At 31.9% G+C, this 57,671-nt stretch carries 56 protein-coding genes and 1 rRNA gene (1 of these 57 running past the window's edge); 44 read left to right on the top strand and 13 right to left on the bottom strand.

The features are described 5' to 3' along the window. On the top strand, positions 1-776 hold the 3' portion of the coding sequence (locus tag MHZ36_RS11380; protein WP_239231757.1) for a glycoside hydrolase family 55 protein. The gene continues 307 nt to the left of window position 1, outside the view; 776 of the gene's 1,083 nt are visible here — the last part of the coding sequence; its start codon lies off the left edge, out of view; it ends in the stop codon at positions 774-776. 122 nt (positions 777-898) lie between these two features. Then, positions 899-2,452 carry an SLC13 family permease gene (locus MHZ36_RS11375; protein ID WP_239231755.1) on the top strand — a complete coding sequence of 518 codons (1,554 nt, stop codon included), beginning with the start codon at positions 899-901 and terminating at the stop codon, positions 2,450-2,452. A 108-nt stretch (positions 2,453-2,560) separates the two neighbouring features. On the opposite strand, the gene MHZ36_RS11370 is transcribed toward MHZ36_RS11375, so the two are convergent. Beyond that, a complete protein-coding gene (locus MHZ36_RS11370; RefSeq protein ID WP_239231753.1) occupies positions 2,561-3,379 on the bottom strand; it encodes a prephenate dehydratase in 819 nt (272 codons plus the stop codon). Between the two features lie 37 nt (positions 3,380-3,416). Next, the gene (locus MHZ36_RS11365; protein WP_239231752.1) at positions 3,417-4,481 is read right to left on the bottom strand and encodes a nitric oxide synthase oxygenase; all 1,065 of its coding nucleotides are present in this window, start codon (positions 4,479-4,481) and stop codon (positions 3,417-3,419) included. Positions 4,482-4,714: 233 nt separating this feature from the next. Here MHZ36_RS11365 and MHZ36_RS11360 point away from each other — a divergent pair, with 233 nt between their 5' ends. The 11 genes from MHZ36_RS11360 to MHZ36_RS11310 all read left to right on the top strand — a co-directional run bounded on the left by MHZ36_RS11360 (position 4,715) and on the right by MHZ36_RS11310 (position 16,885). Further along, positions 4,715-6,184 (top strand): nicotinate phosphoribosyltransferase, encoded by a 1,470-nt coding sequence (locus MHZ36_RS11360; RefSeq protein ID WP_239231751.1) that lies wholly within the window; start codon positions 4,715-4,717, stop codon positions 6,182-6,184. Then, positions 6,177-6,998: an ammonia-dependent NAD(+) synthetase gene (gene nadE, locus MHZ36_RS11355; RefSeq protein WP_239231750.1), complete on the top strand. Its 822-nt coding sequence runs from the start codon at positions 6,177-6,179 to the stop codon at positions 6,996-6,998. The genes MHZ36_RS11360 and nadE overlap by 8 nt, the downstream gene beginning before the upstream one ends. Before the next feature lie 82 nt (positions 6,999-7,080). Then, positions 7,081-7,659 (top strand): DUF2179 domain-containing protein, encoded by a 579-nt coding sequence (locus tag MHZ36_RS11350; RefSeq protein ID WP_239231749.1) that lies wholly within the window; start codon positions 7,081-7,083, stop codon positions 7,657-7,659. Then, positions 7,656-7,844: an NETI motif-containing protein gene (locus MHZ36_RS11345; protein WP_239231748.1), complete on the top strand. Its 189-nt coding sequence runs from the start codon at positions 7,656-7,658 to the stop codon at positions 7,842-7,844. Before MHZ36_RS11350 ends, MHZ36_RS11345 begins: the two co-directional genes overlap by 4 nt. A 210-nt stretch (positions 7,845-8,054) precedes the next feature. After that, complete coding sequence (gene purB, locus MHZ36_RS11340) at positions 8,055-9,350, top strand: adenylosuccinate lyase (RefSeq protein ID WP_239231747.1); 1,296 nt, start codon at positions 8,055-8,057, stop codon at positions 9,348-9,350. A 97-nt stretch (positions 9,351-9,447) separates the two neighbouring features. Then, a complete protein-coding gene (locus MHZ36_RS11335; protein ID WP_239231746.1) occupies positions 9,448-9,750 on the top strand; it encodes a YerC/YecD family TrpR-related protein in 303 nt (100 codons plus the stop codon). Between the two features lie 207 nt (positions 9,751-9,957). Beyond that, entirely contained in the window at positions 9,958-10,647 is a 690-nt protein-coding gene (locus MHZ36_RS11330; protein ID WP_239231745.1) for a M15 family metallopeptidase, read from the top strand. Positions 10,648-10,760: 113 nt separating this feature from the next. Next, a complete protein-coding gene (gene pcrB / locus MHZ36_RS11325; protein WP_239231744.1) occupies positions 10,761-11,453 on the top strand; it encodes a heptaprenylglyceryl phosphate synthase in 693 nt (230 codons plus the stop codon). After that, a complete protein-coding gene (gene pcrA / locus MHZ36_RS11320; RefSeq protein WP_239231743.1) occupies positions 11,450-13,657 on the top strand; it encodes a DNA helicase PcrA in 2,208 nt (735 codons plus the stop codon). The genes pcrB and pcrA overlap by 4 nt, the downstream gene beginning before the upstream one ends. A 3-nt stretch (positions 13,658-13,660) precedes the next feature. Then, the gene (gene ligA, locus MHZ36_RS11315) at positions 13,661-15,664 is read left to right on the top strand and encodes an NAD-dependent DNA ligase LigA (RefSeq protein WP_239231742.1); all 2,004 of its coding nucleotides are present in this window, start codon (positions 13,661-13,663) and stop codon (positions 15,662-15,664) included. Positions 15,665-15,676: 12 nt separating this feature from the next. After that, entirely contained in the window at positions 15,677-16,885 is a 1,209-nt protein-coding gene (locus MHZ36_RS11310; protein WP_239231741.1) for a CamS family sex pheromone protein, read from the top strand. Between the two features lie 521 nt (positions 16,886-17,406). Here MHZ36_RS11310 and putP read toward each other — a convergent pair. Then, a complete protein-coding gene (gene putP, locus MHZ36_RS11305; RefSeq protein WP_239231740.1) occupies positions 17,407-18,942 on the bottom strand; it encodes a sodium/proline symporter PutP in 1,536 nt (511 codons plus the stop codon). 379 nt (positions 18,943-19,321) lie between these two features. Here putP and gatC point away from each other — a divergent pair, with 379 nt between their 5' ends. The 7 genes from gatC (at position 19,322) to dinB (ending at position 27,185) form a co-directional block, all read left to right on the top strand. Then, positions 19,322-19,624, top strand: a complete 303-nt coding sequence (gatC, locus tag MHZ36_RS11300; protein ID WP_239231739.1) for an Asp-tRNA(Asn)/Glu-tRNA(Gln) amidotransferase subunit GatC — start codon at positions 19,322-19,324, stop codon at positions 19,622-19,624. A 1-nt stretch (position 19,625) separates the two neighbouring features. Next, complete coding sequence (gatA, locus tag MHZ36_RS11295; RefSeq protein ID WP_239231738.1) at positions 19,626-21,083, top strand: Asp-tRNA(Asn)/Glu-tRNA(Gln) amidotransferase subunit GatA; 1,458 nt, start codon at positions 19,626-19,628, stop codon at positions 21,081-21,083. Between the two features lie 12 nt (positions 21,084-21,095). Then, positions 21,096-22,523, top strand: coding sequence for an Asp-tRNA(Asn)/Glu-tRNA(Gln) amidotransferase subunit GatB (gene gatB, locus MHZ36_RS11290; RefSeq protein WP_239231737.1), 1,428 nt, complete (start codon positions 21,096-21,098; stop codon positions 22,521-22,523). 183 nt (positions 22,524-22,706) lie between these two features. Beyond that, positions 22,707-23,624 carry a diacylglycerol kinase gene (locus MHZ36_RS11285; protein WP_239231736.1) on the top strand — a complete coding sequence of 306 codons (918 nt, stop codon included), beginning with the start codon at positions 22,707-22,709 and terminating at the stop codon, positions 23,622-23,624. 136 nt (positions 23,625-23,760) lie between these two features. Then, positions 23,761-25,122 carry a 23S rRNA (uracil(1939)-C(5))-methyltransferase RlmD gene (gene rlmD, locus MHZ36_RS11280; RefSeq protein ID WP_239231735.1) on the top strand — a complete coding sequence of 454 codons (1,362 nt, stop codon included), beginning with the start codon at positions 23,761-23,763 and terminating at the stop codon, positions 25,120-25,122. Between the two features lie 210 nt (positions 25,123-25,332). Beyond that, positions 25,333-25,881, top strand: a complete 549-nt coding sequence (locus MHZ36_RS11275; protein WP_239231734.1) for a DUF3267 domain-containing protein — start codon at positions 25,333-25,335, stop codon at positions 25,879-25,881. Positions 25,882-26,114: 233 nt separating this feature from the next. Next, the gene (gene dinB, locus MHZ36_RS11270; RefSeq protein ID WP_239231733.1) at positions 26,115-27,185 is read left to right on the top strand and encodes a DNA polymerase IV; all 1,071 of its coding nucleotides are present in this window, start codon (positions 26,115-26,117) and stop codon (positions 27,183-27,185) included. Between the two features lie 140 nt (positions 27,186-27,325). Here the strand turns inward: dinB and MHZ36_RS11265 are convergent, their stop codons facing one another. Continuing rightward, on the bottom strand, positions 27,326-27,880 hold the full coding sequence (locus tag MHZ36_RS11265; protein ID WP_239231732.1) for a 3'-5' exonuclease: 555 nt from the start codon (positions 27,878-27,880) through the stop codon (positions 27,326-27,328). A gap of 223 nt (positions 27,881-28,103) precedes the next feature. Then, positions 28,104-28,604, bottom strand: coding sequence for an H-type ferritin FtnA (ftnA, locus tag MHZ36_RS11260; RefSeq protein ID WP_042739183.1), 501 nt, complete (start codon positions 28,602-28,604; stop codon positions 28,104-28,106). Positions 28,605-28,775: 171 nt separating this feature from the next. Between ftnA and murT the strand changes: the two genes are divergently transcribed. Together murT and gatD are read left to right on the top strand one after the other, a co-directional pair. After that, positions 28,776-30,095 carry a lipid II isoglutaminyl synthase subunit MurT gene (gene murT / locus MHZ36_RS11255; protein WP_239231731.1) on the top strand — a complete coding sequence of 440 codons (1,320 nt, stop codon included), beginning with the start codon at positions 28,776-28,778 and terminating at the stop codon, positions 30,093-30,095. Continuing rightward, positions 30,092-30,808, top strand: coding sequence for a lipid II isoglutaminyl synthase subunit GatD (gene gatD / locus MHZ36_RS11250; protein ID WP_239231730.1), 717 nt, complete (start codon positions 30,092-30,094; stop codon positions 30,806-30,808). The genes murT and gatD overlap by 4 nt, the downstream gene beginning before the upstream one ends. Before the next feature lie 202 nt (positions 30,809-31,010). On the opposite strand, the gene MHZ36_RS11245 is transcribed toward gatD, so the two are convergent. Further along, positions 31,011-31,997 (bottom strand): FUSC family protein, encoded by a 987-nt coding sequence (locus MHZ36_RS11245; protein WP_239231729.1) that lies wholly within the window; start codon positions 31,995-31,997, stop codon positions 31,011-31,013. 178 nt (positions 31,998-32,175) lie between these two features. On the opposite strand from MHZ36_RS11245, the gene map reads away from it, so the two are divergent. The 5 genes from map to vraR all read left to right on the top strand — a co-directional run bounded on the left by map (position 32,176) and on the right by vraR (position 35,796). Next, positions 32,176-32,928, top strand: a complete 753-nt coding sequence (map, locus tag MHZ36_RS11240) for a type I methionyl aminopeptidase (RefSeq protein ID WP_239231728.1) — start codon at positions 32,176-32,178, stop codon at positions 32,926-32,928. Between the two features lie 104 nt (positions 32,929-33,032). Continuing rightward, a complete protein-coding gene (locus tag MHZ36_RS11235; RefSeq protein ID WP_239231727.1) occupies positions 33,033-33,419 on the top strand; it encodes a hypothetical protein in 387 nt (128 codons plus the stop codon). A 16-nt stretch (positions 33,420-33,435) separates the two neighbouring features. Continuing rightward, on the top strand, positions 33,436-34,137 hold the full coding sequence (vraT, locus tag MHZ36_RS11230) for a cell wall-active antibiotics response protein VraT (protein ID WP_239231726.1): 702 nt from the start codon (positions 33,436-33,438) through the stop codon (positions 34,135-34,137). Beyond that, positions 34,134-35,177 carry a sensor histidine kinase VraS gene (vraS, locus tag MHZ36_RS11225; protein WP_239231725.1) on the top strand — a complete coding sequence of 348 codons (1,044 nt, stop codon included), beginning with the start codon at positions 34,134-34,136 and terminating at the stop codon, positions 35,175-35,177. Before vraT ends, vraS begins: the two co-directional genes overlap by 4 nt. Further along, on the top strand, positions 35,167-35,796 hold the full coding sequence (gene vraR / locus MHZ36_RS11220) for a response regulator transcription factor VraR (RefSeq protein ID WP_239231724.1): 630 nt from the start codon (positions 35,167-35,169) through the stop codon (positions 35,794-35,796). The genes vraS and vraR overlap by 11 nt, the downstream gene beginning before the upstream one ends. Before the next feature lie 183 nt (positions 35,797-35,979). Here vraR and MHZ36_RS11215 read toward each other — a convergent pair whose 3' ends face one another. The 3 genes from MHZ36_RS11215 to MHZ36_RS11205 all read right to left on the bottom strand — a co-directional run bounded on the left by MHZ36_RS11215 (position 35,980) and on the right by MHZ36_RS11205 (position 38,038). Then, positions 35,980-37,056 (bottom strand): YihY/virulence factor BrkB family protein, encoded by a 1,077-nt coding sequence (locus tag MHZ36_RS11215; RefSeq protein ID WP_239231723.1) that lies wholly within the window; start codon positions 37,054-37,056, stop codon positions 35,980-35,982. Between the two features lie 226 nt (positions 37,057-37,282). Continuing rightward, positions 37,283-37,567, bottom strand: a complete 285-nt coding sequence (locus tag MHZ36_RS11210) for a magnesium transporter CorA family protein (protein ID WP_239231722.1) — start codon at positions 37,565-37,567, stop codon at positions 37,283-37,285. 6 nt (positions 37,568-37,573) lie between these two features. Then, entirely contained in the window at positions 37,574-38,038 is a 465-nt protein-coding gene (locus MHZ36_RS11205; RefSeq protein WP_239231721.1) for a low molecular weight protein-tyrosine-phosphatase, read from the bottom strand. A gap of 133 nt (positions 38,039-38,171) precedes the next feature. Here MHZ36_RS11205 and MHZ36_RS11200 point away from each other — a divergent pair, with 133 nt between their 5' ends. From MHZ36_RS11200 to MHZ36_RS11190, 3 genes are all read left to right on the top strand, one after another. Next, the gene (locus MHZ36_RS11200; protein WP_239231720.1) at positions 38,172-38,375 is read left to right on the top strand and encodes a DUF1128 family protein; all 204 of its coding nucleotides are present in this window, start codon (positions 38,172-38,174) and stop codon (positions 38,373-38,375) included. A gap of 18 nt (positions 38,376-38,393) precedes the next feature. Next, complete coding sequence (locus tag MHZ36_RS11195; protein ID WP_239231719.1) at positions 38,394-39,629, top strand: aminopeptidase; 1,236 nt, start codon at positions 38,394-38,396, stop codon at positions 39,627-39,629. Positions 39,630-39,769: 140 nt separating this feature from the next. After that, positions 39,770-40,291, top strand: coding sequence for an acyl-CoA thioesterase (locus tag MHZ36_RS11190; protein ID WP_239231718.1), 522 nt, complete (start codon positions 39,770-39,772; stop codon positions 40,289-40,291). Between the two features lie 129 nt (positions 40,292-40,420). Here the strand turns inward: MHZ36_RS11190 and yfkAB are convergent, their stop codons facing one another. Next, a complete protein-coding gene (yfkAB, locus tag MHZ36_RS11185) occupies positions 40,421-41,575 on the bottom strand; it encodes a radical SAM/CxCxxxxC motif protein YfkAB (RefSeq protein WP_239231717.1) in 1,155 nt (384 codons plus the stop codon). A gap of 258 nt (positions 41,576-41,833) precedes the next feature. On the opposite strand from yfkAB, the gene MHZ36_RS11180 reads away from it, so the two are divergent. The 7 genes from MHZ36_RS11180 (at position 41,834) to MHZ36_RS11150 (ending at position 47,478) form a co-directional block, all read left to right on the top strand. Further along, positions 41,834-42,007, top strand: a complete 174-nt coding sequence (locus tag MHZ36_RS11180) for an SE1561 family protein (protein ID WP_239231716.1) — start codon at positions 41,834-41,836, stop codon at positions 42,005-42,007. A gap of 83 nt (positions 42,008-42,090) precedes the next feature. Beyond that, positions 42,091-42,609 carry a type 1 glutamine amidotransferase domain-containing protein gene (locus MHZ36_RS11175; protein WP_239231715.1) on the top strand — a complete coding sequence of 173 codons (519 nt, stop codon included), beginning with the start codon at positions 42,091-42,093 and terminating at the stop codon, positions 42,607-42,609. A 292-nt stretch (positions 42,610-42,901) separates the two neighbouring features. Then, entirely contained in the window at positions 42,902-43,714 is an 813-nt protein-coding gene (gene sgtB, locus MHZ36_RS11170) for a monofunctional peptidoglycan glycosyltransferase SgtB (RefSeq protein WP_239231714.1), read from the top strand. Positions 43,715-43,931: 217 nt separating this feature from the next. Further along, the gene (gene recX, locus MHZ36_RS11165; RefSeq protein ID WP_239231713.1) at positions 43,932-44,750 is read left to right on the top strand and encodes a recombination regulator RecX; all 819 of its coding nucleotides are present in this window, start codon (positions 43,932-43,934) and stop codon (positions 44,748-44,750) included. Further along, entirely contained in the window at positions 44,728-45,042 is a 315-nt protein-coding gene (locus MHZ36_RS11160; RefSeq protein ID WP_239231712.1) for a YfhH family protein, read from the top strand. Before recX ends, MHZ36_RS11160 begins: the two co-directional genes overlap by 23 nt. A 15-nt stretch (positions 45,043-45,057) precedes the next feature. After that, positions 45,058-46,590, top strand: coding sequence for an ATP-binding cassette domain-containing protein (locus MHZ36_RS11155; RefSeq protein WP_239231711.1), 1,533 nt, complete (start codon positions 45,058-45,060; stop codon positions 46,588-46,590). A 9-nt stretch (positions 46,591-46,599) separates the two neighbouring features. Continuing rightward, positions 46,600-47,478 (top strand): sugar ABC transporter permease, encoded by an 879-nt coding sequence (locus tag MHZ36_RS11150; RefSeq protein WP_239231710.1) that lies wholly within the window; start codon positions 46,600-46,602, stop codon positions 47,476-47,478. Positions 47,479-47,673: 195 nt separating this feature from the next. On the opposite strand, the gene MHZ36_RS11145 is transcribed toward MHZ36_RS11150, so the two are convergent. Then, entirely contained in the window at positions 47,674-48,651 is a 978-nt protein-coding gene (locus MHZ36_RS11145; protein ID WP_239231709.1) for a metal-dependent hydrolase, read from the bottom strand. Positions 48,652-48,773: 122 nt separating this feature from the next. Between MHZ36_RS11145 and mutY the strand changes: the two genes are divergently transcribed. The 3 genes from mutY to MHZ36_RS11130 all read left to right on the top strand — a co-directional run bounded on the left by mutY (position 48,774) and on the right by MHZ36_RS11130 (position 52,379). Then, positions 48,774-49,817: an A/G-specific adenine glycosylase gene (gene mutY / locus MHZ36_RS11140; protein ID WP_239231708.1), complete on the top strand. Its 1,044-nt coding sequence runs from the start codon at positions 48,774-48,776 to the stop codon at positions 49,815-49,817. Positions 49,818-49,894: 77 nt separating this feature from the next. Next, on the top strand, positions 49,895-50,437 hold the full coding sequence (gene ntdP, locus MHZ36_RS11135; RefSeq protein ID WP_239231707.1) for a nucleoside tri-diphosphate phosphatase: 543 nt from the start codon (positions 49,895-49,897) through the stop codon (positions 50,435-50,437). A 205-nt stretch (positions 50,438-50,642) separates the two neighbouring features. After that, complete coding sequence (locus MHZ36_RS11130) at positions 50,643-52,379, top strand: ABC transporter ATP-binding protein (protein ID WP_239231706.1); 1,737 nt, start codon at positions 50,643-50,645, stop codon at positions 52,377-52,379. A 72-nt stretch (positions 52,380-52,451) separates the two neighbouring features. Here the strand turns inward: MHZ36_RS11130 and MHZ36_RS11125 are convergent, their stop codons facing one another. Next, positions 52,452-53,546: an FUSC family protein gene (locus MHZ36_RS11125; RefSeq protein WP_239231705.1), complete on the bottom strand. Its 1,095-nt coding sequence runs from the start codon at positions 53,544-53,546 to the stop codon at positions 52,452-52,454. 75 nt (positions 53,547-53,621) lie between these two features. Beyond that, positions 53,622-54,911: a glutamate-1-semialdehyde 2,1-aminomutase gene (locus tag MHZ36_RS11120; RefSeq protein WP_239231704.1), complete on the bottom strand. Its 1,290-nt coding sequence runs from the start codon at positions 54,909-54,911 to the stop codon at positions 53,622-53,624. Between the two features lie 81 nt (positions 54,912-54,992). Between MHZ36_RS11120 and MHZ36_RS11115 the strand changes: the two genes are divergently transcribed. From MHZ36_RS11115 to MHZ36_RS11100, 4 genes are all read left to right on the top strand, one after another. Further along, positions 54,993-55,448: a peroxiredoxin gene (locus MHZ36_RS11115; RefSeq protein WP_239231703.1), complete on the top strand. Its 456-nt coding sequence runs from the start codon at positions 54,993-54,995 to the stop codon at positions 55,446-55,448. A 6-nt stretch (positions 55,449-55,454) separates the two neighbouring features. Beyond that, the gene (locus MHZ36_RS11110) at positions 55,455-56,405 is read left to right on the top strand and encodes a phosphoglycerate dehydrogenase (RefSeq protein WP_239231702.1); all 951 of its coding nucleotides are present in this window, start codon (positions 55,455-55,457) and stop codon (positions 56,403-56,405) included. An 85-nt stretch (positions 56,406-56,490) separates the two neighbouring features. Next, complete coding sequence (perR, locus tag MHZ36_RS11105) at positions 56,491-56,940, top strand: peroxide-responsive transcriptional repressor PerR (RefSeq protein WP_239231701.1); 450 nt, start codon at positions 56,491-56,493, stop codon at positions 56,938-56,940. A 670-nt stretch (positions 56,941-57,610) separates the two neighbouring features. Beyond that, positions 57,611-57,671 (top strand): 16S ribosomal RNA (locus tag MHZ36_RS11100); the annotation flags it as partial.

Genomic DNA, 57,671 nt, shown 5'->3' with positions numbered 1-57,671 from the left:
ATGGTTATGAGTGTCCCTATAACAACACAGCAATGAGTATTGGACATGCAGTAGACATTCAAATCATAGATGTTACATTCAAAGATATTGTAGGAGGCCATGGGATAGACGCATGTGGAATTAATGGATTATATATGAGTAAGTGTAAATTTTTAGGATTCAATGATGATGATGGAGAAAGAAGTTTTTCTGAAGCCATTCAAATTGATTTACAAGTAAAAGGAGCTTTTCCTAAATTTGGTGCAACTGATGGCACGATAACGAAAAATGTAATAATAGAACACTGCTACTTTGGTAATTCACATACACCTACGATGAAGTCTTGGAATCGAGCTATTGGTTCACATGCGAGTAGATTTAATCAATTTTACCAAAATATCCATATTCGCCATAATACATTTGAAGGAATGAACCAATATGCGTTGACGCCACTAAAATATAAAGATACATACATCCACGATAATCGATTTATTAATTGTGTCGGTGGAATTCGATTTTTGGCAGTTAAAGATGGAAAAAATGCTCAAGATTTAAAAGGTAGAAATCAAATGACACAAGCAGGAGAAAACTTAAATATTTATAACAATGAGTTTATAGGTGGGATGTCTAAAGATGCAATACGTATTCAAAGTTACAATGATGTTAAACATAAGCATGTGGTCATTGCTAATAATGAATTTAAAGACGATACACATAAGATACATTTGAATAATATCGAAAAATTAATATTGAAAAACAATAGTCCTGTGAAAGTGTATCATAGCAATATAGTTTAATATTATAAAAACGTTTATACCAAAGGTGTAAGCGTTTTTATTTTGTGTTTTTTTGTTTACTAAATATGCTATAATCAATATAATTATTGTGAATATTCTGTCAATAGTTAAGGGGGATTTTGATGAATAAAATAGACGAAGGGACGAATAGAAATGGACAGTATCTAACATTTTTTTCAAAGAAAAAGAAAGCGTATAACTCAGGGCAAAAAATTGGGTTAGTGTTAGGACCATTATTATTTTTGTTAACATTATTATTTTTCAAGCCAGAGGATTTATCAGGAAAAGGTATATTTGTATTGGCAATAACTTTGTGGATTGCTGTTTGGTGGATTACTGAAGCGATACCAATCGCAGCAACAAGTTTATTACCGTTAATATTACTACCGGTCGGGCATGTGTTGAATCCAGAGGAAGTTTCCGCGCAATATGGCAATGATATTATATTTTTATTTTTAGGTGGATTTATATTAGCAATTGCTATGGAAAGATGGAATTTACATACACGTGTGGCATTGACGATTATCAATTATTTAGGTACAAGTACTGGTAAAATTTTATTAGGATTTATGATTGCAACTGGATTTTTATCTATGTTTGTATCAAATACAGCAGCAGTAATGATTATGATTCCAATTGGAATGGCAATCATTAAAGAAGCACGAGATTTGAAAAATGAATCTATTAGTGAGGGATCACTTAATAAATTTGAACAGTCATTAGTACTAGCGATAGGTTATGCAGGTACTATTGGTGGATTAGGTACTTTGATTGGTACACCGCCGCTTATTATTTTGAAAGGACAATATCAATCTGCATTTGGAGAAGAAATTAGTTTTGCAAAGTGGATGATTATTGGTGTTCCTACGGTCATAGTTTTACTGGCATTAGTTTGGGCGTATATTAGGTTTGTTGCGTTTAAACATGAAATGCGTGAACTTCCTGGTGGACAAAAAGTAATTAAACGTAAACTAGAAGAATTGGGTAAGATGAAATATGAAGAAAAAGTAGTTCAATTTGTATTTGTTTTAGCTAGTTTTTTATGGATCAGTAGGGAATTTTTATTGAAGCAATGGACGTTTACATCTGAAGTAGCAGATGGAACGATTGCTATATTTATATCTGTCTTATTATTTTTAATCCCTGCCAAGAATAAAACGAAGCATAAGCGAATTATAGATTGGGATGTTGCAAAAGATTTACCTTGGGGTGTTTTAATTTTATTTGGTGGAGGTCTAGCATTAGCAAAAGGTATATCTTCAAGTGGTTTAGCTAATTGGTTAGGAGATCAATTACGTCTAATAGAAGGTGTTAGTCCACTGCTGATTGTTATTGTTATTACATTATTTGTACTATTTTTAACTGAAATTACATCAAATACTGCAACTGCAACAATGATATTGCCAATTCTTGCTACTTTATCTGTGGCAGTAAATGTCCATCCGTTATTATTAATGGTACCTGCTGCAATGGCAGCGAACTGTGCATATATGCTACCAGTAGGTACACCACCAAATGCAATTGTATTTGGTACAGGTCGAATTACAATTAAAAAAATGGCGAGTGTAGGATTCTGGGTGAATATCATAAGTGTTATCATTATTGTATTAATTGTATATTTCTTAGTGCCACCAGTTCTTGGTATAGATGTAACAAAATCATTACCATTAAAATAAAAATCAAATTAAATAAAAGCGATAATGCGACACACAAGTGGATGTCAGGCATTATCGCTTTTTATTATTATATTTATGATAGGTTAATTGATTTATAACTTGTATGGTTTAATTTTTAGCTGATAAGTCTAATTTGTTAAATGATCCTATAACAGTAACTTCAAAATCTAAAGTGTTTAAAATTTTAATTACTTTATTTAAATCTTCATTGATAGGTGTATCAGCTTGTACAAAGAAGTGATACATACCTAATTGCGTTTTTAATGGTCGAGATTCTATCCACGATAAATTGATATTAAATAAAGCGAAAGTATTTAATATACTAGCTAGTAATCCAGGCTTATCATATTTAGGTGTAACTAATATCATGCTATCACTAGCATCTGTAACATGCTGAGGGTGACTACTTACAACTAAAAAACGTGTTGTATTATGTGGGAAATCTTGTATGTTGTAATCGATTGCAGTATATCCATAGGCTTCACCGCCACCTAATGGTGCAATAGCCCCAGTGTGATCCGATATTTTATTTAAGCTGCTAATTGTACTTTCGACGTAATCATATTCAAACCCATGTTTTTGAATATATTTACTCGTTTGACTTATTGCAGGCGCGATAGAATAAACTTTATTTATATCCTGAACAGTAGCACTGTCTTGACCATATAATGCAAATTGAATATCTAAATGTAACTCGCCATGTGCATAGATGTTTTGTTGTGTTAAGGCATCAGCAACAATGTTAATCGTTCCTTCAATAGAGTTTTCAATTGGGACAACAGCTATGCTATCATCATCATTTGAAACTGCTTGTACAACTTCATATAAATTTGATTTTGGTATAAAGTCATATTCAGATTCAGATTTGTATTGAACTGCTGCTAAATATGAAAATGTGCCTTTTGGACCTAAATAATAAAGTTTCATAAAGTTACTCCTTAGTCTATATGTTGATTGAGTACTTTTAATGGAATGGACAACCTGTCTGCTCGCTTTTTTTATAATGAAAGTTGGGATCATTTATCTGATTGTTATAGCCGTGATGATAATTAGAAACCAAGGAAGGGGAAAGTGATGGTGCTAACCAAGACCATTTTCCAGTCACTTCCCGTCCGGCATCACGTTCATTTCGTTCAAACATTTCAAATTGTTTTGATGCTGTGAGATGGTCTACAATTGAAACGCCACTCTTTCGGAATGAATGGTAGACAGCATAGTTTAGCTCGACAAGCGCACGATCTTTATTAAAAGTATTATTCCTAAGTGTATCAAATTCAAAAGCTTCTGCAACAGTTTCTAGCAAATTATACCGATAGCTATCAGTAAAGTTTCTAACTGCTATTTCGTTTACCATATACCAACCATTAAATGGTGCCGTAGGATAAGTGATTCCTCCAATTTTTAAATCCATACTAGAGATGATTGGTACTGCATACCACTTAAGACCAAGATGTTTTAATTTAGGGTATTGATCATGAACGATATTTACCTCTTTAATTAAATGTTTAGGATATTCATAGTACTTCATTTTGTCGTTTTGCATTTTATAAATTAAAGGGAGTATATCGAAATCTGTGTTTTTACCTTTCCATCCTAAATGTTGGGCCAATTGTGTTATTTCTTTTTCAGAAGGATCACCTTTGTCTTCGTAACCAGCATAGCGGATTAATTGATTGTTATATATTGTAGGCGGATTTTGATGATTGAAGACAGTTATATATGGCTTAATTCTTCCGTTATTCGTTGCATTGGCTATATGATTTTCTATTTCACTTAAAAATGTATCCTCAGTTTGTATGTGTCTTGCATCTTTTACCGTTAATGAATCCCAGAAAAAACGGCCGATACAACGATTTGAATTTCTCCATGCCATTTTAGCACCATATGTTAATTCTTCTACTGTATGCTCATAGGTGCCTTTAGTATTGATTGCATTTGTTACTTCAGTTAATCGTTGACGCAATACAGTATCACTATAATTTAATTCAGTATACATCGTTTTTATAAACGTTGTGGCTTCCTTTAACATTTTTAACACCTCACAATATATTATAAAATATTTGTACATAAATATAATGAGATATTAAAAAAATTCATTATTTTGTGTTGTTTCAGTCACATAATCATCATAATTTTAATTTTCATATGGAAATTGTACAATATTAATAAGGTATAGAAATAACATAGAGACCATCATATTTGAGGTGCTATCAGTGTTTCTTTTATGCTAAACTAATGGAAAAGCTGATTGGAGAGATAATTGTGTACCAATTTGAAGACGATACATTTGTATTACATAATGATTTATATCAAATTAACATGGCCGAAACTTATTGGAATGATGGCATTCACGAACGTTGGTCCGTTTTTGATTTATATTTTAGAAACATGCCTTTTGATAGCGGTTATGCTGTCTTTAATGGACTTAAAAAAATCATAGATTTTATTAGTGACTTTCATTTTTCAACTAATGATATTGCATATTTAAAATCAATTGGCTACCAAGATGACTTTCTAAGCTATTTAAAGGATATGAAATTTACAGGCCATATTCGTTCAATGCAAGAGGGAGAATTATGTTTTGGAAATGAGCCATTACTTAGAGTGGAAGCGCCATTGATTCAAGCACAGTTAATTGAAACAATGTTACTCAATATCGTGAATTTTCATACGTTGATTACTACGAAAGCGAGTAGAATTAGACAAGTGGCAAGTGAAGATAAATTGATGGAATTTGGTACGCGCAGAGCTCAAGAAGCGGATGCAGCATTGTGGGGAGCAAGAGCTGCATTTATCGGTGGCTTTAATTCTACAAGTAATGTAAGAGCAGGAAAGCTTTTTGATATTCCTGTTTCAGGTACTCATGCACATGCGATGGTACAAGCTTATGGTGATGAATATATTGCTTTTAAAAAATATGCTGAGCGACATAAAGATTGTGTATTCTTAGTAGACACATTTCACACATTAAAATCGGGTGTACCGACAGCAATTAAAGTAGCCAAAGAATTAGGAGATAAAATTAATTTTGTAGGCATTCGATTAGATTCTGGAGATATAGCTTATTTGTCAAAAGAAGCAAGAAAAATGTTAGATGAAGCAGGATTTGAAGATGTTAAAATCATTGCTTCAAACGATTTGGATGAGGAAACAATTATGAGCTTAAAATCCCAAGGTGCCAAAGTTGATTCATGGGGCGTGGGAACTAAGTTGATTACAGGTTATGATCAACCAGCACTAGGGGCTGTCTATAAACTTGTAGCTGTGGAAAATGAAAACGGAGAGTATGTAGATCGCATTAAATTATCAAATAATGCTGAAAAAGTTACTACACCGGGTAAAAAGAATGTATATCGTATTATTAATAAAAAAACGAATAAAGCTGAAGGTGACTATATCACTTTAGATCATGAAAATCCAAATGACGAATCACCATTGAAATTATTTCACCCAGTGCACACGTATAAAATGAAATTTATTAAGTCTTTTATAGCAAAAGACTTACATTGTGATATTTTTAAAGACGGTAAACTGATTTATGAATTACCTAGTGAAAAGGAAGCACAACATTATTTAATAGAAAACCTTTCACATTTATGGGAAGAAAATAAGCGTCATTTAAATCCACAAGAATACCCAGTTGATTTAAGTACTGCATGTTGGGAAAATAAACATAAACGTATATTTGAAGTGGCTGAACATGTAAAGGAGATGGAGGAAGAGCATGAGTAACTTACAAGATATCGTAGTAAAGGAAATGAAAGTTAAGCCAGAAATTGATAGTCAATCAGAAGTACGTAGTATTATTCAATTTATAAAAGGTTATATTCAAACACATTCTTTTATTAAGTCATTGGTATTAGGTATTTCAGGAGGTCAAGATTCGACACTCACAGGGAAGTTATGCCAATTAGCCGTAAATGAGTTAAGAGAAGAAAATATTGATTGTCAATTCATTGCTGTGAAATTACCATATGGTCAACAAAAAGATGCAAACGAAGTTGAAGATGCTCTTACATTTATTCAGCCAGATAAAACTATTACAGTAAATATTAAACCTGCTGTTGATCAAAGTGTGCAATCCTTGAAAGAAGCTGGTATAAATCTAACAGATTTTCAAAAAGGAAATGAAAAAGCGCGTGAACGCATGAAAGTACAATTTTCTATTGCATCTAATAACCAAGGTATCGTCGTAGGCACAGATCATTCAGCTGAAAATATTACAGGATTTTATACTAAATATGGTGATGGCGCTGCTGATATAGCACCAATTTTTGGTTTGAATAAACGTCAAGGAAGACAGTTATTAGCGTATTTAGATGCGCCAAGTCATTTATATGAAAAAACACCAACTGCAGATTTAGAAGAAGATAAGCCACAATTACCAGACGAAGAAGCGTTAGGCGTAAGTTATAATGATATAGATGATTATTTAGAGGGGAAAAATGTTTCTAGTGAAGCAAAAGCCCAAATTGAGCAACATTATATTAAAACTGCACATAAAAGAGAGTTAGCATATACACGTTATTCATGGCCGAAAAATTAATTCAATGGTAAATTTTTAGTGACAAATAAAGTGCTTGTTGGTAAAATAATTTGAATTTAATGAATGAGAAAGGATAATGAATATGTCAATGATAACTTCTAATCCGTGGTTAATGGTATTAGCTATCTTTGTAGTCAATGTAGCATATGTTTCATTTTTAACAATGAGAACGATTTTAACGTTGAAAGGTTATCGGTATGTTGCAGCAATTGTTAGCTTTTTAGAGGTCTTGGTTTATGTAGTAGGACTAGGTATGGTTATGTCTAGCTTAGATCAAATTCAGAATATCATCGCATATGCGTTTGGCTTTTCAATAGGCATTATCGTTGGAATGAAGATTGAAGAGAAATTAGCGCTTGGTTACACAGTTGTCAATGTAACATCATCAGAATACGAATTAGATTTACCGAGACAACTTAGAGATTTAGGCTATGGTGTAACACACAATACTGCCTATGGTAGAGATGGTAAACGATTGATTCTGCAAATCTTAACACCGAGACGTTTTGAATTTAAATTGATTGATACAATTAAACAAATTGATGAAAAAGCCTTTATTGTTGCTTATGAACCACGTACTATTCATGGTGGTTTTTGGGCTAAAGGTCTTAAAAGTAAAAAACTTAAACAATATGATACGGATGAAGTTGAAAGTATATGAAAAAGCAACAAAAGTTCAAAGTCGAAGAAAACGAAACGATTCAAGATTGTTTACAACGTATGCGTGAAGCAGGTTATATGCCAGTAAAACGTTATGAAAAACCGCTATATAAAGAAAACAAAGATGGTAGTGTTGAAGTGCTCAGGCAAGACATTGAATTTGTTGGGCGCTTGATTGAAACATAAAATAAATGATCGCGTGGTTTGGCCATGCGATCATTTTTTTATAAAAATAAAAATTTAACAGGAAAACCCAAAAGCCTTATACATTTTATAATAATTCTGTTAAACTAGTAATGAAGATATCAAACACGAACTTTAAACTCTATTTTTCATTAAATGTACATGTTTTTGGGTTTGTGAACTAAAACTTACGTAAGATAGGAGCTTATTTCAATGATTGAACGTTATTCAAGAGAAGAAATGTCAAATATTTGGACGGATCAAAATCGCTATGAAGCATGGTTAGAGGTAGAAATACTAGCTTGTGAAGCATGGAGTAAATTAGGAGACATTCCAGAAGAAGATGTAAAAAAAATACGTCAAAATGCTAAAGTAAATGTTGAACGTGCTCAAGAAATAGAACAAGAAACACGTCATGACGTTGTTGCTTTTACAAGACAAGTTTCAGAAACTTTAGGTGAAGAACGTAAGTGGGTTCATTATGGATTAACTTCAACAGATGTTGTAGATACTGCTTTGAGTTATGTAATTAAACAAGCAAATGACATTATTGAAAAAGATTTAGAGAAATTTATAGAAGTATTAGCTAAAAAAGCAAAAGACTATAAATATACATTGATGATGGGACGTACGCATGGTGTACATGCTGAACCAACTACATTTGGTGTGAAAATGGCACTTTGGTATACTGAAATGCAACGTAATTTAGAGCGTTTTAAGCGTGTAAGAGAAGAAATTGAAGTAGGTAAAATGAGTGGTGCTGTAGGTACTTTCGCTAATATTCCTCCTGAAATTGAAGCATATGTATGTGAACATTTAGGTATTGATACTGCAGCTGTTTCTACTCAAACATTGCAGCGCGATAGACATGCATACTATATTGCTACATTGGCATTGATAGGTACATCATTAGAAAAATTTGCTGTAGAAATCCGTAATTTACAAAAAACAGAAACTAGAGAAGTTGAAGAAGCATTTGCTAAAGGACAAAAAGGTTCATCGGCAATGCCACATAAACGTAATCCAATTGGTTCTGAAAATATTACTGGTATTGCGCGTGTTATTAGAGGTTATGTGACAACTGCGTATGAAAATGTACCATTATGGCATGAACGTGATATTTCTCATTCATCTGCTGAACGTATTATGTTACCAGACGTAACAATTGCTTTAGATTATGCATTAAATCGTTTTACCAATATTGTTGATAGATTAACAGTTTATGAAGATAATATGAAAGCAAATATTGATAAAACATTTGGTTTAATCTTCTCTCAACGTGTATTATTAGCGTTAATTAATAAAGGTATGGCGCGTGAAACAGCATATGATAGTGTTCAACCTAAAGCGATGGAATCATGGGAAACTAAAACACCATTTAGAACTTTAATTGAACAAGATTCTGCGATAACGTCCCTTTTATCAACAGAAGAATTGGATGAATGTTTCAATCCGGAACATCATTTAAATCAAGTAGATACAATTTTTGACCGTGCTGGTTTAGTTTAAAAATAACATAACTTGAATTTTTCGAAAAAAATCGTTACACTTTAATGTGTTAGTACGTTAAAACGAGATTAAATTGAAAGATACAGGGGTTGTTTTTATGCAAATAGAAAAATTAAGAGGTCAAGCATTAGACGAGTTGTTTGATGCCATTTTAACGCTTGAAAATCGTGAAGAATGTTATCAATTTTTTGATGATTTATGTACAGTTAATGAGATACAGTCATTATCACAACGATTACAAGTGGCTAAAATGATTAAACAAGGTTTTACTTACGCAACAATTGAACAAGAATCAGGTGCCTCAACTGCTACTATTTCACGAGTTAAAAGATCGTTACAATGGGGTAATGATGCTTATACTGTTATTCTTGAACGCATGAATATTGAAACAGCCGACTAAAAGAAGATTAAATATAGATTCACATAAACGACCGACTTAGACAATTAAATGTCTAGTCGGTCGTTTTTAAATTCAGGTATTTAGCAACAAAATAATTTATATAAGACAAAATTGTTTTGTTGTTATAAAATTCAGGTAAAGTATGATTCAATAAAAAATGTGAAGAAATTTTATTGTGAGTGGTGAAAATTGTGAGGGGAGCAGTATATGATTAAAAAGTTGATGATTAGTAGTGTGATTTTTATTGTATTATGTTTAATTATAATTGTGGCATTAATCATCGCGATAGTTAAGAGTTATAATAAAAATACAACAGAAGACATGACATTGATAAAACCAACGCATGCGGTACCTATCGTTACAGAAACACATGGGGTTACACGAGTGAACGGACATGTTATTGTGAATAAACAATATAGTTTGCCACCTAGTTATCAGCCAAAAGAAAATAAATACGCACGTAAACAACTTGATAAATTATTGATACGAGCACAAAAAAACAATATGGATTTAAATTATGTAAGTGGATATCGTAGCTATGAAGACCAAAAACGAGTAGTAAAAACATTTGAAAAAGAAGACGGTAAAATGACAGCAGAACAATATACAGCTAAACCTGGTCATTCTGAGCATCAAACAGGTCTCGCTTTTGATGTAGGTACAAATAAGCCAATGAAAGATTTTCATAAAGATTTCCAAAAATCTAAAGAAGCACGTTGGTTAGCGCGTAATGCATCTGATTATGGCTTTATAATTCGTTATCCAAAAGGACAATCAAGTCAAACAGGTTATGCTTATGAAGCATGGCATATTAGATATGTAGGACAAACATTAGCTAAGTCCATTGCAAACGACCAAACAAATTTAGAAAGTTATTATGAGTTAAATCAAAGATAAAATATTTTACCTAAATCACTTCAGAAATGAAGTGATTTTTTTAACATCATTTTAGAAACCAAACTCTAAAAATGATATAATACTGTGTATGCTAAATAAAGGAGTAACATATCATGTATGACATAAAACAGTGGGAACACATTTTTAAATTGGACCCTGCAAAAACTATCTCAGATGAAGATTTGGAAGCGATTTGCATGTCAAACACGGATGCGATTATAATTGGCGGAACAGATGATGTAACAGAGGATAATGTAATACAATTAATGAGTCGTGTTAGACGCTACCCGTTACCACTTGCATTAGAAATTTCGAATGTTGAAAGTGTAATGCCTGGTTTCGATTTTTATTTTATCCCAACCGTTCTAAATAGTAATGACGTGAAATATCATAATGGTATTTTATTAGATGCATTAAAATCATATGGACACGTCATCGATTTTAATGAGGTTGTGTTTGAAGGTTATGTCGTTTTAAATCCAAAAAGTAAAGTCGCCCAATTAACAGATGCTAAAACAGATTTATCGATTGATGATATTGAAGCTTATGCACAGATGGTTGATAACATGTATAAATTGCCTGTAATGTACATAGAATATAGTGGGATCTATGGTGATAAGAACTATGTTGAAGCAGCAGCAGATATGTTAACAGAAACGCAATTATTTTACGGTGGTGGTATCAATAGTTTTGAAGATGCGCTTGAAATGGCTGCGCATGCAGATACCATTGTGGTCGGAGATGTTGTATATAAAGATATTAAACAAGCATTAAAAACAGTTAAAATAAAGGAGTCACATAAATGAATGCATTAGTTAGTAAGATGAATGATGAACAAAGCCAAGCAGTACGTACGACTGAAGGTCCATTGCTTATAATGGCAGGAGCAGGATCAGGTAAAACACGTGTGTTAACACATCGTATAGCTTATCTGCTTGATGAAAAAGATGTGTCTCCATATAATGTTTTAGCGATTACATTTACGAATAAAGCCGCTAGAGAAATGAAAGAACGTGTTGAAGCATTAGTAGGAGAAGAAGCTCAAGTAATATGGATGTCTACTTTTCACTCGATGTGTGTGAGAATTTTACGAAGAGATGTTGATAGAATAGGTATAGAAAGAAACTTTACCATTATAGATCCTACTGACCAAAAATCAGTAATAAAAGACGTTTTAAAAAATGAAAATATAGATAGTAAAAAGTTTGAACCAAGAATGTTTATAGGCGCAATTAGTAACTTGAAAAATGAATTGAAAACACCGGAAGATGCTCAAAAAGAAGCAAATGACTATCATTCACAAATGATAGCAACCGTCTATAAAGGGTATCAGAGACAACTTACCCGAAATGAAGCACTCGATTTCGATGATTTAATTATGGTAACGATTCGTTTGTTTGAACGTGTGCCTGAAGTATTGGATTATTATCAAAATAAATTTCAATATATTCATGTTGACGAGTATCAAGATACCAATAAAGCACAATATACTTTAGTCAATTTATTAGCAAATAAGTTCAAAAATTTATGTGTTGTTGGCGATTCAGATCAATCTATATATGGTTGGCGTGGTGCTGATATTCAAAATATTTTATCATTCGAGGAAGATTATCCTGAAGCGAAAACCATTTTCCTAGAACAGAACTACCGTTCAACGAAAAATATTCTGAATGCAGCAAATGAAGTAATTAAAAATAATTCAGAAAGAAAACCAAAAGGTCTTTGGACAGGCAATACAGATGGAGATAAAATTCATTATTATGAAGCGACAACAGAGCGAGATGAAGCAGAATATGTTGTACGCGAAATGATGAAGCATCAACGTAATGGTAAGAAGTATAAAGATATGGCAATTTTATATCGTACAAACGCACAGTCCCGTGTATTAGAGGAAACATTTATGAAATCTAATATTCTTTATACAATGGTCGGTGGCCAAAAGTTCTATGACAGAAAAGAGATAAAAGACTTACTAAGTTATTTACGCATTATTGCAAATAGTAATGACGATATTAGTTTGCAACGTATCATTAATGTGCCTAAACGAGGTATAGGGCCATCGTCCGTGGACAAAATCCAAGCTTATGCAAATCAAAATGAAATTAGTATGTTTGATGCATTAGCAGAAGTAGATTTCATAGGATTATCTAAAAAAGTAACACAAGAATGTGTGCAATTCTATGAAATAATGCAAAATTTAATTCAACAGCAAGAGTTTTTAGAAATAAGTGAAATTGTTGTCGAAGTATTAGAAAAATCTGGATATAGAGCAATGCTTGAACGTGAGCAAACTTTAGAATCTAGAAGTCGCCTAGAAAATATTGATGAATTTATGTCTGTACCTAAAGATTATGAGGAAAATACACCTTTAGAAGAACAATCACTAATAAATTTCTTAACCGATTTATCACTTGTAGCAGATATAGATGAAGCTCAAATTGAAGATGGTGTGACATTGATGACAATGCATTCAGCTAAAGGATTGGAGTTCCCGATTGTATTTATAATGGGTATGGAGGAATCGCTGTTCCCACATATTAGGGCAATTAAGAGTGATGATGATCATGAAATGCAAGAAGAACGACGTATTTGCTATGTTGCGATTACACGTGCTGAAGAAACACTTTATATTACGCATGCTACTTCAAGAATGCTGTTTGGTCGTCCTCAATCCAATATGCCATCAAGATTTTTACGAGAGATACCAGAGGATTTATTAGAAAAAGTAAATCAATCAAAAGCTAAACCACAAAACAATAATGGATTTAAATCGGCAACAAAACAACCAGAGAAACGTGGATATAGCAGACGTGCAACGACAACAAGTAAATCTCAAACTAATTCTGATTGGAAAGTTGGAGATAAAGTTGTTCATAAATCATGGGGTGAGGGTATGGTAAGTAATGTAAATGAAAAAAATGGTTCGGTAGAATTGGATATTATCTTTAAATCACAAGGACCAAAACGATTACTTGCACAATTTGCACCAATTGAAAAGAAAGGAGAATAACATTTGGCTGATTTACAGACACGCGTTGAGGAACTGCATCAATTATTAAATCAATATAGTTATGAATACTATGTCCAAGATAATCCCTCTGTACCTGATAGCGAATATGATAAGTTATTACATGAACTTATTGATATAGAAGAGAAGCATCCAGATTTACGTGTGCCAGATTCACCTACAGTAAGAGTAGGTGGTTCTGCGCAATCTACATTTGAAAAAACAGCCCATGATACGCCGATGCTTAGTCTCGGAAATGCCTTTAATGAAGAAGATTTACGTAAATTTGACCAGCGTATTCGAGATCTTATTGGGCCAGTTGAATACATGTGTGAACTGAAAATTGATGGATTAGCAGTTTCACTTAAATATGAGAATGGACGATTCGTACAGGGATTAACGCGGGGTGATGGCACAATAGGCGAAGATATAACTGAAAATTTAAGAACGATCCATGCAATTCCTTTAAAAATTAATGATTCACGTACGTTTGAAGTTCGTGGTGAAGCTTATATGCCACGTCAATCATTTATTAATCTCAATGAAGCAAAAGAAAAAAATGAGGAACAACCATTTGCAAATCCACGTAATGCTGCAGCAGGGTCATTACGTCAATTAGATTCAAAGCTTGCAGCCAAGCGTAAATTAAGTGTGTTTTTATATAGTGTTAATGATTTCACTCAATTTAATGCGGTATCACAGAGTGAGGCATTGGATGAGTTGGATGAATTAGGCTTTAAGACGAACCATGAACGTCAGCAAGTTAAAACAATAGATGAAGTTATGGAATATATCAAAAAATGGACAGCCGAACGAGAAAATTTGGCATATGATATAGATGGTATTGTTATTAAAGTCAACGCCATTGATCAACAAGAAGAACTAGGGTTTACACAAAAATCACCGAGATGGGCAATTGCTTATAAATTTCCAGCTGAAGAAGTTATTACTGAATTAAAAGATATAGAATTAAGTATTGGTAGAACTGGTGTTGTAACACCAACAGCAATACTTGAACCTGTTAAAGTAGCTGGTACTACTGTATCTCGCGCATCATTACATAATGAAGATTTAATTCATGAAAAAGACATTCGAATTGGTGATAGTGTTGTTATTAAAAAAGCTGGTGACATTATTCCTGAAGTAATTAAAAGTGTCCTTGATAGAAGACCAGATGATGCTCAAGTCTATCATATGCCAACGCACTGCCCAAGTTGTAATCATGAACTCGTTCGAATCGAAGGTGAAGTTGCGCTGCGTTGTATTAATCCTAAATGCCAGGCACAGCTTGTAGAAGGTATGATTCACTTTGTATCTAGACAGGCAATGAATATAGATGGTTTAGGAACAAAAATTATCCAACAATTATATGAAAATGAAATAATAAGAGATGTAGCTGATATTTTTTATCTAACAAAAGAAGATCTTTTACCATTAGAAAGAATGGGTGAAAAGAAAGTGAATAATCTTTTGGAAGCAATAGAAAATGCGAAAGCTAATTCACTTGAACAATTACTTTTTGGTTTAGGTATCCGTCATCTAGGGGTAAAAGCGAGTAGAGTAATTGCAGAAAAATATGGTTCAATTGATAAATTATTTGAGGTTACTGAGGAAGAATTTACTAGTATACACGACATCGGTCATAAATTAGCTCAATCTGTTGTTACATATTTAGAAAATGAGGATATCCGTGCTCTGATTAATAAACTTAAAGAGAAAAATGTTAACATGATATACAAAGGTCTAAAAGTTTCAGAGGTTGAGGGACACCCAGAATTTAAAGATAAAACAATCGTATTAACTGGTAAACTGTATCAAATGACTAGAAGTGAAGCTTCAAAATGGTTAGAAAATCATGGTGCTAAAGTGACAAGTAGTGTTACGAAAAGTACGGATTTAGTTATTGCCGGCGAAGATGCGGGTTCAAAACTAACTAAAGCTGAAAAATTTGGAACAGAAGTTTGGTCAGAAGAAGCATTTATGAACAAACAAAAAGAAATCGAGGGATAGAGGAGATCAGACATGAAAAGAACGCTAATATTAATTATTTCAGCGATTTTTGTGTTGTCTGCATGTGGTAACGACAATGGTGACAACGACAAGAAGCAACAGTCAACAAATGATCAACATGACTCAGGTTCAGTCAAAGAAATTGCTACTGATAAGCATGTACAGGGTGATAACTATAGAACGATTTTGCCATTTAAAGAAAGTCAGGCACGTGGCGTTTTACAAGATAATATGGCGAATAGTTATAATGGTGAAGATTTTGAAGATGGCCTGTTAGAATTGAGTAAAGAAGTGTTCCCGACAGACGATTATTTATATCAAGACGGACAATATTTTGATAAAGATACAATCAATGCTTACTTGCAACCTAAGTATACAAAAAGTGAAATCGATAAAATGGATGAAGATGAGCGAAAGGAAAAGAAAGCTAACGAAAATTTAGGTTTAAATCCGTCTCATAAAGGTGAAAGTGATCCAGAAAAAATAGCTAAAAAATCGCCTGCTTATCTGTCTAACATTTTAGAACAAGATTTTTATGGTAGTGGTGATACAAAAGGTAAAAAAATAAAAGGTATGACAATTGGTCTTGCGATGAATGGTACATACTATTATCAAAAAGAAAAAGATGGCGAGACTTTTAGTAAAAAACTTGATGATAAAGAAATTAAAAAACAAGGTCAACAAATGGCGGGTGAAATTTTATCTCGTTTAAGAGAAAATAAAGAATTAAAAGATATTCCGATACATTTTGCGATTTATAAGCAATCTGGTGAAAATTCTATTGTGCCAGGTGAATTTATAAGTGGTACAACTGTAGAAGAAGGGAAAACACGTATTAATGAATGGAACAATATTAATCAAAAAACTGTGTTATTACCTTCTAGTGAAGCATCAGATTTAGATGAAAACCTCAATACAAACTTTAAGCAATTTAATGATGATTTACAAAGTTATTTCAATAATTTCTCACAAGCTGTAGGAACTGCTAAATTTGATAATAAAAAAGCAAAACAACTTTCTGTAGATATACCAATTGATTTCTATGGTAAAGCTGAAACAATTGGAATTACACAATATGTTACTGAACAAGCTGAAAAATATTTCGATGATATAGATGATTATGAAATTCATATCAAAGATGGAAATGACTCTAAAGCATTGATTAGTAAAACAAAAGATGACAAAGAACCACAAGTTCACATTTATAAAAATAATAATTAAAAATGACTTTGGGACATAAATCCTAGAAAAACAGCACTCAGTTGATTGAATTTATCTGAGTGCTTCTTTTTATGCATTTTCTTCTTGTTGGCTCGCTTTCCTAGGGGACAGCTTCAGCCTGTAGTCTTCAGCTTGTCCTGTTCCCTCAGGAGTCTCGCCAACATACTGTTAAAAAAATGATGGATTTACATATGAAAAAGTACATTACAATTTTTTTTAAAATTTTTATTGGAATATAAAATCTATAATGTTAATCATCAAATATACAATACTTCAACTATTGGCTTTTTATTCATATTTCTTCTTGTTGGCTCGCTTTCCTAGGGGACAGCTTAAGCCTGTAGTCTTCAACTTGTCCGGTTCCCTCAGGAGTCTCTCCAACATATGTCGCTGTCTGATCGAAGTGTATATTAAAATGCATAAAAAAAGCAATTTCTATATTATTTCAATAGAAATTGCTTTTTCATATATCTTATATTTTAATATCTCAGACGCTTCGTTATTTGTAAAATAACTTTATATTAATCTTTCAATATACGTTTCACTTCTGTAATATCATGATCTACAAAGTCACCTGGCTTCTTAGTCATTTTACTAATAACATAAGTGACGATTACACTAGCGAAGAACCCTGGTATAATTTCGTACATGCCAAAAATTTCATTAATGTGAGCAAGTGGTTTAATCCATGCAATCCATATAATAACAACAACTGCTCCGACGATCATACCACTTAAGGCACCAGCTCTGCTTAAACCTTTCCAATATAATGAAAATATTACTAATGGACTAAATGCTGCACCAAAACCAGCCCATGCATTTCCCACAAGGTTTAAAATAGTGTCGTTTGGTGACCAAGCTATCCAAATTGCAACAATCGCAACAAGTAGAACTGACAAACGACCTACCATAACGAATTCTTTTTCATGTGTTTTAGCTTTTTCCTCACCGCGAATCAATTTATAAAAGTCTTCAGTTAAAGAACTAGAAGTAACAAGTAATTGTGATGAAATTGTGCTCATGATTGCTGCCAAAATAGCGGCAAGTAAGAAACCACCAACTAAAGGATGGAATAAAATTTGACTCATTATAATAAATAATGTCTCTGGGTCTTCCATTTTAATATTACGTTCTGATATAAATGCGATACCTGTAAGACCGACTGCTACAGCTCCCAACAGACCTACAACCATCCAACTAATGCCTAAACGACGCGCTTTAGGCAACATTTTATGCGTTTTTATAGACATAAAACGAACGATGATATGTGGTTGGCCAAAGTAACCTAATCCCCACGCTAATAATGAAATAATTCCTAAAACAGTAGTTCCCTTAAAGAAATCTAAATTGGTCGGTTTCATTTCAGCAACCTGTCTGAAAGTATCCAAACCACTTAATTCAATAAGCGCAACGATAGGTACCATTACCATCGCAATTAACATGATCACCCCTTGGAAGAAATCAGTGATAGATACAGCTAGATAACCACCAAAAAATGTGTAGAAAATAACGATTGCTGCTACTAAAATCAATCCAAAATGATAATTTAATCCAAATGCGCTTTCGAACAACTTACCGCCAGATACAAAACCTGAATGCGTGTATAAAGTGAAAAAGACGACGATAATTAAGCCAGAAATAATTTTAATATAATTTTTACGGTCGTCTAATCTATTCTTGAAGAAGTCAGGTAATGTAATTGCATCCCCAGCAATTTCAGTATAGACACGAAGTCTTGGCGCTACAACAAAGTAATTTATGTATGCACCTAAAGATAAACCTATTGTAATCCACATTGCCGATAAACCAGTACTATATACTGATCCAGGCAATCCCATAATCATCCAACCACTCATATCTGAAGCACCTGCAGACAAAGCGGTTACATAAGGACCGATACTCCGACCCCCAAGCATGAACTCACTTAAATTACCAGTTGATTGTTTATATCCATAATAACCAATAGCGAGTAATATGATGAAATAAACTACAATCATGATATATGTCTGCCAACTTGCTTGGACTTGGTTGGCTAAAGAAGTACCTAAAATCATCATGATTAACATCCCCCTTTGTTTAATAGTATATAATTGTGTTACATGAATTATTATACATTGAAATTAATAGTTAGAATAGTGCGAATTCAAATAATTTTTATAAAAAACTTTTTACAACAGTTAATAAAGCGTTTACAACATTGTAGCGTTGATAATGCTTTAATACTAAAACTGATGATTTAATATGCAGTTTTTTACAGTATTCTTTTTCAATGTCCAAAAAACAGTAGATAGAGTAACATGATGATTTTGTCGAATTTTAAACATTACAAAAACGTTTTATATACTAATTTGGTGTTAATATCGAAAAGCTTAGATTTTTAAGCGAAATTTTGATACAATTTTGTAATGAATGAGTAAAAAGGAGGCTTTTATTTTAATGGCTAAAGTTACACGTGAAGAAGTTGAGCATATTGCAAACTTAGCTAGACTTCAAATTACTGAAGAAGAAACAACTGAAATGCAAGATACTCTAGAAAGTATTTTAAATTTTGCCAATCAAATTGATACTGCAGAGACTAGTGATATCGAACCAACATATCATGTATTAGATTTACAAAATGTATTACGTGAAGATAAAGCAATCGAGGGTATTCCTCAAGAGATTGCATTGAAAAATGCAAAAGATACTGAAGATGGTCAATTTAAAGTACCATCTATCATGAATGAGGAGGACGCGTAAGATGACCATCCGATATGAGTCTGTAGAAAATTTAATTAACTTAATTAAAAATAAAGAGATTAAACCATCACAAATCGTTAGTGATATCTATGATGCAATTGAAGAAACGGATCCTACAATTAAATCATTTCTTGCTTTAGATAAAGAGAATGCTATTAAAAAAGCAGAAGAATTAGATGAATTGCAAGCTAAGGATCAAATGGAAGGGAAACTATTTGGTATTCCTATGGGAATCAAAGATAACATTATTACTGAAGGCGTTGAGACAACGTGTGCAAGTAAAATGTTAGAAGGCTTTGTACCGATTTATGAGTCTACTGTAATGAAAAAATTACATAATGAACAGGCTGTACTAATCGGTAAAGTTAATATGGATGAGTTTGCGATGGGTGGTTCTACTGAAACTTCTTATTATAAAAAAACAGTAAACCCATTCGATCATACTGCAGTTCCAGGTGGATCGTCTGGTGGTTCTGCTGCTGCAGTTGCTGCAGGTTTGGTACCTTTCACTTTAGGTTCTGATACTGGTGGTTCAATCCGTCAACCAGCAGCTTATTGCGGTATTGTTGGATTAAAACCTACTTATGGTCGAGTTTCTCGTTTTGGTCTTGTAGCATTTGCTTCATCGTTAGACCAAATTGGACCATTGACACGTACAGTTAAAGATAATGCATTAGTGCTTGAGGCGATTACAGGTTTAGACGAAAATGATTCTACAAGTGCGCCAGTTGAAGATGCTGATTTTACATCTGACATTGGTAAAGATATTAAAGGTTTGAAAGTTGCTTTACCTAAAGAATATTTGGGCGAAGGTGTATCTGAAGAAGTAAAAGCTTCAGTGAAACAAGCAGTCGAAACATTAACAGAGTTAGGTGCAACAGTAGAAGAAGTATCATTACCAAATACGAAATATGGTATCCCATCATACTATGTTATTGCATCATCTGAAGCATCTTCAAACTTATCTCGTTTTGACGGTATCAGATATGGTTATCATTCTCCAGAAGCGAATTCACTTGAAGAATTATATAAAATGTCTAGAAGTGAAGGCTTTGGTCCTGAAGTAAAACGTCGTATTTATTTAGGTACATTTGCTTTAAGTTCTGGATACTATGATGCTTTTTATAAAAAATCACAAAAAGTTAGAACGCTTATCAAAAATGACTTTGATCGTATTTTTGAAAATTATGATGTTGTTGTTGGACCAACTACACCGACACCAGCTTTTAACTTAGGTGAAGAAATTGATGATCCATTAACTATGTATGCGAATGACTTATTAACTACACCAGTTAACTTAGCTGGTTTACCAGGTATTTCTGTTCCTTGTGGTAAATCTAACGGTCGTCCAATCGGATTACAATTTATCGGTAAACCGTTCGATGAGAAGACGTTATATCGTGTCGCTTACCAATATGAAACAAAATTCAATCTTCATAATGAATACGAAAATTTATAAGGAGTGGAAACCATGCATTTTGAAACAGTTATTGGACTAGAGGTCCATGTTGAACTTAAAACAGAATCTAAGATGTTCTCTCCATCACCAGCGCACTTTGGTGCTAACCCAAACTCAAATACGAACGTAATTGATCTTGCTTACCCAGGTGTGTTACCAGTAGTTAATAGACGCGCTGTGGATTGGGCGATGAGAGCTTCAATGGCATTAAATATGGATATTGCTACAGAATCTAAATTTGATCGTAAAAACTATTTCTATCCAGATAATCCGAAAGCATATCAAATTTCTCAATTTGATCAACCAATAGGTGAAAATGGATATATCGATATTGAAGTAGACGGTAAGACGAAACGAATCGGCATCACTCGTCTTCATATGGAAGAAGATGCTGGTAAATCAACACATAAAGATGGTTATTCTCTAGTTGATTTAAACCGTCAAGGTACACCATTAATCGAAATCGTATCTGAGCCAGATATTCGCTCTCCACAAGAGGCGTATGCATACTTAGAAAAACTACGTTCTATTATTCAATACACTGGCGTATCTGATTGTAAAATGGAAGAAGGATCATTACGTTGTGATGCCAACATTTCTTTACGACCATATGGTCAAGAAGAATTTGGTACTAAAGCAGAGTTGAAAAACCTAAACTCATTTACTTATGTAAGAAAAGGTCTTGAATATGAAGAAAAACGCCAAGAAGAAGAATTATTAAATGGTGGAGAAATTCTACAAGAAACACGTAGATTTGATGAATCAACTGGTAAAACAATACTAATGCGTGTTAAAGAAGGTTCTGACGATTATCGTTACTTCCCAGAACCAGATATCGTTCCACTTTATGTAGATGAGGAATGGAAAGAGCGCGTTCGTCAAACAATTCCAGAATTACCAGATGAAAGAAAAGAAAAATATGTAAATCAATTTGGTTTACCAGCTTACGATGCACATGTATTGACTTTAACCAAAGAAATGTCAGACTTCTTTGAAGGTGCTGTAGAAGCTGGTGCTGACGTTAAGTTAACATCAAACTGGTTAATGGGTGGCGTTAATGAGTATTTAAATAAAAACCAAGTGGACTTATTAGATACTAAATTAACTCCAGAAAACTTAGCTGGAATGATTAAGTTAATTGAAGACGGCACAATGAGCAGTAAAATCGCTAAAAAAGTATTCCCAGAGTTAGCTGAGAATGGTGGAGATGCGAAACAGATTATGGAAGAAAAAGGACTAGTTCAAATTTCAGATGAAGCTACATTATTGAAATTTGTAAATGAAGCTTTAGATAATAATCCACAATCTGTAGAAGACTTTAAAAATGGTAAAGGCAAGGCGATGGGCTTCTTAGTCGGTCAAATTATGAAAGCCTCTAAAGGTCAAGCTAATCCACAACTTGTAAACCAATTATTAAAACAAGAACTAGAAAAACGATAAGTTTTTAAAGTTAATAAACTGTAGTACGTAAAATGTCGTGATACAATAAGAACTTGTAGATTATCATCTGCAAGTTCTTTTTAATTTTTATTAATATATTCAGTTAATTTGGACTAAATGCTTTTATACATTTGCTAAATCATTTAATATAGAGTATGAGTAAATGAAGTTGAGGGATAAAATATGAGAAAACGAGCTAGAATCATTTATAATCCAACATCAGGTAAAGAGTTATTTAAGCGTACATTACCAGATGTGTTAATAAAATTAGAAAAAGCTGGATTCGAAACAAGCGCATATGCTACTGAAAAAGTCGGAGATGCGACAGCAGAAGCGGCACGATGTTTAGAACACAATTACGATGTACTTATTGCAGCAGGTGGAGATGGCACTTTAAATGAAGTGATTAATGGCATTGCAGAACAACCTAATAGACCCAAATTAGGAATTATCCCGATGGGTACTGTAAATGATTTCGGTCGCGCATTACACTTACCGAACGATATTATGAGTGCAATTGATGTCATCATAGAAGGCCATAGTACAAAAGTGGATATTGGTAAGATGAATAGCAGATATTTTATTAATTTAGCAGCAGGTGGCCAACTTACACAAGTATCTTACGAAACACCGAGTAAGTTGAAATCTATTGTAGGTCCATTCGCATATTATATAAAAGGTTTTGAAATGTTACCACAAATGAAAGCGGTAGATTTACGAATTGAATATGATGGAGAAGTTTTCCAAGGCGAAGCGTTGCTATTTTTGCTAGGTCTAACTAATTCAATGGCTGGCTTTGAAAAGCTTGTACCAGATGCGAAGTTAGATGATGGTGATTTTACTTTGATTATAGTTGAAAAAGCAAATTTAGCAGAATTAGGGCATATAATGACTTTAGCTTCAAGAGGTGAGCATACTAAACATCCTAAAGTTCATTATAAAAAAGCAAAATCAGTTAGCGTTTCATCATTTATAGATATGCAATTAAATGTTGATGGTGAATATGGTGGTAAATTACCAGGTAATTTTTTGAATTTGAAACAACATATTGAAGTGTATACGCCAAGTGATGTAAATAATCAAGAATTAGTGGAACAATAATAATTGAAATTAAAACTTGAAGTAATAAAACATTTTAAGTTAAAATGAATAGTCGAAAAATATCAAAGAGAGTTAAGCGACGAGGTTAGGTAAACATCATCATATGTCCTAACCTCTTTTAATGTGGGGTGAAATAATGAATGCAATACAAAAAAATGAAGTAAGAGAAGGTAAAGTAATAGATTTAACACACGAAGGGCATGGAGTGGTTAAGTTAGATCGTTATCCAATTTTTGTACCAAATGCTTTAATAGATGAAACGATAGAATATAAAGTGATTAAAGTGAAAAAGAACTTTGCGATTGCTAAATTACTAAATATTAAAGAGCAAAGCGATCAAAGGGTTGAGCCACCTTGTGTTTATTATTACAAATGTGGCGGTTGTCAATTACAACATTTATCTTATCAAGCGCAGTTAGATATGAAAAAAGAGCAAGTCATTAATTTGTTCCACCGTAAAGCTAATTTTAAAGATACTGTTATCCATGACACAATTGGTATGGAATCACCATGGCATTATAGAAACAAATCACAAATACCTGTAGGCAAAACTGATCAAAATGAAACAATCATGGGATTTTATCGTCAAAGAAGTCATCAAATTATAGATATGGACGAATGTTTAATACAAGATACAAAACATCAAGATGTGATGAATTTTGTAAAGAAATGGTTCAACGAGCTTAATGTTAGTATCTATGATGAACACAAAAAGAATGGACTTATGCGTCATGTAGTTATCAGAACAGGTCATTATACAGGTGACTTGATGGTTATATTTGTCACAAATGGCAAGAAATTTAAACAAAGTGATGTGATTACACAGAAATTAGTTGAAGCTTTTCCAGAAATAAGAAGTGTAAAACACAATGTTAACAACACACATTCGAATGTAATTATGGGTAATGTGTCGCATACACTTTATGGTGTGGATCAAATAGAAGATACATTATCTGATATTACTTTTAAGATAAGTGATCAATCATTTTATCAAATTAACTCCACACAAACTGAAAAATTGTATCAACGTGCAATCGACTATGCTGATTTGAAAGGTGAAGAAACAGTTTTAGACACGTACTGTGGTATTGGTACAATTGGACTTTATATGGCACCTAAAGCAAAACATGTATACGGGGTTGAAATCGTACCAGAAGCGATTGAGGATGCTAAAAAGAATGCGACTTTAAACCAGTTTGAAAATACTACTTTTGTCTGTGGTAAAGCAGAAGATATTATCTTAAAATGGAAAGCTCAAGGAATTAAACCAGATGTAGTAATGGTAGATCCTCCACGTAAAGGCTGTGATGAAAGTTTCTTGGATACGTTGTTGGAATTAAATCCGCGAAAAATCATATACATTTCTTGTAATCCATCAACACAACAAAGAGATGCTCAGCTTTTAGCGCATCAATATAAATTGACTCAAATAACACCTGTAGATATGTTCCCACATACTACACATGTGGAAACAGTTGCTCAATTTGAAAGTATTTAATTAGATGCGTTATAGTTTTTGAAAATGTTTTATAGGGAATAAAACAAGAGAAAGTGTTATTGGATAAGAGTGTAATATTTCGAAATATTGCAAGAAACGTATGTTTGTTAAAATTTAATTACAGGCAACTAACTTTCATGAAATGTACTTTAAACGTGAAGATAACCGTTGTATACTCTAGGTAATAGGTAACGATTGGGAGGTTAGCTAATGTTTAAAATTGATTTGCTTTCAAATAAAAAAGCAATGGAAAGGTTTATGCTTTTCCAATTTACAGTTGTAATGATTACGATACTATTGTCATATAAGATGGCATTTTCATTAACGCATATTATTGAACAAAATATTGTATATAATATGATTTATGGAATTTTAGGATTTACAGTAATTTATTTCCTACATGAATTGATTCATATTGTATCTTTTAGAATATTTTCAAAAGGAGATAAACCCACCTGTCAATTCAAATTAGGTTTGTTGTCGACACATATGCCAAACGTTTATTTTAAGAGATGGCAATACATCACAATTATGTTAGCGCCTTTAGTCGTTATCACAACACTATTATTTTTATTGTTTTCAGTTTATGCATATTCATCAATTTTATTTATAATTAGCTTTCATGTTGGATATTGCGTTTTAGACATGTATTTTGTAACGGGAGCATTAAACAGTAAAGTTAAACTTATTGAAGATACTGAAGATGGTATATTATTTTATACAGAAGATAATGCTACATACCGTACAGAAGTTGAATAACTATAATTGTATAATTACATGGGTTAGTCCATAGCATAAAGTCTATAATTTCCTGCTCTGTTGAAATTATTAGTTTTTGCTATGTGACTAACTTTTTTATTTTTTGAAATTTTTATAATCAAAGTCACATGACTACAACTAGTGTTAAATTGTTAGTATAATATTATGTACTTCAATATATTTCGATAGGATAACATGATTAAATTACCGTATAAAGTAGGAGGTGAGAGGAATTGACAGAGAGAAGAATTATTCATATTGACATGGATTATTTTTTTGCACAAGTAGAAATGAGAGATAATCCTAAATTAAAAGGGAAACCCGTAATAGTAGGGGGCAAAGCGAGCAATCGTGGTGTGGTTTCAACGGCATCATATGAAGCGCGACAATATGGAGTACACTCTGCAATGCCTACTGCCCAAGCACACAAGTTATGTCCGAATGGATATTATGTGCCACCTAGATTTGAAGCATATAAAGCTGCTTCAGAAAAAATCATGACAATCTTTAAAAGTTATACAGATATAGTAGAACCACTTTCGTTAGATGAAGCATATTTAGATATTACACATTTAGTTAGACCAGATCTTCCAGCTTCAAGCATTGCACAGTATATCAGAAGAGACATATTAGCAGAAACTAATTTAACTTCATCTGCCGGTGTATCATATAATAAATTTCTTGCTAAATTAGCAAGTGGTATGAATAAACCAAATGGTTTAACAGTCATAGATTATCAAAATGTTCATGCTATACTGATGGAATTAGATATTGGAGATTTTCCTGGAGTAGGTAAAGCATCCAAGGAGAAAATGCATGAACATCAAATTTATAATGGGCAAGATTTATATAATCAAAGTGAATATGATCTGATTCGTTTGTTTGGGAAACGTGGGCATGGTTTATATAATAAAGCCCGAGGAATAGACTATAATCCTGTGAAATCAACCAGAATTCGAAAATCTGTAGGTACTGAAAGAACTTTTTCTACGGATATGAATGATGATGATGAGATATTACAGAAAATATGGGAATTAAGTAATAAAACTGCTGAACGATTATCCAAAATTCAAAAATCAGGAAAAACAGTAACAGTAAAAATTAAAACTTATAAATTTGAATCCTTATCGAAACAAAAAAGTTTAAGAAATCCTGTTAGAAATGAAACGGATATTTACAATATCGCATATAGTTTATATACAGAATTAAAGGACCCTGATGTGCCAATTCGATTGGTCGGTGTAACAGTTGGTAACCTTGAGAAATCTACGTATGAAAATATGACAATTTACGACTATATATAGAAGGATAGAAAGTTTTATTAAGTTAAAAAATTTACGAAATGTTAACTTGAACAGAATCGTTTATGATAACAAAAAGCACGTGTATTTTAAGGTTTTATTCTTAAAATACACGTGCTTTTTGTTATGAAAAGTTAAATTGGTTAGTCTTTGTCGCGTAATTGCTTTCCGTATACACTTAACATAGTATTTAAATTATCATAGTGTTGTAATAAACGAAAAGTAATCATCGCACATGCCTTTGCATCATTTAATGCATCATGATGGCCGTGAAAATCTAAATTATAATAATCCATCATATAGTTTAATCCATAACGATGGTGATTAATTGTTCTACGTGATAATTGTAATGAACAAAAATATTGCATGTTAGGGGTTTGTTGACCGATGGCTTTGATACTTTCATGTAAAACATTCATATCAAACGCAGCGTTGTGCGCAACAACAGGTAAATTCCCGATAAAATCCAACATATGTGGGTAAACAAAAGAGAAAGTAGGCGCGTTTGTTACATCCTCAGGATGAATCCCGTGGACCGCAATATTTTGTTGTGAGAAATAATCATTAGGGTTTACTAGAGTGTAAAAAGTTTCTGTGATTTGATGATTCACAACCTTTACCATACCTATAGAACAAATACTTGTTCTTTTACCATTTGCAGTTTCAAAGTCCAGTGCAATAAATGCATCGTCATTCATTATGCCATTATCCTTTCAAATTAAGTATAAAACGATTAAGCCGTCGAGTTGCTTTACAAAATCTTTAGTTAACAAATTAACATAGCACTAGTATTATACACTAAATATAAAATATGCTCTTGTAAATTGCACATATAAAAAACCCATTCAATAAAGAATGGGCAACGGTCGTTATGGAACAATATAACTTAAGTTTAAAAAATATAGACTTATTTAAAGAACTTTATTCTTCATTGAAAGTACGAGCTGCAAGTTCTTTTTCGTATAGATAAAGCGTATTACTATCATCACCAATACGTTTTAAATAATCAATATGTGTTTCAAACATAGATTCTTCTTCAACTTGTTCATCTAAGAACCAATTTAAAAATGAAATTGTAGCATAATCTTTATCTTTATTTGCTAATTCAGATAAATTATAAAAACGACGTGTTACATCTTGCTCTTGTGCAAGACCATCTTCAAATGTTTCTAAGATATTCTTGAAGTCAGACTTTGGTGCTGAAATTGCAGAGAAAACGGCTTTTTCACCACGGTCATTAATGTAATCATAAATCTTTTGACCATGGAATCTTTCTTCTTTAGCTTGTTGGATATAAAAATTTGCGAACCCTTCATATGATCCATTATCGCAATATGCTGCCATTGCCATATAAGCATGCGCTGCATAAAATTCGTGGTTCATTTGTTCATTTAAAGCGTCTAATAATTCTTTGTTTAACATAAGTAATAGCCTCCATATATTCTTTTTTTTAGTATAACAAATCTATTCTCATTAGTAAATAATAATAATTATAATCTGGGATGTGAGTGTGATAATTCTTAATGAGAATTGTTTGGAATACAACTTAATCATGTTATAATATTTTAAGTGAAGAAGTAGAGGAGGAACGACATGAGACGTTGGACTGCGACACGGCTAGCAAAAGTAGCAAGGCAAGCAAGTAGAGCTGCAGGGAAAAAAGGCACTGACTTGCCAGGTCAAATTGCTAGAAGAGTAGATAAAAATATATTAAGAAAATTAGCTTCTCAAGTAGATGAAATAGTATTTATTAGTGGTACTAATGGGAAAACAACCACTTCAAATTTAATAGGTCATACTTTAAAAGCCAATGATATTAAAATCATACATAATAATGAAGGCGCGAATATGGCTGCTGGTATTACATCTGCCTTTATTTTGCAAATAAAGCAAGAGACAAAGATTGCAGTCATAGAAATTGATGAAGGCTCAATACCCAGAGTACTTAATGAAGTTACACCGACAATGATGATATTCACAAACTTCTTCCGAGATCAAATGGACCGATTTGGCGAAATTGATATTATGGTAAATAATATTGCTAATGCAATTAGTAATAAAGGTATTAAATTATTATTAAATGCCGATGACCCATTTGTTAGTAGATTGAAGATTGCAAGTGATACTGTTGAATATTATGGTATGAAGGCTCATGCACATGAGTTCGAACAAAGTACGATGAATGAGAGTAAGTATTGTCCAAATTGTGGGCAGCTTTTACATTATGATTATATCCATTATAACCAGATTGGCCATTATCATTGTAATTGTGGATTTAAACGTGAAGCAACGAAATACGAAGTATCTCACTTTGATTTAACCCCTTTTATAAATATATCCATCGGTAATGAAATATTTAATATGAAAATTGCAGGTGATTTTAATGCCTACAATACCATTGCTGCCTATACAGTTTTAAGAGAATTAGGATTAAATGATGATGCAATTCGAAAAGGTTTTGAAACATATACTTCTAATAATGGGCGTATGCAATATTTCAGAAAAGATAGCAAAGAAGCTATGATTAACTTAGCAAAGAACCCAGCTGGTATGAATGCAAGTTTGTCAGTGGGAGAGCAGTTATCAGGGCGTAAAGTATATCTGATGAGTTTGAATGATAATGCTGCAGATGGAAAAGATACTTCATGGATATATGATGCTGATTTTGAAAAATTAACGAGACAAGATATAGAAACGATTATTGTGACTGGTACACGTGCTGAAGAATTACAATTAAGATTAAAATTAGCAGAAGTTAAAGTCCCAATTATTTTGGAAAAAGATATTTACAAAGCAACTGCCAAATCAATGGATTTTAAAGAAAGTTTTACAGTAGCGATTCCAAACTATACGTCACTGTCACCTATGTTAAATCAATTAAATCAATCGTTTGGGGAGGCTAAAGATATATGAACGAATTAACTGTTTATCATTTTATGCCTGATAAATTAAATCTATATAGCGATATCGGTAATATCATTGCACTGAAGCAACGTGCGAAACATAGAAACATTGAATTAAAAGTAAGAAATATCAACGAAACTGATGGTGTGACATTAGATGATTGTGACATCTTCTTTATTGGTGGTGGTAGTGATAGAGAGCAGTCTTTAGCTACAAAAGAATTAAGTAAGATTAAAGAAAAGCTAAAGACTGCAATTGAATCTGGTATGCCAGGACTCACAATTTGTGGTGGTTATCAATTTTTAGGTAGTAAATATATCACACCGGATGGTACAGAATTAGAAGGTTTAAATATATTAGATTTTTATACCAAATCTCAAACAGATCGACTAACGGGAGATATAGTAATTGAAAGTGATATTTTTGGAACAATTGTAGGTTTTGAAAATCATGGTGGTAGAACATATCATAATTTTGGAACTTTAGGGAAAGTCGTTCATGGTTTTGGTAACAATGATGATGATGCTAAAGAAGGTATTCATTATAAAAACTTATTGGGAACATATTTACATGGTCCAATTTTACCTAAAAACCATGAGATTACCGATTATTTATTGGAAAAAGCATGTGAACGTAAAGGTATACCGTTTGAACCAAAAGAACTAGACAATTTTGAAGAAGAAGCAGCAAAGAAAGTTATTGTTGATAGAGTATCAAAATAATAAATGTAGTATAAATAAAGCCCTACAATGAATTGTACAGTTCATTGTAGGGCTATTTATATTAAATTCGTGCCAGGCACATTGTACTCTTCTGTATTTAATTGATAATGTTATTTATCAAGAAAGAGTGCTTAATAGATTTATATATCTATGAATTGTATCCAAAAAAGCTATTATTTTTGTTTGCTGCTATCAGACAATTTTAAGCAAATCGATGATCTAATATTCGATAAATCAGTAATATTTCATAAATGATATGACTCTTGATTTGATTTTCATCAAACTCATCTAATCCTTTAACTGAAGTTTTTAAAACAGATGCAGCTTGACGTTGTCGTTCAAAATGTCCTGTTTTTTGAATTTCACTGATACTATGGGCAATATTTAATATTGCATAACGCTCATCACATGTAAAGATGATATGTGTATCCCTCGGTAAATAAACAAGGTTAGAAAGATGAGTGATAATTAATCTATTGGTACGTGATCGGGTAGTTAAGGATTTAAGCCGAATCCATTCATCATCGTGGTGTTTATGATAACTTAATTCATCTTTTTGATAAGATAATAAAGTTTCTACTTTTTGGTTTAAATCTAAAAGCGCATTGAGTTTGTTATACGGTGCGCCTTTAGTAAATTTGCCAAGTAATAATTGTCGCATACGTAAATTAAACAAATCATACATTAAAGACTCTGTTAAAGAAATATTAGATTCTACTTGATTGTAATATTTTGGTGGTAACACAATAAAATTAACAAGGCCAGCTGTTACCAAACCGATGATTGCGGTAAGTAAACGTGAAAAGAAATTAAAATAATAGGCCTCATGAATACCGGGTATCATCGCCATTGCAGTTAGTGTAGCAACTGTTGTACCTACATGTAAATTGAGTTTAGTACATAAAATAATTGTGAATGTTGCACTAAATGCATAGGAAAAAGGGGATTGGTCACCAAATATAAATGTAAAAATAACAGAAAAGAGTGCACCAATAACAGTTGCCGGTAATCGTTTATAACCTTTTTTTAAGGAAGCTTTTGCTGTGGGCTCAATAGTAACAATTGCAGTTAATATTGCGAATATAGGGTTCAAATTTAATGTTAAACAAAATAAAGCTGTTAAAAATGTTGCTAATCCAGTCTTAATTGTTCGTGCACCGATGATGCGTTTATACCAATTATCATTCATTAACAAAACTCCCAGTAGTCTAGAAAATTATAAGCAATATATGTAATTAAACAAGTTCTCATATTAATCATATAAGTAAAATGTTAAACTATACGTGTTGAATTTTTCTAATTTATTATATCAAAAAAAATCTGCTATAATAAGAAAGAATATAAATTTTAAAAAGGAACGGGATAAAATGATTGTAAAAACAAAAGAAGAATTAAATGCATTAAAAGAAATAGGTTATATATGTGCCTTAGTTCGTGACAAAATGCAAGCAGCTACTAAACCTGGCATCACAACGAAAGCATTAGATGATATTGCAAAAGAATTATTTGAAGAACATGGTGCTATTTCTGCACCTATTCATGATGAGAAATTCCCAGGACAAACATGTATCAGTGTTAATGAAGAAGTTGCACATGGCATACCTGGCAAACGCACGATTAAAGAAGGCGATTTAGTAAATATTGATGTGTCAGCATTAAAAAATGGCTATTATGCAGATACAGGTATCTCATTTGTAGTTGGAGAATCTGATAATCCATTAAAACAAAAAGTATGTGACGTAGCATTAGAAGCTTTTGAAGCGGCAATGACAAGAGTTAAGCCTGGAGCGAAACTCAGTCATATTGGTAAAGCAGTACATGCTACAGCACGAAAGAATAACTTAACAGTAATCAAAAATTTAACTGGACATGGCGTTGGTCAATCCTTACATGAAGCACCAAATCATGTGATGAACTACTATGATCCAAAAGATAAGACTTTATTAAAAGAGGGTACTGTTATTGCAGTAGAACCTTTTATTTCAACTAATGCTACATTCGTAACAGAAGGTAAAAATGAATGGGCATTTGAAACAAATGATAAAAGTTTTGTAGCACAAATAGAACATACAGTGATTGTGACAAAAGAAGGACCTGTTTTAACTACGAAAATAGATTAAAAAGTGTTTCGGTCTAAAGTCCTAATAGAAGATGGTTCCGGAGCCTATTATAATGGCTCCGGATATTTTTTATAATAGAGTCTAATCAAGCATGAGGTGATTCTATGAATTATATTACGTTATATTTAGAGAAAGTAACGAAACATACTTTTTATACAAGTCTAGTTGAATTTAGAGATGCATTAGATAAAAAATTAAGAAGTATTGAAATGTATATTAAATACTTAATTGAAAGAAAAGCATATTTAGCAGAATTAATTGACAGTTTAACGCTAACCTTAGAAAATAAATATATCGATAAGATTGAAGAAAAACATATTTATTGTGCAAAAGAAATTGATGATATTGAAATTGAAAATATTAAAAATAAATTAAATGGAATGGAAGCAGACTACGCGAGAATTGAAGCCGATTTATCACATCAAGCTACAGAAAGAGCGAATGTAGAAACAGAATGTGAATTAATCGAACGTATTAGTTTAGTCGCTTGAAGAAAGGTGGCGAAACATGACACATAAATATATATCAACTGAGATGTTGATCATATTTACAGCTTTAATGATCATAGCCAATTTTTATTACATTTTCTTTGAAAAGATTGGCTTCTTATTAGTGTTTTTATTGGGGTGCATTTTAGTTTATGTGGGCTATTTGTATTTTCATAAAGTACGAGGCTTGTTATCCTTTTGGATAGGTGCGTTATTAATAGCTTTCACATTACTATCCAATAAATACACAATAATTATTTTATTTATCTTTTTAATTGTATTAATTGCGAGATATATCATATACAGATTCAAGCCGTTAAAAGTGGTCGCTACTGATGAAGATGTAGAATCACCTGAATTCATTAAACAAAAGTGGTTTGGTGAGCAACGTACACCAGTATATGTATATAAGTGGGAAGATTTGCAAATACAGCATGGTATTGGTGATGTGCATATTGATATGTCAAAGGCAGCAAATATTAAAGAAAACAATACTGTAGTAGTTAGGCATGTGTTAGGTAAGGTACAAATCATTGTGCCACTAAATTATAATATAAAACTACATTTCACAACACTATATGGAAATGCCTATATAAATGATAAATCGTATAAAGTGGAAAATAATAATATTAAAGTCGTAGAACAGACAAAAGCTGAGAATTACGCTGTAAATATTTATGTTTCAACGTTTTTAGGAGATGTCGAGGTGATTTATAAGTGAATCACTATATAAGAGCGATTGGATCAATGTTAATATTGGTCTATAGTACATTTTTTGCAATCTTTTTTATAGATAAAGTGTTTGTGAATATTATGTACTTTCAAGGCATGTTCTACACGCAAATTTTCGGTATTCCAGTATTACTATTTTTAAATTTATTAGTTATATTATTATGTATTATAGTAGGTTCGGTTTTAGCATATAAAATTAACCAACAAAACCATTGGTTACAAAACCAAATTGAACGTTCAATTGAGGGTCAAACAGTTGGGATTAACGACCAAAATATTGAACTATATAATGAAACAATAGAATTATATCAAACGCTTGTACCGCTTAATCAAGAGGTACATAAATTGCGTATGAAGACGCAAAATTTAACTAATGAATCATATAATATCAACGATGTTAAGGTTAAAAAAATAATAGAAGATGAACGACAACGTTTAGCAAGAGAGCTACATGATTCTGTAAGTCAACAATTGTTTGCCGCAAGTATGATGCTCTCAGCTATCAAAGAATCAAATTTAGAGCCACCATTAAATCAACAAATTCCAGTATTAGAAAAAATGATTCAAGATTCACAACTTGAAATGCGTGCACTATTATTACATTTACGTCCAATAGGTTTAAAAGATAAATCTCTTGGCGAAGGTATAAAAGATTTAGTCGTTGATTTACAAAAGAAAGTGCCTATGAAGGTTGTACATGATATTGAAGAGTTCCAAGTACCAAAGGGTATAGAAGATCATTTGTTTAGAATAACGCAAGAAGCAATCTCTAATACCTTAAGACATTCTAAAGGCACAAAGGTTACAATTGAATTGTTTAATAAGGAAGATTATTTATTGTTGCGTATTCAAGATAATGGGAAGGGCTTTAATGTCGATGATAAATTAGAACAAAGTTATGGATTAAAAAATATGAGAGAACGTGCGCTTGAAATTGGAGCAACATTCCATATTGTATCTTTACCAGATGCAGGCACACGTATAGAAGTGAAAGCACCGTTAAATAAGGAGGAGTCTAATGACGATTAAAGTGTTATTTGTTGATGACCATGAGATGGTTAGGATAGGCATTTCAAGTTATTTATCAACACAACCAGATATTGATGTGGTAGGAGAAGGTAAATCAGGGAAAGAAGCAATTGAAAAAGCACATGAGCTAAAACCTGATCTAATCTTAATGGATTTACTCATGGATGACATGGATGGTGTGGAAGCTACCGAACAGGTCAAGAAAGACTTACCACAGATTAAAGTAGTAATGTTAACAAGTTATATTGAAGATAATGAAGTGTATCGTGCTTTGGATTCTGGGGTAGATAGTTATATATTAAAAACAACCAGTGCGAGTGATATAGCAGAAGCTATCAGAAAAACGCACAGTGGTGAATCAGTATTTGAAGCTGAAGTACTTGTTAAGATGAGAAATAGAATGAAACAACGTGCAGAATTATATGAAATGTTAACAGAACGTGAAATGGAAATTTTATTATTGATTGCAAAAGGATATTCAAATCAAGAAATAGCGAGTGCGTCACATATTACGATTAAAACTGTAAAGACCCATGTAAGTAATATCTTAAGTAAACTTGAAGTTCAAGATAGAACGCAAGCAGTGATTTATGCATTCCAACATAATTTAATACAATAAAAAACACAGTTCGGGAATCTCAATATCTCGAACTGTGTTTTAGTTTGTATAAGTTGCTTGTTTATAAAATACCTCTGTAAATAATGTTTGGACTAACCTTACTTTTATATCTACAGGAGTAGAAAACGAGATTGTTTCATAAATCTCTATATAATTGCTCTTTTTGAAAATTGTATTGAAAAACTATTCATCACAATTATTCTTATTGATAGTAGCTAAGGTTTGTTCTTCAGGAGTTTTACCTTCAATGATTTTACGTTGATGCATGATTGCATTGATTTCTGCCCCAATAATAATGATGAAGCCAGTAATATATAACCACAACATAAGTATAATCACACCGGCGATACTACCATATGTTTTAGAATAATTTGCAAAGTTTGAAATATAAATACTGAATAGGTATGAACCACCTAAAAATACAATTGTTGCAAATATAGCACCAGGGATTACCGATAGCATTTTGATTTTTACATTTGGTGCTAAAGTATATAATACGACAAATGCAACAAATACAATGATTAACGGTAAAATAATTCTAACTAATGTGAAAATCCATTCAATTTGTTGTCCTAAACCAAGTGGTCCGAAGAGTAAGGCCCCAATTTGTTGACCAAATGTTGGTAGTATCATTGCAATTGGGAAAATAATAACCATCGCTAATGTGAAGAGTACACTTAATAATTTTGATACGATAAAATTACGACTATCTTCTACATCATAGGCTACATTAAATGAATTCATAATAGCAGTCATACCATTAGATGCTGACCACAAAGCTAAAATCAACCCGATTGATAGAATACCACTACTTGCATTGCCCATTATATCACCTATGATTGACGAAACTTGAGGTGCATAATCTGGTGGTACATGTTCTTTAATCATTGATCTAATAGTCGATTGTTTGATACCTACCATAGGAACAATGGATAATAAGAATAATAACATAGGGAAAAGTGATAACATAAAGTAATAAGACAATTGTGCGGATAAACCTGATGCGTCATCTTTTCCAATACGGTAAATTAAATATGAAAAGAAATTTGAGTCTTTTGTATATTTAACCGGTTTATTTATGCGAGACACGAAAAATGTTTGATTTTCCTTCTTTGCAGACTTTGATTTGAATGGATCAGGTGTGATATAAGTACGGTCTCGCTTCGACTTATTTTTATGATCTTTGTTGGACTTTTTTTCTTGTTCTTCTTCTTTTACATCATTGAGGAATTCAGAAGTAGTACGTTTTTGTTTCGACATATCAAAGCTCCTTATTATGTATTATATTTTCATATACCACTTTAATATACTGTAAAAATTGTTTTTGGTAAATATATGTTACATGATTCTTTCTATAAAAATCTAATTTATCTTTTTTAAAAATATTGTGTTAATCTATGCTCGTATAAAAAAGCCCTTAAATGAACTCAAAAATTCATTTAAGGACTAATTGATAGGAAATAAACCTACTTGTTAAATTTATAGATTAACCGTTCAAACGGTTATTTTTACGTTCTACGAAAGTTTCTTTAGCATCTTTTAAAGAACGTTCTAATTCTGGATTATTGCGTCGAATTTCTTCTACTGCATCTTTCCAATATAAGATTTCATCTTTAATATTCCCAATTTTTGAAGGTTTTTGAGAGCGATTGCCTTCCTTAGCATCTTTAATTGATTGTTTTAATGATTGACGTGTAGATTTGTCAGCCAATGTTATAGTGCCTCCAATTACAGCACCTAATAAAATTCCCGGTATTAATTTGTTTTGCATGTTGTGTTACCCCTCTCTTAAGTTTGAATCTTTAAGTATAAAATCAATTAAATTATCACATGATGATTGTACCATTTTATATACACCTTCGAAATTATTTGTGTAGTATGGATCAGGTACATCTGTCTCTTCCATATCGCTAAAGTCCAAGAGTTTATACAAGTGGCCTTTAATATTTGGATTGATTTGACGAATGTTTTCCACATTACTTTGATCCATAGCAATAATATAATCAAAATCATCTTTAGATGTGAATAATTCACTAATCATGCCATCAATAGAAATATTATTTCTAGATAGAATGTTTTGTGTTCCTTCATGTGGTGGTTCTCCAAGGTTCCATTTTCCAGTACCTCGAGAATACACATTAATGCCTGATATCTTGCGGTCTTGTAATCTTTGTCTCATGATGCCTTCTGCCATTGGTGAACGGCATATATTACCTAGACAAACAAATGCTACTGAAATCATTGTGTACCTCCAAATTGTATAATCCTAATTCCCATTTTAAAGCTTTTTTAATCATTTCTAAAGGGCATTTATAATAAAAGTTTAACAAGATACGTAATTTTGATAAAATGAAATATAAAAAGAGGTGAGAAGTGTGGCAATAGGAAACGAACAAATGATTGAAGAAATTCGTGAACGATTAAACTTGGTTAATCAAGCTTTAATCGATCCAGAAAAATATAAATCAGCAAATGAACAAGAAGTTAAAGAAATTCATGAATATGTAACTTCTAAAGCATCATTCACACCGAGCGAGGCAGCCGCAATTGCAGATGCGCTTGGTCAAATTCGTAAATAAATTTAGGAGCGTGTTAATATGACAAATTTGCATGAAAAATTACAACAATATGCACAACTACTAGTAAATGTAGGTATGAATGTACAACCAGGACAACCAGTGTTTATTCGCTCAAGTGTAGATGCATTGGAATTAACACATTATATAGTTGAAGCTGCGTATAAGCGAGGTGCTTCAGATGTAAAGGTTGAATATAGTGATGATAGATTAACACGTTTGAAATTTGAATATGAATCATTAGAGCATTTTGAAAATAATGAAGTTAAAGATTATGAAGTAAATAAAAGAATGGATTATGTTAACAGAGGTGCTGCAAACCTGGCATTGATTACTCAAGATCCAGACTTACTAAATGGTATAGATAATGATAAATTGGGTACATTCCAACGTGCTTATTCAACTGCTTATAAAGGCTATATGGAAAAGAGTCAAAAAAATCAATTCCCATGGTGTGTGGCAGCATTTCCATCTAAAGCTTGGTCTAAACGTGTATATCCAGAATTAACAGAAGATGAAGCTTATCAAAAATTCATTGAAGAAGTATTAGATATCGTACGTGTCGATGGCAATGACCCTGTTGAAAACTGGCAAAATCATGTTGCAAATTTAAGTAAACATGCCAAAAAATTGCAAAATAAAAATTATAAAGTACTGCATTATATTTCCGAAGGTACAGATTTAGAAATAGGGCTACCTAATGGTCACATTTGGGAAGATGCGACAAGTTATACGAGCGAAGGCCAAAGCTTTGTTGCTAATATACCAACCGAAGAAGTGTTTACAGCACCACATAGGGCTAAAGTGAATGGTTATGTGACAAACAAATTGCCTTTAAGTCATAATGGAAATATTATAGATGGATTTAAACTTACCTTTAAAGATGGCGAAGTTGTAGATTTTGAAGCGAAACAAGGTGAAGCTGTATTACGAGATTTATTAAGTACTGATGCGGGTGCAAAACGTTTAGGAGAAGTTGCACTTGTACCAGATGATTCTCCAATTTCAAATCGAAATACAATTTATTACAATACATTGTTTGATGAAAATGCGTCCTGCCACATTGCGTTAGGTGCAGCGTATGCATTTAATTTGGATGGAGGTACTGAAATGACTGCCGAAGAAAAATTCGACAAAGGACTAAATGATTCATTGATACATGTTGATTTTATGATTGGTAGTTCAGATTTAACAATTTACGGAATTACACAAGATGATGAAAAAGAATTAGTTTTTGAAAATGGAAATTGGGCTTAGTAAAATATGATGGCGAGGAACTCTTACATGCCAAATGGAACTCTCATTGGTATGTAGGAAACGCATTACAGTGATATTGATATTTTAATAAATATAGATGTAGCACTCGGGCCACGTATAAAAAGGGGAATAGATGAATTATGGGAAATCGAATGAGTAAAGCAATGTCTGAAGCGCGAAGTGTCAAAGCGTTACAAGTATTTCCACAAGATACCAATCACCATCATACGATGTTTGGTGGTACAATGATGGCCAATATTGATCAAATTGCAGCAATTACTGCAATGAAGCATAGTAGTGCACAGGTAGTAACAGCTTCCACAGATTCTGTAGATTTTTTGAAGCCAATTAAGACTGGCGATATCGTGTCTTATGAGGCAATGGTTACATATGCAGGTACGTCATCAATGGAAGTTTGTGTACAAATTATCATTGAAGATGTGTTGGAAAACGAAAGACATCTAGCTGCATTAAGCTTTTTAACTTTTGTGGCATTAGATGAGCAAGGGAAACCAGTTGATGTGCCAACGGTATATCCTGAATCTGAAACTGAAAAATGGTTTCATGATACTGCATTAGCACGCGTGAAACGTAGAAAAGAACGACGAAAAGAAAGTAAAGATACCATTGAATTTCTATCTAACGTACAAAAAATAGAATAAAATAACCTTGATATATTTAAAGGGTAGTTTTTTAAAACAGTATCTAATATAAAACAAGCGTTGTAGTTGAAATTAGTATCTTCATCTACAACGCTTGTTATATTTAATGCATTATCACACTTTAAGTCATTATGACATTGAAAAGATGCGATGCATTTGACGTTCTTTTTCTTTGAAATTGGTATTTGGATAATACATATTTTTAACTAGGACATTAGGACCTAGACAATTAAACTCTGAACAGTGACAATTTAATGATTGTGCCAATGGTGTCTGTAACCATTGGTTAAACACTTCTGGTAATTTGTCAGATTTTATATTAGAAATCGTTCCATTTTCATCGCCAAAATCTGTGACAATTACGTTTCCAGTAAACACATTAACATTTAGTCGATTTCGACCATCTGGATCATTTCTCATCGTTACATTTTCAGTGTCACGTAAGCGTTGAAGCAATGCTTGGTCTTGTTCATCATTGATACATGGATAAATAGGTAAGGTGCCAAATAGCATCCAAGTTTGTGGGTCACGAAAATCCAATAAATGATGAATTGCTTTTTTCATGTCAGCTAATGGTAAAACCTCAAGTTGACTAGCAAAATCAGCAGGATACATTGGGTGTATTTCATGGCGATTACATTTCATGTCTTTAACAATTTCAGCATGGATTTTTTCTAAATGAGGCAATGTACTTTGATTTAACATAGTTTCAGCTGAAATAAACATACCTTGCTCTGACAGTGTACGTGCATTGGTAATCATTTGATCATATAACTTTAATTTAGCTTTGATTGGTGGTTGCTTTTCCATTGCACCAAAACCAACGTCAGTAAATGTATCAATCGTACCCCAGTTGTGTGAAATATGCATGACATCAATATATTCTGCAATATCTAAGTATCTATCTAATGGCAATGTCAAATTAGAATTCATTTGAACATAAATACCGCGATCATATGCATATTTTAAAAGTGGTTTTACAACATTTCGTATCGATTTTTTGGAAAACATAGGTTCTCCACCGGTGATTGACATCGTTTTGAGGTGAGGAATTTCATCTAATCTTCGATAAATTAAATCCATTGGTAGTGGATCTGGATCGGACGTTTGCAAAGTATAGCCAACAGCACAATGACTACAACGCATGTTACATAAATTTGTTGTTGTAAATTCAATATTACTCAACGTCAATTGATTGTGTGCTTGAATATCATTGTAGGCTTCCCAGGGGTCATTTACTATAGAGATAGGCTTTTTTTTATTTGCACTATAGGTATTTAACATTATAAAAACTTCCTTCTTTTATGCATTTCTTATTTAATGAACTATTAAAGGCTATATATTAAAATTTGAAACTCCATTTATGATTATAGTTATTATTAATGGATTTATATTTAATTATTAACCAGTATATGAAAAATTAACATTTTTTATAATAGAACTAATTCTTTTATTTTACTACAAATATTATTCAGACTATACCTATTTTTGTCAAATTCATGTTAGGATTAAATTATCATATAAAAAGGAGTTTCGTATAAAATGAATGAAAATCAAACAATTGATCAAATTAAAACAAGATTAGAAAAATTCATTGATGACATTGATCATGTAAACCCAGATGAGGTTAGAGTGGAAGATATAGATGAATGGATAGGTTTGTTAGATCAATTAGAAGAAAAAGTAAAAACAGTATCTCAATCATCAGATAAATAAAATTTATATCTAAACAAATGTTTAAATTGCCTAATATTTGTCTATACAACATGTAGAACATATAAAGAGAAAGGTGATATTACATGGCTAAAAAAGTAGCAGTTATAGTAACTGATGAATTTGAAGATATTGAATTAACAAGTCCACAAGAAGCGATTGAAGAAGCTGGACATGAAGTTGTTATTATTGGTGATGAAGCGAATAGTGAAGTCGTTGGTAAACATGGTGCTAAAGCAACTGTTGATTTAGGTATTGCTGACGCAAACCCTGAAGATTACGATGGCTTGCTCATTCCAGGCGGATTTTCACCAGATCATTTACGTGGTGATTCAGAAGGTAGATATGGAACTTTTGCTAAATACTTCACGAAAAATGATGTGCCAACATTTGCTATATGCCATGGACCACAAATCTTAATTGATACAGATGATTTAAACGGTCGTACATTGACTGCTGTATTAAATGTACGTAAAGACTTGTCAAATGCTGGTGCTCAAGTTGTTGATGAATCAGTAGTTGTAGATAAAAATATCGTTACAAGCCGTACACCAGATGACTTAGATGATTTTAACAGAGAAATTGTTAATCAATTAAATGACTAATTGAAATAAGATATTTATTGTTAATTTTTAAATTATAAGTAATTTAGCTATTACAGATATTAGTAATCCCTTAAAGGTGAATGATTCACTTTAAGGGATTTTTTGATGTGGATAAATCCAAATATGAGATGTGTATTTTGGGAATTGTGACGAGACGTGACAACTTTTAAAACTAGGTATGGAGATATTCATACACCTTGCGACTGATTTTTGTGTTTTCTTATAGATAAACGTTTAAACTCTTGTTAAACTCACTTATAATGAAATGAGAGCAATATAAAGGAGCTGCCGCATGAAAAGAAGTGATCGTTATAAGCAATCCACAATGCAGACTAAAGAAAAAAATTACAATCAGCCCTACCATAATACTTATGTACAACCAGTAACTAAACCTAAGAAAAAGAAAAAGGGAAAGGGTCTAATATTTAAAATACTATTACCTATTGTATTAATCATTGCAATTTTTGTTAGTGTTATGTATGTACTATCCTTGAGAGCTGATGTTGATGATTTGAAAAAAATTGAAAATAAATCTACTTATGTATCAGCAGCGGATATGCCAGACTATACAAAAGGTGCTTTTGTAGCAATGGAAGATGAACGATTTTACAAACACCATGGTTTTGATTTTAAGGGAACATCTCGTGCCCTATTTTCAACATTAAGTGATAAGAATATACAAGGTGGAAGTACGTTAACGCAACAAGTAGTGAAGAACTATTATTATGATAATGAACAATCAATTACTAGAAAAATTAAAGAATTATTCGTTGCACATAGAGTGGAAAAAACATATGATAAAGACCAAATTTTAAGCTTCTATGTAAATAATATTTATTTTGGAAGTAATCAATATACGATTGAATCAGCAGCAAATCATTATTTTGGTACTACAACAGATCAAAATAATACCAATTTACCGCAAATTACCGTTTTACAAAGTGCAATGCTTGCAAGTAAAGTTAATGCACCGAGTGTTTATGATTTAAACGATATGTCAGATAATTTCATCAATCGAGTTAAGGTAAACTTAGAAAAAATGAAGCAACAAAACTATATCTCAGATGAACAATATCGAACAGCAATAGAACAATTAGGAGTTTAAACAAAAACTCAACATCCATAAAAGATGTTGAGTTTTTTACTGTAACGAAAATGGTTTATTTAAGTGGGAGATTAAATTAGTACTTGAAAATTTTCCGGATAAAGTAAAACATATATTTAGTATCATTTTGAAATTAAAATTAAAGACAAATTATATTAGTCACTATAATTCCATTCATAAGCGATATAAGTTATTCTTAATAAGTGGAGTGAGTATAATGCCAAAAATCACAAAAATAGAAGTGCAAAAAAATAATAAAGAGCGTTTTAATTTATATCTTGATGATGAGTTTGAAATGGGTATTGATGTAGATACTTTTGTTCAATTCAACTTAAAAAAAGGTCAAATTGTAGAAGCATCTGATATGGAAAAATTACAAAAATATGAATCCTATAGACAAGCATTAAATGCGGCAATTCAATATTTATCATATCGGAAAAGAACTGAACATGAAGTTCAACAGTATTTAATTAAGAAAGAATATTCAGAAACTGTAATAGCAAAAGTAATTGACTACTGTCACAAGGAAAAATTAATTGATCATTATGATTTTGCAAATAGCCTAAAAAATACAATGATTTTGACTACTGATAAGGGTCCTGGGGTATATAAACAGAAGTTGCATCAAGCAGGAATCGAAAAATCAATCATTGATGAATATGGTCAAATGTACGAAGATGAGCAACCACTTGACGATATTTTAAAATTGGCTAATAAAATATGGAAACAGAAAAAAGGCCCGAGTATAAAAAAGAAAGAGAAATTAACGCAATCTATGATGCAAAAAGGTTACACATTTGAAAAAATAAATGAAGTTATAGCAGAGATGGATTTCTCACAGTCCGATGAAGAGGTTGATCATTTAATACAAAATGATTTAGAGAAAATCTATAATAAAAATGCTAGAAAATATACAGGTAAACACCTTGTTAATAAGACGATTGAAGCTCTTATGAGAAAGGGTTATAAATATGATAAAATTAAGTCAAAGTTAGAAGAGAGTGGTATTGATGGTGAAACAGAAGAAATTGAGTGAATTGAGCGAAAGTGAATTAAGACATGAAATTCAAGGCTATAAAGAAAAAATGAGAAAAGCTGAAATGAATGGCATTTTAAATGAATACGACGTTTATCAGAGTAAAGTCATCGTCGCCGAAAGCTACTTAGTGGATAGAAGCAAAATAGAACTAGGTAAAATTTATAAATTAAATGATGGTACAGATAGCTACTTTAAGGTAGAACGATTAAAAGGTATTTTTGCCTGGGGTTTTAGAATAAATAGTTCAGAACCTGAAGAAGGTTTACCAGTAGCATTATTAAAATTGTAGAAGGATGACGATAGGATGGGTAGTTCAATTATTTTAAAGTTACTTAACGTAACACACTATTATAGAAATAAAAAATCTAAAAAATGGTATCTCCCTTTTGGCTATAATGCTGAAGATATAGAATTGAATAATATTAACCTACATATCTATCAAGGCGAGGCATTAGGAATTATTGGTGAGCCTGAGTCTTCTAAAGAACGCGTTGGTCGAATATTAAGTGGTGAAATTAAACCTGATAAAGGTAAAGTAGTTAGAAAGACCGACTTGTTTTATGCAGATATACAAGATAGACAATTACAAGATAATACAGTCCAAGATTATGTGGAAAATGCTGTATTATTATTCCCTTATAAAGCTTCAGAACATAAAGTGGAACAAATACTTAAATATGCACATTTAGAAGATAAAAAAACGAGTTTAATTAGCCAGTTATCCAAAGTTGAATATGCTAGGTTATTATTTACACTTGCACGAACATCCACTTCTAGTATTCTGATATTCAATCAAGTAATTAGTGAGTTAGATGAAACATTTTTTGAACGTGCAATTAAGCTTACAGATGAATACATAAAAAATGGCTCAACAATTGTAATGATTGAAGATAATGTTGAACGTGTATCTCAAGTTAGTAATTATATTGCTTGGTTTTCACACGGACAACTGAGAAAAGAAGGATCATTGAAACAAGTATTACCACTCTTTAAAGAACATGAAAACGATCGAACTTCATTAGAAAAAGATGAAGAAAAAGAGAATTTTGATGTAGATTGGAAGAAATCAAGAGCACGTATACCTGAATTAACATATAATTTTAAGCGAGTAGAACGTTATAATCATGTGAGACCGCCTGTATCTATTTATAGGTTTTGGAGTTTAATAGGAATATTTTTTATTGGTTTAGTTCTAATGGCGTTATTAATGTTTAATGATATTGGCAAATTAAATATCAATCAAAACATTGATCAATCTACAATACAAAATCAACATAAAAATCCATATGAAGAAAAACTAGCATACGGTATCGTACTGTCTGACGCAATTAAGTTAGAAAGCATGGATAATTCGAAACCTCAAAAAGTAGATCAATATGGTTTCGTTACAATTACAGGAGAGAATACTAAAAATTATCGTGTAATAGTAGATAATAAAAACTATAAAGTTGCTAAAAATAAAATACGCTATTTTGATCCTGCCGGTTTATTTGAATCACATAGTTTCAAAAGTTTAGCGCCATATATGCATAAAAATTATAGTAATTATAATGAGTTTTTCAATAGTCATCTCCATAAGAAGCATAATAAAGTGACAGATTCTTTAGTTCCAGAAACTGGAAAAGATAGTCGCTTTGTAGTACCAATCGTTCAACAACCAATATCTATGATATTCAATGATCAGAACAAATTAACTGGATTCACTGTACCAATAAAAGATAAGGATAAGTTGAAAGATAAATTTGATATCGAAGGAGACTTCTGGATTACTAAAGCAGGAGATGGATATTATATGGCTGACTTGAAAAATAACAAATGGTTATATATTGAATTGTAGGTGTAAATAATGATAGATAGTTTGTTAAATTTTTATAAAAATATACCATATCTGTTGAAACATGTTTTTGCTCGTATAAAGAAGCGGTGGATTTGGTTTGCTACACCCTTTATTGCTAGTATTATAATATTATTGGTTATGATGCTAATATTTAATTTAAATAACACAGAAGAAATTAAGCAAGCACGTGCATATTATCGTTTAGCTGCACTTACGAGTTTTGCTTTTATATGGATTACGATTTATCAAGTTTATCAAATATATAAAAAGGATTACTTTATTAGTAAGCTATATAATATTAACCCAATTTTTCAAAATATCATTATTACATTAGCGACGAGTGTATTGATGTTTATTGCCTTAGTTATTATTATATTCGCTACACCAGTAAATATAGAAAGTTCAATTATTTCAACATTATATTATGTGATTATGGCAATGGTTTTTATGGTGATTGTATCAACAATCATAGGTTTGTTGACGATTCTATATACTAAGATAAATATAATATTCTATATTATTTCGTCTATTACATTCTTTATAGTTCCAATCATATTTATTCCATCAACAAATGAAGGGATAATAACACATATATTAATGTTGAATCCAGTTTATTATTTGATTGAAGGTATTTCTCAATCAGTAGTATTAGGTGCATTAAGTTTGAATAATATACCTTATCATGTTTATTTTTATATGTTTATGGGGTTATTATGTGTAATCATATATGCGTTATATCGGACGATATCAAACAAAAAATACATTTTGTTTGAAAATTATCAACAGAATAAGCGAGATAATAATGAAAATATAAATACCAATTCTGAAAATACCAATGGTTTAGAGAAAGAAGAAAGTGACAATCAAAAGAATGACATAAGAGTATAATGAATTGAACTTGATAAAAAACCAGGCTGAGACATTACTATGTCTCAGCCCGGTTTTTTGTTTGATAGTTTTTAGTATAATTAAAAGTCTTGAATTGAACTATTTCTTATTATTTATTTAGTTATAAGTAGAAAATGAAACATTTAAAAAGTGATATTATGTTCCATATACATATTTTTATATAACTGTTTAACATCACTTAGCGAATAATTTTTTTTGAAGTTTATCTTCACTAAAAACCCAACCTATATATGAATGATCGATTAAGTTTTGATTATCTAAATGTGCAATAGCAACGAATGAATAATGTCCATTTTTTAAATATCTTAAATCAATAAGGCGAATTTCTGTGGTACCATCTTCATGCTTTGTTGCTTGCCATCGATATATGGATGAGAAATTTAAAAACGTCTTAATATTTTTATCATTTTCTACATAATGCATCAAGTCATCACTTGGGAATGGGTGACGTTTAGATTTATCACTAAACACAATGTTTCCGCCAAAGCTTCGCCCTACATAATCATATGCTTCAGTTTGAATAGCAACGCGCCATTCGAAAAATTTCATCGTTGGTGCAACAAATACTTTGACAGGTTGATGTTCTTGTTGGATTTGTTGCAATGCACGTTTTTTAATAATGGCTTGCATTCGGAAACGAATCATATAATATATAACGAGTACGATTACTATTGGGAAAAATACGATAAATGGGTGTAATCCAAAAATCCAAAGTACAATGCCTATACACCAAATGATAAAAATAATTGGATCAAATGTATTTATCACGCTTAATTGAATCCATTTATTTGTTATGGGTCTTAATGCTTGTGTACCGTATGAATTGAATATATCTACAAAAACATGTAAAAATACTGCTAATTGTGCCCATAACCATATATGTGTGATATCTATATGCTTAAAAAATGTAAAAACAAATAGTGCGATTAGCAACGGCCATAGAATCGTAAAAGGGATAGAATGTGTAATACCTCTGTGATGTGATATATAGGTTGCATTATCCTTTAACTTTAATACTGTGTCACCATCAGGTATTAATGAACCAATGATTAAAGTTGTTGCCGATGCTGTAAAAGACCCAGCCATTGCGGGGTCTTGAGTAGCTATAGCGGTTAAACCTACGCCCATGACAATATGTGTAGCTGTGTCCATAATTTTTCACTCATTTCGTATCAATGTTACATTTATTATAATCGAATATGTAAAATAATAAAAATTTCCCAACTATTAAAATAGCAAATTTTTTAAGTGAAAAAGAGAAAGAGATGTGTTTAATGTTTAATAAAAATGAATTTAAAAATAATCTGGTTAGTTGGTTTGAAGTAAATCAACGTGAAATGCCTTGGCGAAACACTTCGAACCCTTATTACATTTGGTTGAGTGAAGTTATGCTGCAACAAACACAAGTGAAGACCGTCATTGATTACTATCATCGATTTACTGAAAGGTTTCCGACCATTGCAGATTTAAGTAAGGCACATGAAGATGAAGTATTAAAGTACTGGGAAGGTTTAGGTTATTATAGTAGAGCTAGAAATTTTCATACTGCAATAAAAGAAGTTGAAGAAAAGTATCAAAGTCACGTACCCGATGATCCTAAATTATTTGCAGAGTTAAAAGGAGTCGGACCATATACACAAGCAGCTGTGATGAGTATTGCCTTTAATCAACCATTGGCAACAGTAGATGGTAATGTATTTAGAGTGTGGTCAAGATTGAACAATGATTATCGCGATACAAAATTACAATCTACTAGAAAAGCATTTGAAAGTGAATTAATGCCATATGTACAAAGTGATTCAGGAACATTTAATCAGGCAATGATGGAATTAGGTGCTTTGATTTGTACACCAAAAACCCCTTTATGTTTGTTTTGTCCAGTACAAGCACAATGTGAAGCATTTGAATATGGAACTGTACCCGAATTGCCAGTTAAGACAACCAAAATTAAAAAGAAACATATAAAACAAAATGTTTTTATTGTTAGAAATGAATACGATGAGCTACTTATAGAACAACGAACACAAAAATTGTTGAATCAAATGTGGGAATTTCCAATGTATGAAGATGGAAATAATCAAAATATCAGTGCAATTTTAGGAAATGACATCACTGTTTCAAATGAGCCTATATATAAATTGAAGCATCAGTTTACACATTTAACGTGGGATATTGCAGTGTACATAGTAGAAACTACAATAAATAAAGATAAAATTGAATTACCTGAAAGAATGAAATGGATGCATGTAAATGAAAAGGAACAATTTAATTTTCCAGTGAGTATGACAAAAATTTATAATTATATTTCTAAATCATAATAAGTCAAAGCTCGTAGAATGAAACGAAGGTATGTTATAATTTATTTTGTGAAATCTAAGTAAAGGTGGTGTGGAGCATGGTAAAAGAGTCCATACCTAAAGAAGGACAGACGATAAAAATACAAAGTTATAAACATGATGGTAATATTCATCGTGTGTGGTCTGAAACTACTATACTAAAAGGTACGGATCATGTTGTTATCGGTGGAAATGACCATACTTTGGTTACTGAAAGCGATAGTCGAACGTGGATAACGAGAGAACCTGCAATTGTTTATTTTCACTCAGAATACTGGTTTAACGTCATTTGTATGTTTAGAGAGGATGGCGTATATTATTATTGTAATCTCTCATCGCCATTTGTATGTGATGAAGAAGCATTAAAATATATCGATTATGACTTAGATATTAAAGTCTATCCAAATGGTAAATATCATCTATTAGATGAAGATGAATATGAACAACATATGAAACAAATGAATTATTCCCCAGATATAGATGTGATTTTAAGAAGAAATGTTGATATCCTTCAACAGTGGATAGAACAAAAGAAAGGTCCTTTTGCTCCCGACTTCATCAAAGTTTGGCGTGAAAGATATAAAAAAGTAAGAAATTATTAAGCATATTTAGTGAGATAAGTTAAATAATCATTTATAGTGATATAGGTATGTCTTGCAAAATGTAATTGTTTAACATTTTGTGAATATAAAACTGTAATCGCAAACGTAATGATAAACTAACTTAGATAACGCGTTTACAACAGCCTTAGTTGACATTCAACTTGGGCTGTTTCATTTGTAATAAATTTTGGGGGGAATACATTTTATGATTCGCAGATATTTAAAATTTGTGCAACCATATAGATGGCGAATCATTGCTACGATTATTATTGGTATTATAAAATTCGGCATTCCTATGTTAATTCCATTATTAATTAAGTTCGTGATTGATGATGTTATTAATAATGGTGATATAACAACGCCGGAAAAATTCACTAGATTATCTATTGCTTTGGGTATAGCAGCATTTATCTTTGTGATTGTTAGACCACCAATAGAATTTTTAAGGCAATATTTGGCACAATGGACAAGTAATAAGATACTTTATGATATTCGAAAGCAACTTTATAATCATTTACAAGCACTCAGTGCTAGATTTTATGCAAACAATCAAGCGGGACAAGTTATTTCAAGAGTTATTAATGATGTTGAACAAACAAAAGACTTTATATTAACTGGATTGATGAATATATGGTTAGATTGTATAACAATCATTATCGCTTTAAGTATTATGATGTTTTTAGATGTTAAATTAACTTTAGCGGCAATCGTTATATTCCCATTCTATATTTTAACGGTATATTTTTTCTTTGGACGTTTGAGAATATTAACTCGAAAAAGATCACAAGCTTTAGCAGAAGTTCAAGGATTTTTACACGAACGTGTTCAAGGCATGTCTGTTATTAAAAGTTTCGCCATTGAAGATAATGAAGAGAAGAATTTTGATAAACATAATAGACATTTTTTAGATCGTGCATTTAAACATACACGATGGAATGCATATTCTTTTTCTGCAATTAACACAGTAACAGATGTTGGACCAATTATAGTTATTGGTGTGGGTGCTTACTTCGCGATAACTGGAAATATCACTGTTGGTACACTAGCAGCATTTGTAAGCTATTTAGAACAATTATTTGGTCCGTTACGTCGATTGGTATCATCATTTACAACCTTGACTCAAAGTTTTGCATCTATGGATAGAGTGTTTCAACTTATGGATGAAGACTATGATATAAAAAATAAAAAAGGTGCACTACCTTTAGAAATTAAAAAAGGCCATATTGAGCTAGAAAATGTTAGTTTTAAATATAATAGTAATGAGGCCACAATTTTAAATCATATCAATTTAGATATTAAACAAGGAGAGACTGTTGCATTCGTAGGTATGAGTGGAGGAGGAAAGTCCACTCTGATCAATTTGATACCAAGATTTTATGACGTTTCTGATGGAGAAATTCGAATTGACGGTACGAATATTAAATCCTATTTAACAGGTAGCTTGAGAAATCAAATCGGATTAGTACAACAAGATAATATATTATTTTCAGATACTATAAAGGAAAATATTTTACTTGGAAGACCAGATGCTACTGATGAGGAAGTCATTCAAGCCGCTAAAATGGCAAATGCACATGACTTTATCATGGACTTAACTGATGGTTATGATACTGAAGTAGGGGAAAGAGGAGTTAAATTATCAGGTGGTCAAAAGCAAAGAGTTTCTATTGCGCGTATTTTCTTGAATAATCCGCCAATTATTATCCTCGATGAAGCAACTAGTGCATTAGACTTAGAAAGTGAATCGATTATACAAGATGCTTTAAATGTTTTAAGTAAAGATCGTACTACATTAATCGTTGCACATAGATTATCGACAATTACACATGCTGACAAGATAGTAGTTATTGAAAATGGAGAAGTTGTTGAAGTTGGAAATCATGAAACATTATTAAATAAAAAAGGTGCGTATGAACATTTATATAGCATTCAAAATCTTTAATAATTAGAATAAATCGTATGAAACAAATAACCCCAATCACTAATTTTACAATTAGCGATTGGGGTTATCTTATTATAAATCAAAATCTTCTGCTTCAATATCAATCTCATTATCACTGCGGTGATACGAGAAAAAACTGATACGTAATCGATCTAGATGCTCTAATATATAGCGGTATTCTTCAATTGCGGCTATAATTTGCATCACGTTAGCGTAAGAGTATTCAGTTTGATAAGGTGATCTAATAATTTCCTTTTGAAACGCGTCCATCAAATCTTTTTTCTGAGGATTTTCAATTTGACTATCTAATTGCCCAACATCATATCTCGCTCTCTTAGAAAGGCTAATAAATATTTGTTCATGGTAAGCAATTAATGTATCTATTTCTAATTTGATTTGTAACAATAACTCATGATTTAGATTATGAAGATCATTCTGATATCGATTCATCCTTTTTAATACTTCATAAGCTTGTCTTGTGCTTCGAACAACTTCTTTAAATAATATTTTCTTTCTATTTTGTGAGTGGACTTGTTTCTTAGTCCAAGGGTTTTCTTCTTCGTAGTAACCAAATACTTGTTCTAATCGATTGATACGTTTACTAATTAACCCTCTGTCTTCTTTGATATTTTGATATTCAGAAGTATCATTTAATACCAATTTAAACCACACGAAAATATCGGAACAAATATTTTGTGAATTATAATATATCTTTGATTCAAATTTAGGTGGTAAAAATAGTAAGTTAACAACAGATGAACTTAATACGCCAATCATAACAAGTACAAAACGATAAAATGCAGAAATATAAAAGTTTCCGGTATGCTGACCCATAATTATTAATGCTGTTACGCTCGCTAATGTAGCAACATGTGCAAGATTGAATCGGAACAAAATAGCAATTAATAAAATAACTGTTACACCCAAAATAACAACATTATTACCGAATACTGTAACCATTGCTACAGCTAATAAAGCTCCTACTACGTTACCAAGTGCTTGTTCTGAAACAATTTTAAGTGATCGATATACACTTGGTTGCATGGCGACAACTGCACTGACTCCTGCAATCGCCTTTAACCCAGCTTCATTAGGTAGTAGAGAAGCGATAAACAAAGCAAGTATAATAGCTATACCTGTTTTGAGAATACGAGCTCCTAGTTTCAAATGTACCGCTCCTTCATTAAATATTAATTTTTTTATTTATACTTGTTATACAACGATTGTCGATAAAATTCAAGTTTATATCATTTGACTAAAAGCATAATCGGCAGCTTCTAAAGTTTGATCTATTTCTTTTTCTGTATGTTCTGTAGTTAAAAACCACGCTTCGAATTTTGAAGGGGCTAAATTGATACCTTGGTTTAACATCAATTTAAAGAACTTACCAAATGCTTCACCATCTGAATTTTCGGCTTGATCGTAATGTGTGACTTTTTCATCAGTAAAGTAGAGTGTTAGTGCACCATAAACTCTATTAACAGTTGCAGTTATACCATGCTTATCAATTAAAGCGTTTAAGCCATCTTCTAAACGTTTACCAAGTAAATCTAAACGTTCGTATATACCTTCTTGTTCTAGCACTTCTAATAATGCAATACCTGCTTTCATGGAAAGAGGATTTCCTGCCATCGTACCTGCTTGATATGCTGGACCTAAAGGAGCAACTTGTTCCATTATTTCTTGCTTACCACCGTATCCACCAATTGGAAGGCCACCTCCAATTATTTTTCCGAATGCCGTTAAGTCTGGATAGACTTTGTAAAGGTCTTGCGCACCGCCATAGTGAAATCTGAATGCTGTAATCACTTCATCATAAATAACTAAACTGCCATTATCGTGGGTAAGTTCATTAACTTTTTCTAAGAAGCCAGGCTGTGGTTCCACCATACCAAAATTTCCTACAATAGGTTCAACTAATACACAAGCGATATCGTCGCCCCAATAATCTATTGCTTCTTTATAAGCATCAATATCATTGTAAGGTACAGTGATAACTTCTTTTGCAACACTTTCTGGAACGCCGGCCGAATCTGGAGAACCAAGTTGTGAGGGGCCACTACCGGCTGCTACTAATACTAAGTCTGAATGACCATGATATTGTCCAGCAAATTTTACGATTTTATTTCGTTTAGTATAAGCACGGGCAACTCTTATCGTAGTCATTACAGCTTCAGTTCCTGAATTGACGAATCTAATCTTCTCTAATGAAGGAATAGCATCACGTAGTTTTTTAGCAAAATCAATTTCAAGTTCTGTTGGTGTACCATACAAAACGCCTAACGCTGCTTGTTCTTGTATCGCTTTAGTAATATGTGGGTGAGCATGACCTGTGATTATTGGGCCATAAGCCTGTAAATAGTCAATATATTTATTACCATCTACATCGAATAAGAATGGACCTTGACCAGAACGCATCATAACAGGGGCACCTCCGCCAACTGCTTTATAAGAACGTGAAGGTGAATTTACACCTCCAAGAATATATTCGTTTGATAACTGTTGAAGTCTTTCACTTTCAGTAAAATTCATTAATATCAACCTCTTTTAATTTAATATTTTCGACTATTATCGTATCATAAAATTAATAATAAATAGAATAGGGTGAGCCTGATGTTGAAAAAGGGAGAAAAATTTCCTCAATTTAAGTTAGAAAACCAAAACGGTGTAGTCATTTCAAATGAAACGATTAAGGGAAGTAAAACTGTATTATATTTTTATCCAAGAGACAATACGCCTACATGCACGACTGAAGCTTGTGATTTTAGAGATAATCTTTCAAATTTCAATGAGTTAGGTGTTAAAGTTTACGGTATAAGTGGAGATAGCAAGAAAAAACACCAAAACTTTATTCAAAAATTGAACTTAAATTTTGATTTGCTTGTAGATGAAGATTATCAATTATCGAAGGAAACAGGTGTTTATCAAATGAAAAAATCCTTTGGCAAGGAATCTATGGGAATTGTACGCACTACATTTATTATAAATGAAGAAGGTATAATAATTGATACCATAGAAAAAGTTAAAGTTAAAACACAGATGGAAACATTAAAAGATATCTTGGGGTGAGTTTATATGAAGGTGGTAAGTTTAAAAAGATTAGGTGATTTAGAATACCAATTAATTGAACGTTTTCCTAACATTGAGTTTATATTCACGAAAGGCATAGATGAGATATCTAAGTTAGAAAAATCAACTATAGATATCCTTATAGGACATGATTCTAATATAGATGAGGTTTTCTTATCAGAATGTACAAATTTAAAATGGATTGCTTGGTATGCAACAGGCGTAAATAAACTTCCGTTAAAATATATTAGTGAGAATAATATCCTTTTGACTAACGGGAAAGGTATTCATGCAAAGCAAATGGCAGAATTCATTACTGCATTCATATTGGATGATTATAAGAAAATGAGACTATCATATGAAAATCAACTTAATAAAATTTATGATTCAAAATTAACTGCCAACAGAGTTAACAATCAAACTATTCTCTTTATTGGAACAGGCTCAATAGCTCAACGGACTGCTAATGTAGCACAAGCTTTAGATATGAAAGTATTAGGCATTAATACCACAGGTCATAAAGTAAAGGGAATCGCTAATACTTATGGACTTAATGAGTTGATCAATATTCTGCCAGAAGCGGATATCATTGTTAATACATTGCCAGAAACTGAACATACTATACATTTATTAGATAGAGATCATTTTGTTAGTATGAAAGATACAGCATTATTTATTAACGTAGGAAGAGGATCTGTTGTTAAAGAAAAAACTTTAATTAAAGCACTTGAAGATAATCTTATTAGACATGCATATTTGGATGTGTTTGAAACTGAACCATTAAGCGAAGATAACGAACTATATAATCTGAATAATGTAACGATAACTGCACATATAACAGGGAATGGAAAAGAAAATTTTCAAGAAGCTACAGAATTATTTAGTAAGAATTTAGTTAATTTTCTCAATAATAGTAATCTAATTGAGAATGAAGTAGATGCCAAACTAGGCTATTAGTGTTTGTATATTGACATATTCCTTTATAAGAAGTTATATTTATATTAAGTAATAATTATTATTAAATAGAAAGATGGTGAACGATATGAGTGCAGAGATGGACACAATTGAACATGAATTAGAAGATTCAATAGCATCTTTAAGAAATGCAGGGATTAGAATAACGCCTCAAAGACAAGCTATATTAAAGTATCTTATAGCATCAGAGACGCATCCTACTGCTGATGAAATTTATCAAGCACTTTCACCTGATTTTCCTAATATTAGTGTTGCGACAATATATAATAATTTACGTGTCTTTAAAGACATTGGGCTCGTTAAAGAATTACCGTATGGTGATTCATCAAGTCGATTCGACTTTAATACACATAATCACTATCATGTAATTTGTGAGAGTTGTGGTAAGATTGTAGACTTCCATTATCCACAGTTGGATGAGGTTGAACAATTAGCACAACATGTTACAGATTTTAATGTTACGCATCACCGTATGGAAATATATGGTCTTTGTAAAGAATGCCAAGATAAAAAGTAATAGTCATAATAAATAACTTATTATAGAAGAAACATGTTTCCAAAAGAAATGTGTTTCTTTTTTTATAGGCTAAATGAAGATGGCAATCAAAGAAATCAATTGAATTTAGATCTGGAACATTAAAAAGGTAACATCAAATGCAATAAAAATAATGAATTTGATACTTGAATTATAAAAAAAGAGGTAATATATTAAAGAAAATAGCTCAAATATTTACACTAAATAAAATCTAAATACATATTAACAATAATTAGTAATTACAAAGGTAAAATTAAACCCAAAAAGATTAATAAATAGGATTGACGATAGTTGATTCTCTTGATATTATATAAAAGTCGTCAAAACAAGGCGGCGAACGAATTTAACTTTCTCAAAAAAATATTTAAAAAGTGTAAATTTGGCACTTGTTAATATGATTGATAAGTTATACAATATTAAATGTTGAGTTAACAAACGCAACAAAAATTAATAAAATAAAAAAGAAATTTATTCTTGACTTAACAAAAACTTAATGTTAAAATAAATTCTTGTAACACATTAAATGAACATTGAAAACTGAATCGCAATATGTCAACGTTAATTCCGAACACAACGATAATTCGTTGGTTCAAAAAACGTGTTAATGATAACACAAATTAGTATTTTATGAGCTAATCAAACATCATAATTTTTTATGGAGAGTTTGATCCTGGCTCAGGATGAACGCTGGCGGCGTGCCTAATACATGCAAG

Source organism: Staphylococcus sp. ACRSN, assembly GCF_022346615.1.
Lineage (GTDB): Bacteria > Bacillota > Bacilli > Staphylococcales > Staphylococcaceae > Staphylococcus.
This window is presented reverse-complemented; position numbering and strand designations above follow the sequence as displayed.

Coding starts and splice junctions, on each gene's coding strand:
- MHZ36_RS11375 (WP_239231755.1), top strand. CDS start 899: ATGAATAAAATAGACGAAGGGACGAATAGAAATGGACAGTATCTAACA.
- MHZ36_RS11370 (WP_239231753.1), bottom strand. CDS start 3,379: ATGAAACTTTATTATTTAGGTCCAAAAGGCACATTTTCATATTTAGCA.
- MHZ36_RS11365 (WP_239231752.1), bottom strand. CDS start 4,481: ATGTTAAAGGAAGCCACAACGTTTATAAAAACGATGTATACTGAATTA.
- nadE (WP_239231750.1), top strand. CDS start 6,177: ATGAGTAACTTACAAGATATCGTAGTAAAGGAAATGAAAGTTAAGCCA.
- MHZ36_RS11350 (WP_239231749.1), top strand. CDS start 7,081: ATGTCAATGATAACTTCTAATCCGTGGTTAATGGTATTAGCTATCTTT.
- MHZ36_RS11345 (WP_239231748.1), top strand. CDS start 7,656: ATGAAAAAGCAACAAAAGTTCAAAGTCGAAGAAAACGAAACGATTCAA.
- purB (WP_239231747.1), top strand. CDS start 8,055: ATGATTGAACGTTATTCAAGAGAAGAAATGTCAAATATTTGGACGGAT.
- MHZ36_RS11335 (WP_239231746.1), top strand. CDS start 9,448: ATGCAAATAGAAAAATTAAGAGGTCAAGCATTAGACGAGTTGTTTGAT.
- MHZ36_RS11330 (WP_239231745.1), top strand. CDS start 9,958: ATGATTAAAAAGTTGATGATTAGTAGTGTGATTTTTATTGTATTATGT.
- pcrB (WP_239231744.1), top strand. CDS start 10,761: ATGTATGACATAAAACAGTGGGAACACATTTTTAAATTGGACCCTGCA.
- pcrA (WP_239231743.1), top strand. CDS start 11,450: ATGAATGCATTAGTTAGTAAGATGAATGATGAACAAAGCCAAGCAGTA.
- MHZ36_RS11310 (WP_239231741.1), top strand. CDS start 15,677: ATGAAAAGAACGCTAATATTAATTATTTCAGCGATTTTTGTGTTGTCT.
- putP (WP_239231740.1), bottom strand. CDS start 18,942: ATGATGATTTTAGGTACTTCTTTAGCCAACCAAGTCCAAGCAAGTTGG.
- gatC (WP_239231739.1), top strand. CDS start 19,322: ATGGCTAAAGTTACACGTGAAGAAGTTGAGCATATTGCAAACTTAGCT.
- gatA (WP_239231738.1), top strand. CDS start 19,626: ATGACCATCCGATATGAGTCTGTAGAAAATTTAATTAACTTAATTAAA.
- gatB (WP_239231737.1), top strand. CDS start 21,096: ATGCATTTTGAAACAGTTATTGGACTAGAGGTCCATGTTGAACTTAAA.
- MHZ36_RS11285 (WP_239231736.1), top strand. CDS start 22,707: ATGAGAAAACGAGCTAGAATCATTTATAATCCAACATCAGGTAAAGAG.
- rlmD (WP_239231735.1), top strand. CDS start 23,761: ATGAATGCAATACAAAAAAATGAAGTAAGAGAAGGTAAAGTAATAGAT.
- MHZ36_RS11275 (WP_239231734.1), top strand. CDS start 25,333: ATGTTTAAAATTGATTTGCTTTCAAATAAAAAAGCAATGGAAAGGTTT.
- MHZ36_RS11265 (WP_239231732.1), bottom strand. CDS start 27,880: ATGAATGACGATGCATTTATTGCACTGGACTTTGAAACTGCAAATGGT.
- ftnA (WP_042739183.1), bottom strand. CDS start 28,604: ATGTTAAACAAAGAATTATTAGACGCTTTAAATGAACAAATGAACCAC.
- murT (WP_239231731.1), top strand. CDS start 28,776: ATGAGACGTTGGACTGCGACACGGCTAGCAAAAGTAGCAAGGCAAGCA.
- gatD (WP_239231730.1), top strand. CDS start 30,092: ATGAACGAATTAACTGTTTATCATTTTATGCCTGATAAATTAAATCTA.
- MHZ36_RS11245 (WP_239231729.1), bottom strand. CDS start 31,997: ATGAATGATAATTGGTATAAACGCATCATCGGTGCACGAACAATTAAG.
- map (WP_239231728.1), top strand. CDS start 32,176: ATGATTGTAAAAACAAAAGAAGAATTAAATGCATTAAAAGAAATAGGT.
- MHZ36_RS11235 (WP_239231727.1), top strand. CDS start 33,033: ATGAATTATATTACGTTATATTTAGAGAAAGTAACGAAACATACTTTT.
- vraT (WP_239231726.1), top strand. CDS start 33,436: ATGACACATAAATATATATCAACTGAGATGTTGATCATATTTACAGCT.
- vraR (WP_239231724.1), top strand. CDS start 35,167: ATGACGATTAAAGTGTTATTTGTTGATGACCATGAGATGGTTAGGATA.
- MHZ36_RS11215 (WP_239231723.1), bottom strand. CDS start 37,056: ATGTCGAAACAAAAACGTACTACTTCTGAATTCCTCAATGATGTAAAA.
- MHZ36_RS11210 (WP_239231722.1), bottom strand. CDS start 37,567: ATGCAAAACAAATTAATACCGGGAATTTTATTAGGTGCTGTAATTGGA.
- MHZ36_RS11205 (WP_239231721.1), bottom strand. CDS start 38,038: ATGATTTCAGTAGCATTTGTTTGTCTAGGTAATATATGCCGTTCACCA.
- MHZ36_RS11195 (WP_239231719.1), top strand. CDS start 38,394: ATGACAAATTTGCATGAAAAATTACAACAATATGCACAACTACTAGTA.
- MHZ36_RS11190 (WP_239231718.1), top strand. CDS start 39,770: ATGGGAAATCGAATGAGTAAAGCAATGTCTGAAGCGCGAAGTGTCAAA.
- yfkAB (WP_239231717.1), bottom strand. CDS start 41,575: ATGTTAAATACCTATAGTGCAAATAAAAAAAAGCCTATCTCTATAGTA.
- MHZ36_RS11180 (WP_239231716.1), top strand. CDS start 41,834: ATGAATGAAAATCAAACAATTGATCAAATTAAAACAAGATTAGAAAAA.
- MHZ36_RS11175 (WP_239231715.1), top strand. CDS start 42,091: ATGGCTAAAAAAGTAGCAGTTATAGTAACTGATGAATTTGAAGATATT.
- sgtB (WP_239231714.1), top strand. CDS start 42,902: ATGAAAAGAAGTGATCGTTATAAGCAATCCACAATGCAGACTAAAGAA.
- recX (WP_239231713.1), top strand. CDS start 43,932: ATGCCAAAAATCACAAAAATAGAAGTGCAAAAAAATAATAAAGAGCGT.
- MHZ36_RS11155 (WP_239231711.1), top strand. CDS start 45,058: ATGGGTAGTTCAATTATTTTAAAGTTACTTAACGTAACACACTATTAT.
- MHZ36_RS11150 (WP_239231710.1), top strand. CDS start 46,600: ATGATAGATAGTTTGTTAAATTTTTATAAAAATATACCATATCTGTTG.
- MHZ36_RS11145 (WP_239231709.1), bottom strand. CDS start 48,651: ATGGACACAGCTACACATATTGTCATGGGCGTAGGTTTAACCGCTATA.
- mutY (WP_239231708.1), top strand. CDS start 48,774: ATGTTTAATAAAAATGAATTTAAAAATAATCTGGTTAGTTGGTTTGAA.
- ntdP (WP_239231707.1), top strand. CDS start 49,895: ATGGTAAAAGAGTCCATACCTAAAGAAGGACAGACGATAAAAATACAA.
- MHZ36_RS11130 (WP_239231706.1), top strand. CDS start 50,643: ATGATTCGCAGATATTTAAAATTTGTGCAACCATATAGATGGCGAATC.
- MHZ36_RS11120 (WP_239231704.1), bottom strand. CDS start 54,911: ATGAATTTTACTGAAAGTGAAAGACTTCAACAGTTATCAAACGAATAT.
- MHZ36_RS11115 (WP_239231703.1), top strand. CDS start 54,993: ATGTTGAAAAAGGGAGAAAAATTTCCTCAATTTAAGTTAGAAAACCAA.
- MHZ36_RS11110 (WP_239231702.1), top strand. CDS start 55,455: ATGAAGGTGGTAAGTTTAAAAAGATTAGGTGATTTAGAATACCAATTA.
- perR (WP_239231701.1), top strand. CDS start 56,491: ATGAGTGCAGAGATGGACACAATTGAACATGAATTAGAAGATTCAATA.